The sequence below is a fragment of the Glycomyces sp. TRM65418 genome (assembly GCF_019710475.1).
GTDB lineage: Bacteria > Actinomycetota > Actinomycetes > Mycobacteriales > Micromonosporaceae > Glycomyces.
This window is the reverse complement of sequence record NZ_JAJFAX010000005.1, coordinates 338,938-393,638: the sequence shown is the minus strand read 5'-3', so window position 1 is coordinate 393,638 and position 54,701 is coordinate 338,938. Positions and strand designations below refer to the sequence as shown.

Annotated in this window: 53 protein-coding genes and 1 riboswitch (2 of these 54 only partly in view); of the genes, 22 read left to right on the top strand and 31 right to left on the bottom strand. The window is 71.4% G+C overall.

Annotated elements, in window-relative coordinates:
- Window positions 1–725, top strand: the 3' portion of a protein-coding gene (locus K3N28_RS14135; RefSeq protein ID WP_304608724.1) for a glycoside hydrolase family 30 beta sandwich domain-containing protein. Its footprint begins 565 nt before the window's first position; 725 of the gene's 1,290 nt are visible here — the last part of the coding sequence; its start codon lies off the left edge, out of view; its stop codon occupies window positions 723–725.
- Window positions 726–784: 59 nt separating this feature from the next.
- Here K3N28_RS14135 and K3N28_RS14130 read toward each other — a convergent pair whose 3' ends face one another.
- The gene (locus K3N28_RS14130; RefSeq protein ID WP_228093187.1) at window positions 785–1,258 is read right to left on the bottom strand and encodes an SRPBCC domain-containing protein; all 474 of its coding nucleotides are present in this window, start codon (window positions 1,256–1,258) and stop codon (window positions 785–787) included.
- Window positions 1,255–1,590: a helix-turn-helix transcriptional regulator gene (locus K3N28_RS14125; RefSeq protein WP_228093186.1), complete on the bottom strand. Its 336-nt coding sequence runs from the start codon at window positions 1,588–1,590 to the stop codon at window positions 1,255–1,257. Before K3N28_RS14125 ends, K3N28_RS14130 begins: the two co-directional genes overlap by 4 nt.
- A gap of 424 nt (window positions 1,591–2,014) precedes the next feature.
- Between K3N28_RS14125 and K3N28_RS14120 the strand changes: the two genes are divergently transcribed.
- Window positions 2,015–2,437 (top strand): hypothetical protein, encoded by a 423-nt coding sequence (locus K3N28_RS14120; protein ID WP_228093185.1) that lies wholly within the window; start codon window positions 2,015–2,017, stop codon window positions 2,435–2,437.
- 167 nt (window positions 2,438–2,604) lie between these two features.
- Here K3N28_RS14120 and K3N28_RS14115 read toward each other — a convergent pair whose 3' ends face one another.
- The 3 genes from K3N28_RS14115 to K3N28_RS14105 form a co-directional block, all read right to left on the bottom strand.
- On the bottom strand, window positions 2,605–3,933 hold the full coding sequence (locus K3N28_RS14115; RefSeq protein WP_228093184.1) for a S41 family peptidase: 1,329 nt from the start codon (window positions 3,931–3,933) through the stop codon (window positions 2,605–2,607).
- A gap of 484 nt (window positions 3,934–4,417) precedes the next feature.
- The gene (locus K3N28_RS14110) at window positions 4,418–6,685 is read right to left on the bottom strand and encodes a cation-translocating P-type ATPase (RefSeq protein ID WP_228093183.1); all 2,268 of its coding nucleotides are present in this window, start codon (window positions 6,683–6,685) and stop codon (window positions 4,418–4,420) included.
- 35 nt (window positions 6,686–6,720) lie between these two features.
- Entirely contained in the window at window positions 6,721–7,776 is a 1,056-nt protein-coding gene (locus K3N28_RS14105; protein WP_228093182.1) for a hypothetical protein, read from the bottom strand.
- A 437-nt stretch (window positions 7,777–8,213) separates the two neighbouring features.
- Between K3N28_RS14105 and K3N28_RS14100 the strand changes: the two genes are divergently transcribed.
- Complete coding sequence (locus tag K3N28_RS14100; RefSeq protein WP_228093180.1) at window positions 8,214–9,968, top strand: ABC transporter ATP-binding protein; 1,755 nt, start codon at window positions 8,214–8,216, stop codon at window positions 9,966–9,968.
- Window positions 9,969–10,095: 127 nt separating this feature from the next.
- On the opposite strand, the gene K3N28_RS14095 is transcribed toward K3N28_RS14100, so the two are convergent.
- Both K3N28_RS14095 and K3N28_RS14090 read right to left on the bottom strand, forming a co-directional pair.
- On the bottom strand, window positions 10,096–10,446 hold the full coding sequence (locus tag K3N28_RS14095) for a VOC family protein (protein ID WP_228093179.1): 351 nt from the start codon (window positions 10,444–10,446) through the stop codon (window positions 10,096–10,098).
- 69 nt (window positions 10,447–10,515) lie between these two features.
- A complete protein-coding gene (locus K3N28_RS14090) occupies window positions 10,516–10,971 on the bottom strand; it encodes a universal stress protein (RefSeq protein WP_228093178.1) in 456 nt (151 codons plus the stop codon).
- Between the two features lie 154 nt (window positions 10,972–11,125).
- Here K3N28_RS14090 and K3N28_RS14085 point away from each other — a divergent pair, with 154 nt between their 5' ends.
- Window positions 11,126–11,965 carry a methyltransferase domain-containing protein gene (locus K3N28_RS14085; protein WP_228093177.1) on the top strand — a complete coding sequence of 280 codons (840 nt, stop codon included), beginning with the start codon at window positions 11,126–11,128 and terminating at the stop codon, window positions 11,963–11,965.
- A 25-nt stretch (window positions 11,966–11,990) separates the two neighbouring features.
- Here K3N28_RS14085 and K3N28_RS14080 read toward each other — a convergent pair whose 3' ends face one another.
- Window positions 11,991–15,332, bottom strand: coding sequence for a tetratricopeptide repeat protein (locus tag K3N28_RS14080; protein ID WP_228093176.1), 3,342 nt, complete (start codon window positions 15,330–15,332; stop codon window positions 11,991–11,993).
- Window positions 15,329–15,712: a hypothetical protein gene (locus K3N28_RS14075; RefSeq protein ID WP_228093175.1), complete on the bottom strand. Its 384-nt coding sequence runs from the start codon at window positions 15,710–15,712 to the stop codon at window positions 15,329–15,331. Before K3N28_RS14075 ends, K3N28_RS14080 begins: the two co-directional genes overlap by 4 nt.
- A gap of 117 nt (window positions 15,713–15,829) precedes the next feature.
- Here K3N28_RS14075 and K3N28_RS14070 point away from each other — a divergent pair, with 117 nt between their 5' ends.
- Window positions 15,830–16,090: a hypothetical protein gene (locus K3N28_RS14070; protein ID WP_228093174.1), complete on the top strand. Its 261-nt coding sequence runs from the start codon at window positions 15,830–15,832 to the stop codon at window positions 16,088–16,090.
- Window positions 16,091–16,099: 9 nt separating this feature from the next.
- Here K3N28_RS14070 and K3N28_RS14065 read toward each other — a convergent pair whose 3' ends face one another.
- Window positions 16,100–16,570: a carboxymuconolactone decarboxylase family protein gene (locus tag K3N28_RS14065; protein ID WP_228093172.1), complete on the bottom strand. Its 471-nt coding sequence runs from the start codon at window positions 16,568–16,570 to the stop codon at window positions 16,100–16,102.
- A gap of 168 nt (window positions 16,571–16,738) precedes the next feature.
- Here K3N28_RS14065 and K3N28_RS14060 point away from each other — a divergent pair, with 168 nt between their 5' ends.
- Window positions 16,739–17,632 carry a sigma-70 family RNA polymerase sigma factor gene (locus K3N28_RS14060; RefSeq protein ID WP_228093171.1) on the top strand — a complete coding sequence of 298 codons (894 nt, stop codon included), beginning with the start codon at window positions 16,739–16,741 and terminating at the stop codon, window positions 17,630–17,632.
- A gap of 69 nt (window positions 17,633–17,701) precedes the next feature.
- Here the strand turns inward: K3N28_RS14060 and K3N28_RS14055 are convergent, their stop codons facing one another.
- Window positions 17,702–18,538: an aldo/keto reductase gene (locus K3N28_RS14055; protein WP_228093170.1), complete on the bottom strand. Its 837-nt coding sequence runs from the start codon at window positions 18,536–18,538 to the stop codon at window positions 17,702–17,704.
- Between the two features lie 197 nt (window positions 18,539–18,735).
- Here K3N28_RS14055 and K3N28_RS14050 point away from each other — a divergent pair, with 197 nt between their 5' ends.
- Window positions 18,736–19,206, top strand: a complete 471-nt coding sequence (locus K3N28_RS14050) for a rhodanese-like domain-containing protein (RefSeq protein WP_228093169.1) — start codon at window positions 18,736–18,738, stop codon at window positions 19,204–19,206.
- 21 nt (window positions 19,207–19,227) lie between these two features.
- Entirely contained in the window at window positions 19,228–19,956 is a 729-nt protein-coding gene (locus K3N28_RS14045) for a PIG-L deacetylase family protein (RefSeq protein WP_228093168.1), read from the top strand.
- Between the two features lie 318 nt (window positions 19,957–20,274).
- Here K3N28_RS14045 and K3N28_RS14040 read toward each other — a convergent pair whose 3' ends face one another.
- The 4 genes from K3N28_RS14040 to K3N28_RS14025 all read right to left on the bottom strand — a co-directional run bounded on the left by K3N28_RS14040 (window position 20,275) and on the right by K3N28_RS14025 (window position 25,667).
- Window positions 20,275–21,048 (bottom strand): hypothetical protein, encoded by a 774-nt coding sequence (locus K3N28_RS14040; RefSeq protein ID WP_228093167.1) that lies wholly within the window; start codon window positions 21,046–21,048, stop codon window positions 20,275–20,277.
- The gene (locus K3N28_RS14035) at window positions 21,045–21,587 is read right to left on the bottom strand and encodes a SigE family RNA polymerase sigma factor (protein ID WP_228093166.1); all 543 of its coding nucleotides are present in this window, start codon (window positions 21,585–21,587) and stop codon (window positions 21,045–21,047) included. Before K3N28_RS14035 ends, K3N28_RS14040 begins: the two co-directional genes overlap by 4 nt.
- A gap of 502 nt (window positions 21,588–22,089) precedes the next feature.
- Window positions 22,090–23,400, bottom strand: coding sequence for a glycosyltransferase (locus tag K3N28_RS14030; protein WP_228093165.1), 1,311 nt, complete (start codon window positions 23,398–23,400; stop codon window positions 22,090–22,092).
- Entirely contained in the window at window positions 23,397–25,667 is a 2,271-nt protein-coding gene (locus tag K3N28_RS14025) for a glycoside hydrolase domain-containing protein (protein ID WP_228093164.1), read from the bottom strand. Before K3N28_RS14025 ends, K3N28_RS14030 begins: the two co-directional genes overlap by 4 nt.
- A 310-nt stretch (window positions 25,668–25,977) precedes the next feature.
- Between K3N28_RS14025 and K3N28_RS14020 the strand changes: the two genes are divergently transcribed.
- The 3 genes from K3N28_RS14020 (at window position 25,978) to K3N28_RS14010 (ending at window position 28,763) form a co-directional block, all read left to right on the top strand.
- Window positions 25,978–27,072 (top strand): hypothetical protein, encoded by a 1,095-nt coding sequence (locus K3N28_RS14020; protein ID WP_228093163.1) that lies wholly within the window; start codon window positions 25,978–25,980, stop codon window positions 27,070–27,072.
- Between the two features lie 77 nt (window positions 27,073–27,149).
- Window positions 27,150–28,130, top strand: a complete 981-nt coding sequence (locus tag K3N28_RS14015) for an LD-carboxypeptidase (RefSeq protein WP_228093162.1) — start codon at window positions 27,150–27,152, stop codon at window positions 28,128–28,130.
- A gap of 87 nt (window positions 28,131–28,217) precedes the next feature.
- A complete protein-coding gene (locus K3N28_RS14010) occupies window positions 28,218–28,763 on the top strand; it encodes a GNAT family N-acetyltransferase (RefSeq protein WP_228093161.1) in 546 nt (181 codons plus the stop codon).
- A gap of 13 nt (window positions 28,764–28,776) precedes the next feature.
- On the opposite strand, the gene K3N28_RS14005 is transcribed toward K3N28_RS14010, so the two are convergent.
- Both K3N28_RS14005 and K3N28_RS14000 read right to left on the bottom strand, forming a co-directional pair.
- Window positions 28,777–29,343, bottom strand: a complete 567-nt coding sequence (locus K3N28_RS14005) for a dihydrofolate reductase family protein (RefSeq protein WP_228093160.1) — start codon at window positions 29,341–29,343, stop codon at window positions 28,777–28,779.
- A 92-nt stretch (window positions 29,344–29,435) separates the two neighbouring features.
- Window positions 29,436–30,467 carry an endonuclease/exonuclease/phosphatase family protein gene (locus K3N28_RS14000; RefSeq protein ID WP_228093159.1) on the bottom strand — a complete coding sequence of 344 codons (1,032 nt, stop codon included), beginning with the start codon at window positions 30,465–30,467 and terminating at the stop codon, window positions 29,436–29,438.
- 159 nt (window positions 30,468–30,626) lie between these two features.
- Between K3N28_RS14000 and K3N28_RS13995 the strand changes: the two genes are divergently transcribed.
- The 7 genes from K3N28_RS13995 to K3N28_RS13965 all read left to right on the top strand — a co-directional run bounded on the left by K3N28_RS13995 (window position 30,627) and on the right by K3N28_RS13965 (window position 35,013).
- Entirely contained in the window at window positions 30,627–31,028 is a 402-nt protein-coding gene (locus tag K3N28_RS13995) for a hypothetical protein (protein ID WP_228093158.1), read from the top strand.
- Window positions 31,025–31,357: a WXG100 family type VII secretion target gene (locus K3N28_RS13990; RefSeq protein ID WP_228093157.1), complete on the top strand. Its 333-nt coding sequence runs from the start codon at window positions 31,025–31,027 to the stop codon at window positions 31,355–31,357. The genes K3N28_RS13995 and K3N28_RS13990 overlap by 4 nt, the downstream gene beginning before the upstream one ends.
- Before the next feature lie 34 nt (window positions 31,358–31,391).
- On the top strand, window positions 31,392–31,886 hold the full coding sequence (locus tag K3N28_RS13985) for a WXG100 family type VII secretion target (protein ID WP_228093156.1): 495 nt from the start codon (window positions 31,392–31,394) through the stop codon (window positions 31,884–31,886).
- Window positions 31,879–32,400 carry a hypothetical protein gene (locus K3N28_RS13980; RefSeq protein ID WP_228093155.1) on the top strand — a complete coding sequence of 174 codons (522 nt, stop codon included), beginning with the start codon at window positions 31,879–31,881 and terminating at the stop codon, window positions 32,398–32,400. The genes K3N28_RS13985 and K3N28_RS13980 overlap by 8 nt, the downstream gene beginning before the upstream one ends.
- Window positions 32,401–32,410: 10 nt before the next feature.
- Window positions 32,411–33,577: a hypothetical protein gene (locus tag K3N28_RS13975; protein ID WP_228093154.1), complete on the top strand. Its 1,167-nt coding sequence runs from the start codon at window positions 32,411–32,413 to the stop codon at window positions 33,575–33,577.
- Window positions 33,578–33,605: 28 nt separating this feature from the next.
- Window positions 33,606–34,133 (top strand): SUKH-4 family immunity protein, encoded by a 528-nt coding sequence (locus K3N28_RS13970; RefSeq protein WP_228093153.1) that lies wholly within the window; start codon window positions 33,606–33,608, stop codon window positions 34,131–34,133.
- Between the two features lie 241 nt (window positions 34,134–34,374).
- Window positions 34,375–35,013: a hypothetical protein gene (locus K3N28_RS13965; protein WP_228093152.1), complete on the top strand. Its 639-nt coding sequence runs from the start codon at window positions 34,375–34,377 to the stop codon at window positions 35,011–35,013.
- A gap of 281 nt (window positions 35,014–35,294) precedes the next feature.
- Here K3N28_RS13965 and K3N28_RS13960 read toward each other — a convergent pair whose 3' ends face one another.
- Together K3N28_RS13960 and K3N28_RS13955 are read right to left on the bottom strand one after the other, a co-directional pair.
- Window positions 35,295–36,239: a phosphotransferase enzyme family protein gene (locus K3N28_RS13960; RefSeq protein ID WP_228093151.1), complete on the bottom strand. Its 945-nt coding sequence runs from the start codon at window positions 36,237–36,239 to the stop codon at window positions 35,295–35,297.
- A gap of 73 nt (window positions 36,240–36,312) precedes the next feature.
- Complete coding sequence (locus tag K3N28_RS13955; protein ID WP_228093148.1) at window positions 36,313–36,906, bottom strand: DUF664 domain-containing protein; 594 nt, start codon at window positions 36,904–36,906, stop codon at window positions 36,313–36,315.
- Between the two features lie 307 nt (window positions 36,907–37,213).
- On the opposite strand from K3N28_RS13955, the gene K3N28_RS13950 reads away from it, so the two are divergent.
- Window positions 37,214–38,395, top strand: a complete 1,182-nt coding sequence (locus K3N28_RS13950) for a Cmx/CmrA family chloramphenicol efflux MFS transporter (protein ID WP_228093146.1) — start codon at window positions 37,214–37,216, stop codon at window positions 38,393–38,395.
- On the opposite strand, the gene K3N28_RS13945 is transcribed toward K3N28_RS13950, so the two are convergent.
- Window positions 38,379–38,972 (bottom strand): TetR/AcrR family transcriptional regulator, encoded by a 594-nt coding sequence (locus K3N28_RS13945; protein ID WP_228093144.1) that lies wholly within the window; start codon window positions 38,970–38,972, stop codon window positions 38,379–38,381. The two genes, K3N28_RS13950 and K3N28_RS13945, sit on opposite strands and share 17 nt — an antisense overlap.
- Window positions 38,973–39,035: 63 nt before the next feature.
- On the opposite strand from K3N28_RS13945, the gene K3N28_RS13940 reads away from it, so the two are divergent.
- On the top strand, window positions 39,036–39,449 hold the full coding sequence (locus K3N28_RS13940; protein ID WP_228093143.1) for a DUF6463 family protein: 414 nt from the start codon (window positions 39,036–39,038) through the stop codon (window positions 39,447–39,449).
- A 4-nt stretch (window positions 39,450–39,453) separates the two neighbouring features.
- Here the strand turns inward: K3N28_RS13940 and tsaD are convergent, their stop codons facing one another.
- From tsaD to metE, 7 genes are all read right to left on the bottom strand, one after another.
- Window positions 39,454–40,491 (bottom strand): tRNA (adenosine(37)-N6)-threonylcarbamoyltransferase complex transferase subunit TsaD, encoded by a 1,038-nt coding sequence (gene tsaD / locus K3N28_RS13935; protein WP_374209781.1) that lies wholly within the window; start codon window positions 40,489–40,491, stop codon window positions 39,454–39,456.
- 35 nt (window positions 40,492–40,526) lie between these two features.
- Complete coding sequence (gene rimI, locus K3N28_RS13930) at window positions 40,527–40,970, bottom strand: ribosomal protein S18-alanine N-acetyltransferase (protein ID WP_228093140.1); 444 nt, start codon at window positions 40,968–40,970, stop codon at window positions 40,527–40,529.
- 29 nt (window positions 40,971–40,999) lie between these two features.
- Window positions 41,000–41,656 (bottom strand): tRNA (adenosine(37)-N6)-threonylcarbamoyltransferase complex dimerization subunit type 1 TsaB, encoded by a 657-nt coding sequence (gene tsaB / locus K3N28_RS13925; RefSeq protein ID WP_228093139.1) that lies wholly within the window; start codon window positions 41,654–41,656, stop codon window positions 41,000–41,002.
- Window positions 41,653–42,156 carry a tRNA (adenosine(37)-N6)-threonylcarbamoyltransferase complex ATPase subunit type 1 TsaE gene (tsaE, locus tag K3N28_RS13920; protein ID WP_374209768.1) on the bottom strand — a complete coding sequence of 168 codons (504 nt, stop codon included), beginning with the start codon at window positions 42,154–42,156 and terminating at the stop codon, window positions 41,653–41,655. The genes tsaB and tsaE overlap by 4 nt, the downstream gene beginning before the upstream one ends.
- Window positions 42,157–42,236: 80 nt before the next feature.
- Complete coding sequence (locus K3N28_RS13915; RefSeq protein ID WP_228093135.1) at window positions 42,237–43,433, bottom strand: alpha/beta fold hydrolase; 1,197 nt, start codon at window positions 43,431–43,433, stop codon at window positions 42,237–42,239.
- A gap of 63 nt (window positions 43,434–43,496) precedes the next feature.
- Complete coding sequence (gene alr, locus K3N28_RS13910; RefSeq protein ID WP_374209780.1) at window positions 43,497–44,636, bottom strand: alanine racemase; 1,140 nt, start codon at window positions 44,634–44,636, stop codon at window positions 43,497–43,499.
- A 238-nt stretch (window positions 44,637–44,874) separates the two neighbouring features.
- Window positions 44,875–47,121, bottom strand: a complete 2,247-nt coding sequence (metE, locus tag K3N28_RS13905) for a 5-methyltetrahydropteroyltriglutamate--homocysteine S-methyltransferase (protein ID WP_228093133.1) — start codon at window positions 47,119–47,121, stop codon at window positions 44,875–44,877.
- 40 nt (window positions 47,122–47,161) lie between these two features.
- Window positions 47,162–47,363: riboswitch (cobalamin riboswitch) on the bottom strand.
- 91 nt (window positions 47,364–47,454) lie between these two features.
- Here metE and K3N28_RS13900 point away from each other — a divergent pair.
- On the top strand, window positions 47,455–48,195 hold the full coding sequence (locus tag K3N28_RS13900) for an SDR family NAD(P)-dependent oxidoreductase (protein WP_228093132.1): 741 nt from the start codon (window positions 47,455–47,457) through the stop codon (window positions 48,193–48,195).
- A gap of 442 nt (window positions 48,196–48,637) precedes the next feature.
- Here the strand turns inward: K3N28_RS13900 and K3N28_RS13895 are convergent, their stop codons facing one another.
- From K3N28_RS13895 to K3N28_RS13885, 3 genes are all read right to left on the bottom strand, one after another.
- Window positions 48,638–51,109: a S8 family serine peptidase gene (locus K3N28_RS13895; protein WP_304608722.1), complete on the bottom strand. Its 2,472-nt coding sequence runs from the start codon at window positions 51,107–51,109 to the stop codon at window positions 48,638–48,640.
- A 638-nt stretch (window positions 51,110–51,747) separates the two neighbouring features.
- On the bottom strand, window positions 51,748–52,110 hold the full coding sequence (locus tag K3N28_RS13890; protein ID WP_228093131.1) for a CrcB family protein: 363 nt from the start codon (window positions 52,108–52,110) through the stop codon (window positions 51,748–51,750).
- Window positions 52,107–52,601 (bottom strand): CrcB family protein, encoded by a 495-nt coding sequence (locus K3N28_RS13885; RefSeq protein ID WP_228093130.1) that lies wholly within the window; start codon window positions 52,599–52,601, stop codon window positions 52,107–52,109. The genes K3N28_RS13890 and K3N28_RS13885 overlap by 4 nt, the downstream gene beginning before the upstream one ends.
- A 441-nt stretch (window positions 52,602–53,042) precedes the next feature.
- Here K3N28_RS13885 and K3N28_RS13880 point away from each other — a divergent pair, with 441 nt between their 5' ends.
- Window positions 53,043–54,410 (top strand): dicarboxylate/amino acid:cation symporter, encoded by a 1,368-nt coding sequence (locus tag K3N28_RS13880; RefSeq protein ID WP_228093128.1) that lies wholly within the window; start codon window positions 53,043–53,045, stop codon window positions 54,408–54,410.
- Window positions 54,411–54,480: 70 nt separating this feature from the next.
- On the opposite strand, the gene K3N28_RS13875 is transcribed toward K3N28_RS13880, so the two are convergent.
- Window positions 54,481–54,701 carry the end of a TetR/AcrR family transcriptional regulator gene (locus K3N28_RS13875; protein ID WP_228093127.1) on the bottom strand. 472 nt of this gene lie beyond the right edge of the window, so only the last 221 of its 693 coding nucleotides appear in the window; the start codon falls outside the window, past its right edge — the gene reads right to left on this strand; it ends in the stop codon at window positions 54,481–54,483.

Here is a 54,701-nt window from a genome sequence, read left to right as displayed (position 1 = left end):
CGTGGACCCCGGCCGAGATCGTCCGGTTCCTGCGCGAGCACGCGGGATCGCTCAACACCCGGGTCATCGCGCCCGAGTCGTTCCAGTACCGCAAGAACATGTCGGACCCGATCCTCAACGACCCCCAGGCCCTCGCCAATGTGGACATCATCGGCGCGCACCTCTACGGCACCCAGAACTCCGAGCTCCCCTACCCGCTCTTCCAGCAGAAGGGCGGCGGCAAGGAACTGTGGATGACGGAGGTCTACCACCCCAACAGCAGCGACTCGGCCGACCTCTGGCCCCAGGCGCTCGACGTCGGCGAGGCCATGCACCGAGCCCTCGTGTACGGCCGCTTCCAGACGTACGTGTGGTGGTACATCCGCCGCTCCTACGGGCCGATGCGCGAGGACGGGCGGATCAGCAAGCGCGGCGCGAACATGGCGCACTACTCGAAGTGGGTCCGTCCCGGCTACCAGCGGATCACCGCGACCGCGAACCCCCAGGCGAACGTCTACATCTCGGCGTTCAAGAGCGGCTCCAAGATCGTCATCGTCGCCGTCAACAAGAACAGTTCGGCGGTCTACCACCCGTACACCGTCAAGGGCGCCGGTTCCGCGAGCATCTCGACCTGGCTGACGGACGCGAACCGGACCCTCGAGCACTACAACACGTTCACCATGTCGAACGGCTCCTTCGGCGCCCAGCTGCCGGCCCGCAGCATCAGGACCTTCGTCATCGGCTAGCCCGCATGAGACGGCGAGCGCCCGGGGACCTCCGCCCCCGGGCGTTCGCTCGCGGCCCTTCAGCCCTCCTGCTTCTCGGCGAGGTCGGTGAGCTGCGCGGTGACCGTGCCCCAGCCGTCGAGGAAGCCGAGTTCCTCGTGGCGCGCACGGGCGGCCGGGTCGCCGTGGCGGACGACGATCCGGTAGTCCGTGCCGTCCGGGTGGTCGCCGAAGGTGACCTCGGCGGTCATCGGGACGGGCATCGGGTTCACCGGGCGCCAGGAGCCGTCGATCGCGTTGGTGAACACGATCCGTTCGCGCTCTTCGACGAGCAGGAAGCTCGCGTCCATGTGCGGAGCGAACCGCTCGCCGTCGTCGCTCATCCGGGTGACCAGCGCGCCGCCGGGCCGGACCTCCAAGCGGTCGACGCGGCACAACGTGGGCGCCGGCAGCCACCACTGCTCGAACCGGGCCGGGTCGGTCCAGGCCTCCCACACCGCGGCGCGCGGCGCGCGAATGACCCGTTCCAGGGCCAGGTCGAGTTCGGGATTCATTGCTGCTCCTCGGGATCGGTGACGAGACGCTCGAGCCGGTCGGTGCGCTCCTCCCAGATGCGGCGCTGCTCCGCGAGCCAGTCGTCGACGACGGCGAGGCGCTCGCGCCGGAGTTCGCAGGTGCGCACTCGGCCGGCCTTGGTCGTGCGGATGAGGCCGTTCGCCTCAAGGGTCCGCACGTGCTTCATGAAGGAGGGGAGGGTCATCGGGAACTCGCGGGCGAGGTCGCCCACGCTCTGCGGGCCGCGCCCGAGCCGCCGGACGACATCGCGCCTGGTGGGGTCGGCGAGGGCGACGAGCACGCCGTCGAGCTCGTCCGAATACTGTGCCATACGGCTAAGTATCGCACTCCGGAACGCTGAGCGCAAGGGCTCAGTGTGCGCGGTCCGGGAGCAGCGCAGGCGACCTGCGCGAACGGCTCACCCCCGATGCCGTGTCCTCAGGAGTGGTCGCGCCCGGCAGCACCGTGCCGATCGCCTGGCGAGCGGCGGCACCGTCGGCGGCGTGCGCTCAGCGGTTCGCGACGCCCCCCGCCGCCCGCGACCGCGAGCACCGGGTCGGCAAGCGGAGCGAACTATATCGCCGAGGTTCAGCAGCCCGCAGCAGCCGGGGGGCGGGCCGTCCCGGAGACTCCGGTCGATGTCGGGGGCGCGCCGGAGGCCGCAATGGTCGCCTCGCTCGTATTCACGAAGTCCGGCCAGTCGGTCGCGAGTAGCATTGCCGACCTTAAGCGCATGTTGAAGGAGCACAGGTGACATGACCGAGTCCGACGACGAGATCATCGTGCGAGCGGCGCTCGCCGCACCGGCAGATCTGCCGATGGAGGTGGCAGCGCGGCTTGGGGATCAGCGCACCTTCACGTTGCTGACCGCCGCCTCGGCCTTCGCGATCGGTCGCAAATACCCGACCAAGCCGGACCATGCTCAGATCCGTGAATTCGTCGAGAGCCTTCGGTCTCGGTTCCCTGAGGCCGCGCAGCTCATCAAACCGATCGTATTCGAGGCGATGATCCGGTTCGCATTCGGTGAGAACGATGCGATCGACGGCGTCGAGTCCGAAGGCCTCCGCACTGCCGTCCTCCTCCTGCCCTACGCGATCATCTCCGAGCAGAATATCTCCGGTGAACCGCTGGAGGCGTTCGTGGCCGAGGTTCTCGAGGCCGTGGACGAGGACCGATAGCGCGGCGACACCGAAGCACAGCGTAAGTGGGACTAGGCCGATAGCCTTGTCCCACTTATGCTTTCAAGGTAATTCTCGACACTTCCGCCGTCTCCGGACCGGTCGGCCGGGTCACCGGGCCGGCCGATCGCCGACCGTGGTCGATCTGGTCGTCGCCTCCGCGAGGGTCATCGGCGTGCCGCTTTCGCGAGGCGCAGAGCGGTGTCGAGCGCGTCGCCGGCGGTCTCGACGTCGGGACGGACGCCGACGCCTTCCCAGTTCGTCGCGGTCCTGGGGTCGATCGGCGCGCCTGTGGCGATGAAGATCCAGAAACCGCTGGGGTCGGCGAACGACCGGCCCGGGTTCGCGGCCCCGGCGGTCGCCGTGCCTACGACCGTGGCGCGCCCGGTCGACTGGAGCGCGTAGGCGAAGCTTTCGGCCGCCGAGCCGGTGCGCTCGTTCACCACCAGGTAGAGCGGCATCGAGTCGAGTGCGGCGAAGCGCGGGTCGGGCCGGCTTGAGGAACTCGCCTCCGGTCCTTCGCGGGACATGAAGGTCACGATGGGCACCGGGCGGGGGCCGAGGAACGGCCCGGCCAGGAGTTCGGCCATCGACGGCCAGCCGCCGGGGGTACCGCGCAGGTCGATCACGGCGGCCCGGCGGTCGGCGAGCCGTTCGAGGCATGCACGCGCCTCTTCGGCGGCGTCGGGGTCGTCGGCGTCAGCGAACTGCCGGACGGCGATGATCCCGGTTTCGCCGTCGCGCCGGAAGTCCAGGGACGGTGCCGCCGCCGTCTCGTCCGGAGTCGACCGGGCCGTCTGATCGGGCTCGCCCCAGGTGATCTTGAAATGCCGATCGCGACGGCGCAGGGCATCGGTGAGCGCTTCGGCGAACTCGGCGGTCGATACGCCGGGTTCGACGAGGGGCCATCGGCGGATCTCGGCGGCGTAGTCCGCCGCGTCGTTCGCGAAGACGTAGTGCCGTTCGACGAGATCCGCGAGGCCCTGCAGCGCCGCGGTCTGCTCGGCCGGGCTCATCCAGCGCGTGGGCCGCGGGAAGGGGCCGGCGGCGGCGGGCTCGAGAAACGGTCGTGCGTGGACGGTCTCGAGAGCGGCGGTCACGGCCGCCGCCAGGTCGACGCCGATCTCCCGGCTCAATGCATCGGCGGCGTCGGCGGTGCGGCGCCACTGCTCCTCGATCACGGGAAGCCGGCGCCTGGCCTGGTCGCTCAGCCGGACGCGGCGCTCCCGGCCGTCCGGGCCCGCGGCGCTGTCGAGGAGTCCGGCGCGGCGCATCTGCGCGACCGTCTGGCTGGCGGCCGAATGCGTCGTCCCGACAGCGGCCGCGATCTCCCTGACCGACATGGAGTCTGCCGCGAGCAGGGCCCGTGTCACCGGCGTGAAGGTGGCCCGGTAGTCGAGTCCGGCCTCGGCGTAGGCCTCGTCGACGGCGCGGTCGAGATGGGCGACGAGCCGGCGGAGCAGGGTGCCGAGCCCGGGAGTGAAGGATTGACTCATAGCGCGACTCTAACAGCACTGTTACATATTGTTTCGGCACGCAGGCCGGACTGGCCGTCGAAGGCGCTTCCGCCCGGTTCGGCGGCTTCCGCCGCCTGGTCCTCCGATGCGGGCCCCTCGCCTCTCGTCCGCCTGGACCCGCCCTGGCAGCGGCCAACGCCGGCACCGAGACGCAGGTCGCGATCATCGACTTCACCGACGACGCCAAGCAGATCATCAGGCACACCATCCGCCGCTCCGACGGCACGTGGCAGCGGGTCGGGACCGTCCGCACCACCGCTCTGACCGGCAACCCCGGAGTCCTGGCGCTGACCGGCACCCTGTAGGCCGAGGCCTCAGTCCGCGCCCCCGCGCCCTGAGCGCCGGCCCGAAAGGCGTCCGTCGGCAGGACACGGCCGCGGAGAGGGCCGCCGCAGGACGCCCAGCGCTTGCGCAGCGGCGCGCGCTCCCTCACGGGACCGCGCGCCGCTGCGTTCGATCGGGTTCAGACGCTGTGCGAGCGGCTCTTGAACGACCGGAGCCGCAGGCTGTTGCCGACGACGAAGACGCTCGAGAACGCCATCGCCGCGCCGGCCAGCATCGGGTTGAGCAGGCCCAGGGCCGCCAGCGGGATCGCGGCCACGTTGTACGCGAAGGCCCAGAACAGGTTCCCCTTGATCGTGCCGAGGGTCCTGCGCGAGAGCCGGATCGCGTCGGCCGCGCTGCGCAGGTCGCCGCGCACCAGCGTGATGTCGGCGGCCTCGATCGCGGCGTCCGTGCCGGTGCCCATGGCCAGGCCGAGGTCGGCCTTCGCGAGCGCGGCGGCGTCGTTCACGCCGTCGCCGACCATCGCGACCACCTTGCCCTCGGCTTGGAGCTTCGCGACCTGCTCGACCTTGTCGGCGGGCATGACCTCGGCGATGACCTCGGCGATGCCCACTTCCGCGCCGATCCGCTCGGCCACGGCCTTGTTGTCGCCGGTGAGCAGGACCGGGGTCAGCCCGAGCGCCTTGAACTGCCCGATCGCCTCGGCGCTGGTGGGCTTCACCGTGTCGGCGACGATGAGCACGCCGCGGGCCTCGCCGTCCCAGCCGACCGCGACGGCGGTCTTGCCTTCGCGTTCGGCCTCGGCTTTGGCGTCGGCCAGTCCGGGGCTCAGTTCGAGGGTCCAGTCCGCGAGCAGCGACTCGCGGCCGACCACGACGAAGTGCCCGTCCACGACGCCCTGCACGCCTTTGCCTTCGACGTTCTGGAAGTCCTCGACCGCGGGCAGGGTCCCGTCCTCGGCCGCGCCCTTGGCGATGGCCCGCGCGACCGGGTGCTCGGAGGCGTGCTCCAGGGCCCCGGCCAGGCGCAGGAGTTCGGCGCGGTCGACGCCCTCCTCGGGGATCGCCTCGGTGAGGGTCATCGTGCCGGTGGTCACGGTGCCGGTCTTGTCGAGCACGACCGTGTCGACCCGGCGCGTGGACTCCAGGATCTCCGGGCCCTTGATGAGGATGCCGAGCTGCGCGCCGCGGCCGGTGCCGACCAGCAGCGCGGTCGGCGTCGCGAGGCCGAGGGCGCACGGGCAGGCGATGATGAGCACCGCGACGGCGGCGGTGAACCCGGCCGTCGCGGGGTAGCCCGCGCCGAGCCAGAACCCGAGGGTCGCGACCGCGATGGCGATGACGACGGGCACGAAGATCCCCGAGACCCGGTCGGCCAGGCGCTGGACCTCGGCCTTCCCGGACTGGGCGTCCTCGACGAGTCGGGCCATCTGCGCCAGCTGCGTGTCCTGTCCGACCGCGGTGGCGCGCACGACGAGTCGTCCGCCGGCGTTGACGGTGGCGCCGGTGACGGCGTCGCCTTCGCCGACCTCGACGGGCACGGACTCGCCGGTGAGCATCGAGGCGTCGATGGCGGAGCTGCCGGAGACGACCACGCCGTCGGCGGCGATCTTCTCGCCGGGCCGCACCACGAACTCGTCGCCGGCGGCGAGGTCGCCGATCGGGATGCGCGTCTCCGCGCCGTCGCGGAGGACCGCGACGTCCTTGGCCCCCATCTCGAGCAGTGCGCGCAGGGCCGCGCCCGCGCGCCGCTTCGAGCGCTTCTCGAAGTAGCGTCCGGCGAGGATGAACATGGTGACGCCCGCGGCGACTTCGAGGTAGATGTTGGCGGCGCCGTCGGACGGCTCGATGGTGAGCCTGAACGGGTGGGTCATGCCCGGGGTCCCGGCGGTGCCGAGGAACAGGGCGTACAGCGACCACGCGAGCGCCGACAGGGTGCCGACCGAGACGAGGGTGTCCATCGTGGCCGAACCGTGGCGGAGGTTCTGGAACGCGGCCTTGTGGAACGGCCAGGCCGACCACAGGACCACCGGCCACGCGAGCGCCAGGGACGCCCACTGCCAGTAGTCGAACTGGAGGGCCGGGATCATCGACATCGCGATCACGGGCACGGACAGGACGACGGCGGCGATGAGCCGCTGCCGCAGCGAGGTCAGCTCGGCGTCGGGCCGGTCCTCCTCGGACGAGGCGTCCTCGGGCTCCTCGACGCGCGGCAGGGCGGCCGTGTAGCCGGTCCGCTCGACGACGGCGATGAGCGCGGCGGGGTCGGTGCCGGCGGGGGCCTCGATGCGGGCCTTCTCGGTCGCGTAGTTGACCGTGGCGGTGACGCCGTCGACCTTGTTGAGCTTCTTCTCGATCCGCATCGCGCAGGACGCGCAGGTCATCCCGCCGATCTCCAGCTCGATGCTGTTGACCGGCCCGGTCGGCCGGGCGGGGGTCGTCGACATGGTCTTCCCTCTCTCTCGCGTCGATGTGCGGCGGGCTAGTGGCCGTGGCCGTCGGATGCGGATTCGCCGCCGTGCCCGTGGCCGTCCGGCGTCGACTCGGTCGCGGAGCCGTCCGGCGCGGGTCCGGTCCCGTGGTCGTCCGGTTCGGCCTCGGCCGCGGCGCCGGTGGTCTCGACGGTGAACGCGGCGGTGCGGACCTGTCCGTCGACTTGGAAGTCCAGGTACAGGAAGTACCGGCCTTCGGTCGGGAACTCGGTGGCGAACTCGATCCGGGGCCCGGACAGGTCGCCCGGCGCGGGCTCGTCGCCTTCGGGGTGCACGTGGAGGTACGCGAGGTCGCCTTCGCGCAGTGCCACGAGGTGCCCGAACGCGCCGAGGTAGGGCTCGAGCGCGGTGACCGGCTCGCCGTCGCGCGTGATCGCGACGGTGACGTCCGACGTGGTCCCGGCGGCGAGGTCGCCGTCGAGGGTGACGGTGTAGCCGTCGACCTCGGCGGTGGACGTGTTCGCCGGCGTCTCGGGGCCGTAGTCCCCGGCGACTTCCACGGTACGCGTCAGCGTGACGCCGGAGGCCCCGTCGGCGTCGGCCGGGACGAAGTCGGCGTAGACGCGGTAGGTGCCCGCGACGTCCCAGGTCCACGGGAGGGACCAGGTGCCGTGCTCGTCGAGGGTCGGGTGCTCGTGGCGGAACCGCGTCCCGTCGGAGCGGACCACGATGAGGTGCAGGTCCTTCTCGTGGGAGACGGTGTAGTCGGTGAGCGGTTCGCCGTCGGGCGCGGTGATCGCGAACGCGAGCGTGCCTGCGACGCCCGCCTGCCGGGGCGCGGCGATCTCGCCGAGCCGGTAGCCGTCCTGCTCGATCGCGAGCCCGCCGACGGACGCGGCCGCCTCGCCGTGGTCGTCGCCGTGGCCCGAGTCGTCGCCGTGGCCCGAGTCCGCGCCCATGTCCATGTCCATGTCCATGCCGCCGGTCTCCTCGTTCCACTCCTCCGCGGCGCTCTCGGGGACGACGGCCGAGGCGGTGCCGAAGGCGGCCGCGAACAGCAGTGCCAGTCCGCCGCCGTAGAGGCCTAGTCGTGCGCTCGTCCGCATGGTGGGAGTCCTTCCTTCACTGATACCCCCCAAGGGTATCTCATGGCCAGTATTCTTACCCCCTGGGGGTATCAATGTCAACCTTCAGGCGAGGAAACCTCGCAGTCGCCCCTCCGGGTTCCCGCCCTCGGGCGGGCGTCCACGCCGCCGACAGGGGCCGGATCGGCGGCTGTCGATTCGGTCTCATGGCACGCCGCCGGCGCAGCGGTCGCCCCGATCGGATCCCACACCGCCCCTGGTCACGGCCGCTTCGCCCGAAGTCGGAGACCGCCGTATGGCGAAGGCGCCTCCCGGCCGCCGGAGCTACGCTGTGCAGCGGTGTCCTCGCGCCGACGGCGCGTCGCGAGGTCCCGCGCGGCGGCGGGCGACCCCTCCTCTCCCGAACCCCGTTGCCGCCCCGACAGCATCCTCCAATCGAACACGGGGCCATTGCCGCAATGGAAACCATCGCTCTCGACGGGAAGCACCCGACCCGATCGCTCATTCGTGCACTCCGACCCAACCGGGGACGGCTCATCGCGTCCGTCGCCGTCTTCGTCGTCAAGGACAGCCCGCTGTGGCTGATGCCCGTGATCACCGGCGCGGCGGTCGACGCCGTCGTGCAGGGCGGGCCGCTGTCCGAGCTCGGCTGGCTCGCCATCGGCGCGGCCGTGCTCGTCATCCAGAACGCCTTCACCCACGTGTGGTTCACCCGCCTCTACATGGGCGCGGTGCGGTCCCTCGGGGCCGGTTTCCGCAACGCGCTCGCGGCCCGCCTCCAGCTGCTGTCCATCGGGTTCCATTCGCGCTCGAACGCCTCGATCATCCAGAGCAAGGTCGTGCGCGACGTGGAGAACGTCGAGATGATGTTCGCCCAGTCGGGCGGGCCGTTCCTCTCGGCCGTGTTCGTGTTCGTCGGCGCGATCACCATGACCGCGCTGACGGTGCCCCAGTTCCTGCCGGTGTTCGCCCTCTCGGTCCCCTGCGGCTTCGGCGTGTGGTGGTTCACCCGCCGCCGCTCCCGCGAACGCAACGAGGAGTTCCGCCGCGAGATGGAGGTCTTCTCCGCGCGGGTCGGGGAGATGGCGGCGCTCATGCCGATCACCCGCGCGCACGGCCTCGAGCACGTCGCCGCCGGACGGGTCGCGGAGGTCGCCGAGGAGGTGCGCCACCGCGGGCTGCGCCTCGACGTGGTCAACGGCCGCTTCGGCGCCGCCAGCTGGGTCACCATGCAGCTCTTGTCGGTCGGGTGCCTGCTCCTGGCCGCGACCGTCGCGCTCCTGGAGTGGGCGCCGATCTCGGCCGGCCAGGTCGTGGTGCTCGCGACCTACTTCTCGATGCTCACCGGCTCGGTCGGGTCCGTGCTCAACCTGGTGCCGATCACCGCGCGCGGCACCGAGTCGGCGCGGTCGATCGCCGAAGTGCTCCAGGACCCCGACGTCGAGTACAACGAAGGCAAGCCCACGGTGGACCGCGTGGAGGGCCGGATCGAGCTGCGCGGGGTCACCGTGCGCTACCCCGACGGCGGCAGGCCCGCGCTGGACGACCTCGATCTGGACATCGAGGCGGGCAGGACCGTCGCGCTCGTGGGGCCCTCGGGCTCGGGCAAGTCGACGCTCATGAACACCGTGCTCGGGCTCATCCGGCCCGAGTCGGGGACGGTGCTGCTCGACGGGGCCGACATGGAGGCCCTCGACATGCGGTCGGTGCGCCGCAGCGTCTCGGTGGTGCCGCAGGACTCGGTCCTGTTCGAGGGCTCGATCCGCGACAACATCACCTACGGGCTCGGCCCGATCGACGACGAGCGGGTGCGGAACGCGCTGCGGGACGCGAACGCGCTCGACTTCGTGGCCTCCCTGCCGGACGGTTGGGACACGGTGGTCGGCGAGCGCGGCGCGCGCCTCTCGGGCGGGCAGCGCCAGCGCCTGTCGATCGCGCGGGCGCTCATCCGCGATCCGCGGATCCTGTTCCTGGACGAGGCGACGAGCGCGCTCGACTCGGAGTCGGAGCGGCACATCCAGGGCGCGTTGGAGACGCTGATGCGCGGGCGCACGACGCTGGTGGTGGCGCACCGCCTGAGCACGATCCGCAGCGCGGACGTGATCGTGGTGCTGGAGGACGGCCGGATCACCGAGCAGGGCACCCACGAGGAGCTCCTGGCCCGCTCGGGACGGTACGCGACGAGCTGGGGCGCGCAGCACGCCGCGGCGTGATCAGTTCGGGTCGCGGACGCCGCGGCCCTGCCGGGCCCGCCCCCGACTCGAGACCGGGGACGGGCCCGGCGCTTCGGACCACCACGCGCGGACCTCGGCGCGTCGGCCCGGGGCGGCTCCAGTGGTCCTACGGATGGCCCAGGACATTGACGATGTGGCCCTCAGGGCCCTTCACGAAGAACCGCCGCACGCCCCAGGGCTCGTCGGTCAAGGGGTGCACGATCTCCGCGCCCATCTGCTGCGCCAGCCGATAGGTGGCATCGACGTCGTCGACTTCGACCGACACGTCGGGCACGACCGGCGCGGAGGCGTCGTGCGAGGCCACGCTCAACTGCCGCGCCGGATCGTTCGGATCGGCGAGCGTGACGATCCACCCGTGGTCCATCACCTGCTCCAGCCCGAGCAGGCCCGAATAGAACTCGACCGAGCCGCGCACATCGGCGCTCTGGAAGTCGGGGACGATTCTGCGCACAGTCATCCCACGATGCTACGGCCGCCCGCGGGCGCGCCGACCGGACGGCGTCCGGCGGGACGCGCTGGGCGGGCCCTAGCCGGTCGCGCCCCGGCGCCGGACGACCACGACCGGGCATTCGGCGTGGCTGACGCAGTAGTGGCTCACCGAGCCGACCAGCGCCCCCACGAATCCGCCGTGCCCGCGGCTGCCCACCACCAGGAGATCCGCGCCCTCGGCCATGTCGATGAGGACCTTGGCCGCGTGCCCGGAGACGGTGTGCGCCTCGACCTCGACGTCCCTCCGGTCGCCGAGCGCCCGGCTGATCGAGGACTCCAGCGACTTCCGCACGCCCGCTTCGAACTCCTCGCCGTGGGGCAGCACCATCGTGCCGCTGCCGTACATCGCGGGGACCTCCCACGCCTGCACGGCCTCGACGCGCGCCCCCGTGCGCCTCGCCTGGGCGGCGGCCCATTCGAGCGCCTTGATCGAGGCCTCGGAACCGTCGACGCCGACGACGATGCGTTCCTTCCGCTCCACTGACTCGTCCATGACAATCCCTCCCGGATAGCACTCTGGAGTACCCGCTGAGCAGGGCCTGAACCGCTCCGCAGGCGTGCCTCGCCGGACCGGCCGCGAACGGGCGGCCGCCGCGGTCGCGGCGCGGGGGTTGAGTTTCACCGCCGTCGTCTCTAGGTTGTGCGGTATGGGTGCGATCGGGGACGACGGCGGTTGGCGCGAGGCGAATCTCGCGCGGTGGGACGAGCGCGTGCCGATCCACGCGGCCAGCCCGAACTACGACCTGGAGGCCTTCAAGCGGGGCCAGGACGTGATCCCCCCGTTCGAGGCCGCCGAGGTCGGCGACGTCGCCGGGATGAGCGTGGCCCATCTCCAGTGCCACATGGGCCAGGACACGCTGTCGTGGGCGCGGCGCGGTGCGGCCCGGGTGGCGGGTCTGGACTTCTCGCCGGCCGCGATCGCTCAGGCCCGCGCCCTGGCCGAGCACCTGGGCTACGACGCGGGCCGGGCCGAGTTCGTGGTCGCCGACGTCTACGACGCGGCCGCCGCGATGCCGGAGGCCGCCTACGACATGGTCTACGTCTCGTGCGGGGCGATCGACTGGCTGCCCGACATCCGGCGCTGGGCCGAGGTGGCGGCCTCGCTGGTGCGCCCGGGCGGGTTCCTGTACGTCTCGGAGTTCCATCCGCTGCACTTCTCGCTGGACGACGCGACCGGTTCGCGGGTGCTCCACTCCTACTTCCGCGGCGGGCCGCTCGTCCGCGAGGACCCCGGCAGTTACGCCGATCCGGCGGCGGTGACCGTCCACAACACCTCGTACCAGTGGGTCCACACGCTCGGCGACGTGGTGTCCGCCGTGGCCGCCGCCGGGCTGCGGCTGGAGTTCCTGCACGAGCACGACAAGTCGGTGTTCGCCCGCTTCGCCGACATGTCCCGCGCGGCCGACGGCTACTTCCGCTTCCCGCCCGAGGCCCCGGCGGTGCCGCTGATGTACACCCTCAAGGCGGTCAAGCCCGGCCGACCATAGAGGACGCTGCGGTCGATCCCGGTGGTCACGGCTCGAGTTCGTCGAGCCGGGGCCCGCACTCCTCCGCGCGCCGCTCGGCTCCGGCCTGGCGGTAGAAGTCCTGCGCGAGGCGCAGCAGCCGCAGCGCCTCCCCGCGTTCGCCCTTCGCCTCGGCGATGAGCGACCGCGCCCGGTGGCATTCGGCCCGTCCCAGCAGGTTCCCGGTGTCCGCGTACGTGCGGTCGGCGTCGCCGAGGTACCGCTCGGCCGTGTCGGAGTCGCCGCGCAGCCGGGCGGTCTCGCCCAGGCCCCGCCAGGCGTTGGCCCAGCCGCGGGGCGTGCCCATGCGCCGGTGCGCCGTCTCGGCCTCGCGGTAGCGGCGCTCGGCCGCGTCGAGGTCGCCGCGGGCCTGCGCGGTGTCGCCGAGGCCGAGCCACGAGTCGGCCTGGCCGATCAGGTTCTCGAACGCCTGGTACGCCTCCAGCGCCGCGGTGAACTCCCGTTCGGCGGTCTCCAGGTCGCCGCGCAGCCGGGCGACGTGGCCGAGGCTCCACGACGTGTCGGCCCTGCCGCGCAGGTTGCCGAGTCCGGTGTAGACGGACTGGGCGGAGCGGAAATGGTGTTCGGCGCGCGAGTAGTCCTCGTCCATCTGCGCGACGGTGCCGAGGCCCCACCAGGCGTCGGCCTGGCCGAGCCGGTCGCCGAGTCCGCCGTTGAGCTGCTCGGCCTTGGCGTAGTAGCGGCCGGCGCCGGGGTAGTCGTCCGAGAGCCTCGCGTTGTCGCCCAGGGCCTGCCAGGTCTGGGCCTGGCCGCGCCGGTCGTCGAGCTCCTCGTAGACCTGCATGGATCCGCGGTAGTGGCGTTCGGCGGTCGCGAAGTCCGCGCGGTGTCGGGCGACGTCGCCGAGGCCCATCTGGGCGGCGGTCAGCCCCAGGCGGTCGTGGATGTCGCCGTAGGCGGCCGCGGCCTCGCGGTAGAGGTCGGCGGCCGTGTCGTACTGGTCGCGCAGCCACGCCACGCGGGCGAGGGCCCTCCAGGCGTCCGCTTGGCCGCGCCGGTTGCCCTGGGCGCGGTGCAGGGACTCGGCCTCGTCGAAGCACCGCGCGGCGGCGGCGGTGCTGGAGCGCCCGAACAGGGCCTGGCCGACGCCGATCAGGGCGTCGGCCTCGCCGATCGCGTCGCCCAGGTCGCGGAAGTCGCGCCGCGCGTCGCCGAAGCGGTGGGACGCCGCTTCGAAGTCGTCGCTCTGCAGTTCGACGAGGCCGAGGCCTCGCCACGCCTCGGCCTGGTCGGCGAGGCGATCGGATTCGGCGAGCCGGTCGAGCAGGAGCCGGGCCCGGTTGGGGCGGCTGTCGAAGAGCAGCCACCAGGACAGGTACTTGACGAGCTGGGCGGCGTTGTCCCAGTTCGAGCGCATGGCCGCGGCGGCGGCGGCCTCCAGTTCGTCGGCGCTCTCGTCGAGCCACGCGCGGGCGGCCGCGGCGTCGGCGAAGCGGTGGACCGCGGGGGTCCGGCGCGTCGCCTCGGGGGCGCCCTGCTCGATCTCCATGCCGGTGAACTGCCGTTTGGCGCCGCGCAGACGCGCCAGCAGTCCGCGGAACAGCCGCCGCAGCATGGCGTCGCCGCGGCCGGGGTGGATCGAGTCGGCCAGCTCGGCCGCGTACTCGCCGTACCGGTCGTGGAAGGCGAAGCGGTCGGGTCCCACCGGTTCCAGCAGGAAGTACTCGGCGCACAGCCGCCGCAGCACCAGCTCGGTCACCTCTTCGGACACCGTGGTGACGCCGCCGGTCATCGAGTTGATCGACGCGGGCGAGAAGTTCGGGCCGGGGTGCTTGCCGGCCGCCCACATGACCTTCTGCTCCTCGGCGTCGAAGGTCCGCACCGACGCCTGGAACGCCTCCTTCGCGGAGGCTTCGGGATGGTGGCTGCTCGCGGCGGCCGCGCCGGCGTCGAGCGCGGTGATGAACCGTTCGGGGTCCATGCCGCCGCGCAGGACGCTGCCCACGGTGGCGAGGGTCTGGGGCGAGCGGCCGAACCGCTCCAGCAGCGCCGCGACCGCGCCGGGGTCGAGTTCGCGGTGCGACTTCTCGGCCAGGAGCGCCGCCGCGCCGGCGTCGTCCAGGCCCCGCACGAAGAAGGCGGCCTCCGCGCCGACCGCGTCCGTCAGGTCCATCCGGCTGGTCACCAGCACCACGCAGCGCGCGCCGCGCGGGGGCATGCAGTGCTCGACCACGGCCCAGTCGGCGGCGTTGTCGAAGACCAGCACCGAGGACCGCTCGAGCATCCACTGCCGCCACTGGCTCAGCCGGCCCGGATCGTCGGGCGGGTACACCTGGTGGCCGGCCATGTCGCGCACGAGGCGTTCGATGACCTCGCTCTCGGTGAGCGGCGGCAGTTTCGGATTCCAGCCCTGCAGGTCGATCAGGTACTGCGAGTCGCCGAAGTCGCGCGTCAGTTCCGCGGCGACCTGCCGCGCCAGTGAGGACTTCCCCATGCCGGGGGTGCCCTGGAGGCCGCACACGGCCGGGACGCGTTCGATCGCGGCGCGCGCTTCGACGTAGTCGAGGATCCGCTGCAGGGTCGAGTCGCGGCCGACCAGCGGTTCGGGCTCGTCGATGAGCTGCCGGGGCCGTTCCGTGCGCGGCCGCGAGGGGCGGCCGTTCAGGTTGCGGAACAGCGGCAGCGTCGGGTTGCCGGTGGTGAGCAGGTCGGGGCACTGGCGGTCGTGGGTCCAGGCGGTGCTGAGCCGTTCGTGGATCGACGCGGGGCTGAGCGTCTCGGGCCCGTTGTCGATCCCCGATTCGACGGCGGCGATGAGCGCCCCGGCGAAGTTGGTGTAGCGGCCGCCGTCCTCGATCCATCCGCGTTCGGTGGCGCCGGTGGCGGTCCACAGCACGGACATGCGGTCGCCGGTGACGGGGTCGGTGTTCTCGCGCAGCCCGGTGGTCTTGGCCTGGCCGGAGTAGCAGCAGTCGAGGATGACGACGACGCGTTTGGCGCGGGTGGCGGCCGGGTCGATCATCTCCTTGAGGGCGCTGAAGCCGAGCCACCGCTGCCGCGGGGCGACGCGGCTGCCGCTGGTGGACAGCAGGAGCTTCTGCTCGGAGGCGATGCGGAGCCCGTGGCCGCCGTAGTAGACGAGGAGGACGTCCTCGGCTTCGGCGGCGGCGGCCTCGACGGCCTCCTCGACGGCCTGTTTGGTCGCGTCGGCGCCGGTGAGGGTCGTGCAGCGCTCGGCGGGCAGGCCGAGGAGCCGCGGGTCGCGGCACAGTTCGGCGAGCCGTTCGGCGCTGGCGCCGACCGCGGGGTAGGAGGGGATGGCCGGGTCGGCGTGGTCGTGCACTCCGATGAGGACGGCGGCCGAGCGCGACGGGTCGGGCAGGCTCATTCGCCCGGCTGGTCCCTGCCGGAGGCGAGGAGGTGCTCGGTGAACTGCGCGATCAGCTGCTCCTGGAGTTCCTTGGGGGCGTTCGCGACCACCAGGCGCGCGCCGTCGGGGGCGGTGAAGACGAGTTCGGGCGCGGGCTGTTCGGGCTGCTCCATGCGGCGGTTGTCGAGGAACGCCAGCGCGGTGTAGTAGAGCGCGGCGACACCGGCCACCGTGGAGATGCCGGCGAGGAGGGTGTCGATCAGGCCGAGGCTGCCGTCGTCGGCGCCTTCGGCGGCCAGTTCCATGGAACCGGTCCGGGCGTCCTCCAGAAGCCAGGCGTACAGATCGGTCAGGTCGCCCTGGCCGGGTGCGGCGAGATCGATGCGAAGCTGCGCCATGGGGCTCCTTCTCGGCGGGATTCGAGGGGAGCTTCCATAGTGCCCTACCGATGCCGGCGGCGATACCCCAGTGCCGCGCGGGACCCCGGCGCGGCCGACCGTCACTAGGCTGAGCCGATGAAGCGTTTCGACGATGAGATCGAGAAGGCCGTCGACCGGGCCGGGAAAGCGGCCGGGTGGCTGTTCGCGCTGGGAGTGCTGACGCTGGTCGTGGGCGTCCCCGCCGCTGTCGGCGGCGACTTGGCGGTGTTCACGGTGGCGCTGCCGGGCGCGGGGCTGATGTTCGGCATGGGGGTGGTGGTGAACCTGCTGGGCATGCACCTGATGGAGACCTGGCGCCAGGGCCGGCGGGCGGAGCAGTCGCCCGCCGACCGCTGAGGCCGGGTGCTAGGTCCACTTGCCGGGCTCGTAGGAGCCCGCCGGGATCTGGGAGATCGCGTTCATCCGGTTGTAGGCGTTGATGAGCGCGATGATCGAGACGAGGGCGACGAGCTGGTCCTCGTCGAAGTGCCCGCGGGCGGCCTCCCAGACGTCGTCGCGGACGCCGTCGCCGTCGGCGAGGCGCGTGCCGGCCTCGGTGAGCGCGAGCGCGGCCTTCTCGGCCTCCGTGAAGACCGCGGCCTCCCGCCAGGCGGCGACCATCGCGAGGCGGACGGCGGTCTCACCGGCGTGGGCGGCGTCCTTGGTGTGCATGTCGAGGCAGACGCCGCAGCCGTTGATCTGGCTGGCGCGGATCAGGACGAGGTTCGGGATCCCCTCCGGCAGCGAGGCGTCATCGAGGGCCCTCCCGGCCGAGTTGAGGTACTTCTGGAACTTGGCGCCGACGGGGTTCGAGTAGTAGTCGAGGCGGGCTTCCATGGTGTGCTCCTTCGCGTTTCGGTTCGATGCACCGCCATGACGACCCCCGCCTCGGCGATGTGACCGCCGGTGATCGAGGCCACATTGCGGGCGTGAACGGTTCGGCTCGGTCACGTTCCCGCCGCGCCGTGCGTCATATCCCCGAACACCGATCGAGGAGGAACCAGGATGACCGACGACCAGTGGCTCGCCCGCCGGTTCGATGAGAACCGCCCCCGCCTGGAGGCCGTCGCCTTCAAGATGCTCGGCTCTTCCGGCGAGGCCGAGGACGCCGTGCAGGAAGCCTGGTTCCGCCTGGCCGCCAGCGACGCCGAGCGGATCGAGAACCTCAGCGGCTGGCTCACCACCGTCGTCGGCCGGGTGTGCCTCGACCAGCTGCGGCGCCGCAAGACCCGCGGCGAGCAGCCGCTTCCCGACCATGCGGCCGAGCCGGTCCCGCTCCCGGGCGCGGTCGCCGGGACCGCGCCGGAGGCCGACCCGGAGTCGGCGGCGCTCATGGCCGACTCGGTGAGCCTCGCGCTCCTGGTCGTCCTGGAGACGCTCGAACCCGCCGAGCGGCTCGCGTTCGTCCTGCACGACATGTTCGCGGTGCCCTTCGGCGACATCGCCCAGATCGTCGACCGCACCCCGGCCGCGGCCCGCAAGCTCGCCAGCCGCGCCCGGGCCCGGGTCCGCGGCGCCGGCGAGCCGACGCGGCGCGCGGTCTCCCGGCAGCGCACCGTGGTGGAGGCGTTCCTGGCGGCCGCGAGGGAGGGGAACTTCGACGCGCTGGTGTCGGTGCTCGACCCGGAGGTCACCCTCCGCACCGACGCCGCCCACGTCGGCGAGATCATCCGCGGCGCGGCCACCATCGCGGGCGGCGCGATGACGTTCGCGGCCATGGCGAACACCGCGCAGCTGGTGCTGGTGGACGACGACCGGATCGGCGTCGTCTCCGCCATCCCCGGCACGCCCACGCGCCTGGTCGTGTTCACCGTCGACGACGGCAGGATCACCGCCATGGAGGGCTTCACCGACGCCGACCGCATCCGCGCCTTGAAGATGACCCTGCTCGACGCCTGACGAACGCGACGCGGCCCGCCTTCACATGGCGAGGCGGGCCGCGGTCGCGGCACGGCGATACCGGCGGCCCTAGTGCCCGAACGAGTCCGAGTCCGCCGCCGAGCCCTCGCCCTGGTCGAGCGCCGCCAGCGCCATCACGTCGTCCGGATGGAGCTCGAAGTCGAACACCTCGAGGTTCTCCACCAGGCGACCGCGGTTGCTCGACTTGGCGACCGCGGTGAGCCCCGAGTCCAGGTGCCACCGCAGCACGACCTGCGCCGGCGTCTTCCCGTACTTCTCGGCCAGCTCCAGGACCAGCGGGTCCTCGCGCACCGCGGTGCCCTCCCCGCCGATCGGCGACCACGACTGCGTCACGATCCCCCGCTCCTTGTGGTACGCCCGCGCCTCCAGACGAGTCGTCAACGGGCTCAACTGGATCTGGTTCACGTCCGGGATCACGCCCGTCGCCTCGATGACCCGGTCCAGGTGCGAGGGCTTGAAGTTCGACGTGCCGATCGCCTTCACCCGGCCCTGTTCGAGCAGCCGCACCAGGCCCTTCCAGGCGTCGACGTACTGCCCCTGCTGCGGGTTCGGCCAGTGGATGAGCAGCAGGTCGAGGTAGTCGAGGCCGAGGCGGTCGAGACTGCGCTCGCACGCCTCCGCGGCGAGCTCGACGCCGTGCCACTGCTTGTTGAACTTGGTGGTGACGAACAGGTCCTCGCGGGCCGCGCCCGAGGCCTTGACGCCCGCGCCGACGCCGCGCTCGTTCTCGTAGTTCTCGGCCGTGTCGATCAGCCGGTAGCCGAGTCCGATCGCCTCGGCGACCACCCGCTCGGCCTCGGTGTCGTCCATCGGCCACGTGCCCAGGCCGAGGACCGGCATGGCCGCGCCGTGGGGGAGTTCGACCGTGGGTGCTGTGGATGCCATGGTGAGAGCCTCTCTGCGCTGTAATCGGAATCGATGGGGGCACTGCCGGTGCCTAAGCTACCGCCGACGGGGTACCCCGAACCGGCTCGGAACACCCAGGCGCCCCACGGCGCCCCGTGAACACCGGTATCCCCGACAGCGGCACTCCCTGTACCAGCACGAAACCCGGGTTTGTGCCAGCATGTAGTTTCCTCATCATGGAACCGAATGCGAACGCCGTGCTGCGCGTGCCCCCGGCCTCCCCCGCCGACGCGCTGGCCTACTTCACCGGCCAGTTGGCCTTCCGCACCGACGTCTCCGACGTGCACTCGGCCCTGGAATCGGGCGAGCCGGGCTTCACGCTCGTCGACACGCGCGGCCGGGCCGCCTGGGACCAGGGCCGCGCGCCCGGCGCCGTGCACCTGCCGACCGACGCGATCGCCGCGCGCGCCGCCGAACTGGTCGACCCCGCGACGCCCGTGGTCGTCTACTGCTGGGGCCCTGGCTGCAACGGCGCCTACCGGGCGGCCGTCGCGTTCGCGAAGCTCGGCTACCGGGTCAAGGAGATGATCGGGGGCATGGAGTACTGGATCCGCGAGGGCCTGCCGGTCGCCACCGACGCCGGCGTCGAACGCGGCGAACCCGACCCGCGCACCGTCCCGGTCGGCGGGGTCTCCTGCGCCTGCTGACCGCCGCGTCATAATCGGGGCATGAGCGAACTCGCCGCGATGCCCGAAGACTGGACCAAGGCACTGGCCATTGTGGCCCATCCCGACGACATGGAGTACGGCGCCGCGGCGGCCGTCGCGCGCTGGACCCGGGCGGGCCGCGAGGTCGCGTACCTCATGGTCAGCCGGGGCGAGGCCGGGATCGACACCATGTCGCCGGAGGCGTGCGCGCCGGTGCGCGACGCCGAGCAGCGGGCGTCGGCGGCGGTCGTGGGCGTCACGTCGGTCGAGTTCCTCGACCACCCCGACGGCGTGATCGAGGCCGGCGTCCCGCTGCGCCGCGACCTCGCGGCGGCGATCCGGCGGCACCGGCCCGAACTGGTCATCACGCTGAACCGGCGCGACCACTTCATGCCGGGGAACTGGAACAGCGCCGACCATCGGGCGGTGGGCGAATCGGTGCTCGACGCGGTCAACGACGCCGGGAACCGCTGGATCTTCCCCGACCAGGTGGCCGAGGGCCTGGAGCCGTGGGGCGGCGTGCGGTGGGTGGCGCTGGCGGCGTCGCCGGAGGCGACGCACGCGGTCGACGTGACCGACTCGATCGAGCTCGGGGTGGCCTCGCTGCTGGAGCACCGGGCCTACATCACGGCGCTGACCGACGAGGACCCCGAGACGTACGCGCGCGATCTGCTCACCGGCTTCGCCGCGGGCGTGGGCGAGCGCTTCGGCACGCAGTACGCGACCACGTTCGAACTGATCAATTTCTGACAGGGCCCCCCTGCCTGAGGGACGAATCGCCCGCCCCCGATGGCCTGAACAGGTCACCCGGGCGATTCGTGTCGTACCCCGCGAGTGCGTTTGCGCCGTGCTCAGTCACGGCTCGCAGGCTTCGCCGAGACCGGGTCCATGAGAGCGGATTCATCGCCGTATTCGCGGATCTCGCCGGTTTCCTATTCCCGGGCCGGCTCCGCGTCCCGCGAGGGCCGGCCCCGAGTCGAGAGGCGGTCCCCGGAGCGGGAACCGGACGCTGGGCCCGGTCCCCGCTCTCGCCCTGGGGTCGCCGGGGCGGTCGCCCGCCCGGCGGGCTCATGCGAAGTCGCCCTCGCTCCGGCCCTGGTCGCCGGATTCGGTCTCGGCCTCGAAGGTGTAGCGGTCGTCGTCGGCGCTGCGCGCCCCGTCCTGATGGCCGAACTGGCCCGCGAGCGTGTACTCGCCGGCCGGGAGCACCGCGTCGTCCCTCAGGGTCCACCGGTACACGAGGAACCCGTCCTCGCTCGTGACCACCGCGTCGCCGAAGCGGCTGTCGGTGCTCCACGAGCCCGTGGACTCCAGGTCCTCGCGCTCGGCCACCCGCAGCTCCACGACGAGCGCGACGAGCGGTTCGTCGTTCTGCAGCGTCAACGTCGCCTGCGACCAGTAGTCGTTGCTGCCCTGGTCGATCGCTCCGTGCGTGACGAGCCAGTCGGCGCTCGCGTCGACGTCCTCCGCGTCGGTGGTCGCCTCCGCGCCCGTCGTCTGCTCGACGTCCTCCGAAGTGGCGTCCGGCGAAGGGTCCTCAGTGGTCGCGGGGTCCGTCGCCTCGGCGGTCCGGGTGCCGGGACCGGCCGCGGGGGGCTCGGGCGTCGGGTCGACCACGGGGCCGATTCCCATGGCGTGTCCGAAGAACACGATCGCTCCGATGAGGACCACGGCGACGCCCGTGGCGAGCGCGACCTGCGGGATCCGCCAGCCGGTGCGCACCGGCTCGACGCCCGTGCGCGGCTCGCGCATGCCCTCGGACACGCGCGCCCACATGCGGTCGCGGTCGGGCTCGTACCCCTCCGCGGCCGCCCGGAGCCGGTCGGGCAGTTCGTCGCTCACCGCTGCTCCCCCTTCCGTATCGACGCCCAGGCCGATCCCTCCTGCGGGCCGAGGATCCGGCGCAGGTCGGCCAGGCCCTTGGACGTCTGGCTCTTGACCGTGCCGACCGAGACGCCGAGCGCGTCGGCGGTTTCGCGTTCGGACAGCTCCAGCGAGTGCCGCAGGATCACGCAGGCGCGGCGGCGCAGCGGCAGGCGCGCCAGCGCCTCGCGCACGTCGACCACCGCCGCCGAGTCGGGTCCTTCGGCGGTCTCGCCGGGCCGCTGCCAGAACAGGGTGTTCCGGCGGCGTTCGCGCACGGCCGCGCGGATGCGGGACTTGGCGAGGTTGGCGACGATGCCGCGCGCGTAGGCGATCTGCGACCGGGCGCGCCGGGCCTGGTCCCACTGCCGCCAGACCGCGAGCATCGCGTCCGCCGCGATGTCCTCCGCCGCCGCGCTCTCGCCGATGAGCAGCCACGCGAAGCGGGCCAGCTCGGCGTGATGCCGCTCGAAGAAGGCGCGGAAGGCGTCTTCCTCCAGCTTGGCGGGGACGTCCAACGGGGGGCCTCCGGAAGCGGGTCGAATTCGGGGAGGCGGCGAGTCTAGCAGCCGAACCATCACGTCCTCGTCGTCAGAAGTGCCGCTCGGGACGGCGTCCGGAAGGGGGACAGGCGCGGGCAGCCCTGGTGCCCGCGCCTGTCGTTTCCCATGGCAGGAAAGCCTTTCCTGGGTCCGTGTCGTCCTTGCCGGCGTGCAGCGGTGGCGCCGACGGACGTCGGCCCGCCGTTCGGGAGTGCGCCCGTCGGCGGTTCGCCGTTCGAGACGGCGAGGGCCGCGACCCGCGACGCGGCGCGGGCCCTCCGCTTCCTGCTATGCGAGGAGGACGTGAAGTCCTCCCGATGTGGTTGGTGGGTGCGACGAGCCGGGTTGCCGCACCGTCATGTGGTTGCCGCGGACGCCTTGAAGGTTGTCGCCGATCCGAGAATTTCTTGGATTTCTTGATCGCGGTCGCCCAGGCGCAGGTCAGGAGCCCGTCCGGGTGAGAGGAAAGCGTCGGCCTTCAGCTGATGGTGACGTGGGATTCGACGGGGAGGTCCGTGCGCGCGTCGAGGAGCCCGGCGAAGAGGTTGTCGAAGACCGCGGTGCGGTCGAAGCGCATCGCGTGGGCGCGGGCGCGCTCGGCGGCGGCGGCGCGTTCGGCCGGGTCCATCGCGAGGGCGCGGTCGATGGCGGCGGCCAGCGCGGCCGGGTCGGAGTGCGGCACTTCGATCGCGGTGTCCCCGACGGCTTCGGGGATGCCGCCGGTGCGGGTGGTGATGACGGGTCCGCCTCCGGCGAGCATCTTCTCGACCAGGGCGATGCCGAAGGTCTCGACGAATTCGGGGCGGGGCTTGGACGGCAGGGCGTAGGCGGCGCAGCCGTTCATGAGCAGCGGCTTCTCCTCGTCGGCGACGTCGGTGAGGAAGAGGATCCGCTCGTCGTCCCCGGCGAGGGCCCGGGTGTCGGCGTGGGCGGGCCCGTTCCCGGCGATGACGAGGCGGTGCGTGCGGGCGGCCCCGGAGGCGCGGTAGGCGTTGACGAGGTCGTCGGCGCCTTTGGCGGCGGCGACGCGGGAGAGGAAGAGGACGTAGCCGTCGCGGACGAGGCCGCGCGCCGCGAGTGCGGCGTCCACCGCGGACGGATCGAGGCCGGTGTAGGCGCCGGCGTCGACCGCCGGGTAGGAGATCTGGACGCGCGCGGCGATCTCCTCGGCGAAGCGGGTGCCGCAGGCGAGGTCGACCTGCCGGGCCGATTCGAGGATGAGGTCCCTGGTGTAGGCGGAGACGGCGACGCAGCGGTCGTTGGCGAGGTAGGTGGTGAACAGGGACGCGGCCGCGCCGATCGCGCCCTCGGCGATGCAGGAGCGGACGACGTTGGTGATGTCGGAGCCCACGGCCTCGGCGATGGTGGTGACGTCGGCGTCGAGCCCGGCGGCGCGCACGGCGCGGAGGGCGTCGACCACGGCGTTCGCGTGCGGGGTGAGGTACATCGACATGCACACCGTGGGCACGCCGTCGGTGAAGAGCTCGAAGAGGCGCCCGGAGAGGCCGAGGAGGTGGCGGCCGGTGGGGACGCGGTAGTCGCCGACGGGGCCGGGTCGCTCGACGGTGATGCCGGGCGAGTAGGGCAGGAGTTCGTCGAGCGGCTTCAGCGGCAGCCCCGCGGCCTGGAGCGCTTCGATCGGCCAGCTCATGATGCGCACGTCGTCGAAGCCGCGTTGCAGGGCCACTTCGGCGAGGCCGCGCGCCTCGGTGGCGTGGCCGCAGATGACCGGGTCGGCGCGGACGACGATGACGAGGCGGCGCTCGGTGTCACGGGACTGCTGGATCACGGTGGGAACTCCTGAAGGCGGGTGCCGCCGCCCCGAGTGGGCTCGGGCCGGTCGGAAGCGGACGGAGGGCGCGTCTTCGTCGCCCAGTCGGACGGTTCGGGACCGAGCTCGATCTCCAGCCTCCCGCCGCCGTGCAGCTGATTGCCGGTGATGAAGCTGTGGTCCAGCGGCTTGCCGTTGAAGCGGGCCGACTGGACGTACTGGGCAGAGTGCCCAGCGGCGTCCTCGCCTATGCCGGTCTCGGTGTGGCCGGTGGTGACCAGTTCGAAGTCGTTGCCGCCGAATCGGAGGTTCGCGGACGCGAAGGCGGGCGCGTTGACGAGGAACAGGTTCTGGCCGGCGACGGGGAAGAGCCCCAGGGACGCCCAGACGTACCACGAGGACAGGGCCCCGGAGTCGTCGTTGCCGGGCAGGCCGCCGCGGCCGGTCCCGAACTGGTGGGCGAGGGCGGCGTGCACGACCTCGGCGGTGCGGTCGGGGCGCCCGGCATAGTGGTAGGCCCAGGGGGCCTCCATGTCGGGTTCGTTGTTGAGGCCTTCGAAGCGGTTGAGGTCGAGGCCGATCGCGAACTCGGGGCCGAACGGCGGGGTGCCGAGCTGCGCGACCGGCTCGGCCCCGTACCCGAAGAAGCGGTCGAGCATCGCGGTGAACGCCTTGTCGCCGCCGGCGAGTTCGATGCGGGAGGCCATGTCGTGGAGGAGCCGGAAGGAGTAGTTCCAGCGGCCGCCCTCGTAGAAGCTGGAGTCGCGCAGGAGCCCGTCCTGGCCGAACGCGTTGATCCAGTTGCGGGAGCGGGCCTCGAGTTCGTCGGCGAGGCGCAGGTCGCCCAGGCCGCGGGCGATGATCGCGGTGCACCAGTAGCCGGTGGCGAGGTCGAGGGTGTGGCTGATGGGGTGGACGACGCCGCGCTCGGCGAAGTCCTCGCCGTAGCCGCGGCGCAGGTCGTCCTGCATGTGGATGAGCGCCCAGTCCCATTCGAGGCCTTCGAGCCCGAGCCGGTAGCCGTCGGCGAGGACGGTGTGGGCGAGGGCCGAGCCCTGGCGGAAGAACCGGTCGGAGCCGCGGGCCATGCGGTAGCCGATGGGGAGGTTGCCCTCCTCTTCGGCGATGCGCACGAGCGATTCGAGCATGTCCGCGCCCTTGGCGCGGTCGAGGGCGGTGAGCAGCGGGAACTGCGTCTTGTACATGTCCCACATGGTCGCGATGTCGAACACGAAGGGGCCCTTGGAGTTCCAGAAGGGACTCTCGTCGGCGGCGAAGCAGGGCTTGATGAGCGAGTGGTACAGGCTGGTGGCGAAGACGGTGCGGCGTTCGGGGGTGCCGCCGTGGACCTCGACCTGCGAGCAGTAGTCGTTCCAGGCTCGGCTCGTCCGGGCCCGGGTGGACTCGAACCCGGCCGCTCCCGGGGACTGCTCCAGGTTGCGGCGGGCCTGGTCGGTGCCGCGCATGGAGAAGCCCATGCGGATCTCGACCGTCTGCCCCGCGCGGGCGGGGCCCATGAACATGAGGCCGAAGGGGCGCAGGGTCGTGCGGCGGATGTAGTCGAAGTCGAGGCGGGTGCCGCCGTCGACGCGGCGGCGGTCGTACCAGACGAGCTGCCGCCACCCGGGCGCGTCGGCCTCGAGGTAGACCGACAGGGGCATGCCCTCCATGACCACGGTGCCCTGGGCGCAGCCCTGGCCGAGGCTCTCCAGGCTGGCGCGGAGGGGCACGGTGGTGCCGTGCTCGATGGCGAGCCCGCCGTAGGAGAAGTCGACGACGACGCGGGCCGAGGAGGCCTCGGGGAAGGTGTAGCGGTGGACGGCGGTCTTCTCGCCGACGGTGAGCTCGCAGCGGATCCCGTTCTCCAAGACGGCGGCGTAGTAGCCGGGCTCGGCGACCTCGTCCTCCAGTTTCCAGCGGGTGCCGAGGGCGTCGAGCGTCTCGATCATGGGGGTGACGCGGAAGTAGTTGTAATACTTGCGGATCGCGCCGGTCCCGGACTGCTGGAAGTGGGTGAAGCCGCTGGCGAGGTAGTCGTCGTAGATCGCCTGGGGCGCGCCTTCGGTGGAGATGCCGTAGCGGCCGTACCCGGTGGGGTAGGCACCGGAGCAGGCGCACGCGGAGACCATCCCGAACGGGTGGCAGGCGCCGGGGTGCGTGTTCCCGACCTGGGCCTTCGGCCACCACCAGGTCGCGGCCAGCCCCTGCGCCGCGGGCAGATCGGCAGCTGCGGTGCCGATGAACGGGTCGACGGACTCCAAGATGCGACTGAGATTAGAGCTCATTCGTCACATCCTCGTTACAGCCGAATGAACGCGCAAGCGTTCACGCGCACTTCGTCCAGCGTTCCCCGCCGCAGCGGAGGCGACACGGAGCACCCCCGGGAACACCCGCCTCCGCTGCACCGGCCCGTCGGACCCCGGCGGCGCGGGCGTGCTGCTCCCGGCTCGCAGGTTCGCTGCAGTCGGGAGCGCTCAGAGCACCGGATGAGCGGCGACCCGCCGCGGCGTAGCGCCCGGGGTAAGGCTGGCCCCACCTTTTTCTGGGCGGCCTACGGCAATGCGCCGCAACGTGGTTCGCCATAACGTCGTCTCCATGAGAGAGACGCCCGTGACCGCGCAGGTCAGCACCGCCCCCGCCCGCCACCGGCGCGGCACGATCACCGATCGGGCCGCCGGGTCCGGCCTGGCCCTCACCGACGGCGGCCGCCGCTGGCACCGCCCCCTCCTCGTCCTCGGCATCGCCTGCGGCGTCGTCGCCCTCGCCTCGCTGATCGCCATGCCCTTCGACGACCGCACCCTCATGGGCGAGAGCGTCTGGGCCAAGGCGTTCAAGTTCGGCTTCTCCTTCTTCGCCTACTGCCTCAGCCTCGCGTGGCTGCTCGCCCACATGACGAAGCTGCGGCGCACCGGCTGGGTCTTCGGCACGGTCTTCGCCGTGATCAGCGCGGCCGAGGTCGGCGTCATCGTCGCGGCCGCCGCCGCGGGCACCTACAGCCACTTCAACACCGCCGAGGACCCGTTCAACCAGGTCGTGCAGCTGGCCTTCCAGTTCGTGCCGGTCATGTTCCTCGCGAACCTGGTCATCGCGGTGATCGTCCTGTTCCAGCGCATCGGCGACAAGGCCGTCACGGCGGTCGTCCGCTGGGGCCTGCTCCTGTCGAGCCTGGGCATGTTCGCCGCGTTCTTCATCGTCACGGTCGGCGGCCAGGGCGAGCGCACCGTCGTCGACGCCGAGGGGAACGAGGTCGTGCTCAACGCCGGACACGGCGTCGGCGACCTCGACGGCAACGGCATGGTGCTCACCGGCTGGTCCACCACCGGCGGCGACATGCGCGTCCCGCACTTCATCGGCCTCCACGGCATCCAGGTCCTCATCGGCGTCGCGATGCTCCTCGGCGTCGTCGCCGCCCGCCGCGCCTGGCTGCGCGACGTGCGGGTCCGCGCCGCGATCGTCCACTGGCTCTCGCTCGGCTACCTGGGGGTCTTCGCGACCACCATGGTCCAGGCCGTGCGCGGCCAGTCCTTCGTCGCCCCCGACGCGGCCACCCTCGCCGGCTTCGCGGCCTCCCTCCTCGCCGCCGCCGCCGGGATCGCCCTCACGATCCGCAAGGCCCGCCAGGCGCCCGACCCGGACGAGGCCGTCGCCGCCGAGGCGGCCTCCTGGGAGCCCGCCGTCCCGCTCCGATAGCGCTTGCATTGCGCCGGGGCCGCCCGCGGCCGTAGGCTGTGGGCGGCCCCGCTCACGACCCCGAGGAGGCGGACTCCATGCGACCCTTGCGGCCCAAGCGACTGCGCCCCGGCGACACCATCGCGATCGCCGCCCCCTCCGGGCCCGCGCTCCCCCAGGAGCGCGACTGGCTGGACGCGGCCACCGCGGTGTTCGAGGGCATGGGCTTCCGCGTCCGCCGCACCGAGCTCGTCGAGTCCGGCGGCCACCACTTCTGGCGCTCGGCCCCGCCCGCCGCGCAGGCCGCCGAGTTCAACGCCCTGCTGAACGACCCGGAGATCCGCGCGATCGTCCCGTTCACGGGCGGCAACGCGACCACCGCCTACCTCGACCGCATCGACTACGACGCGATCCGCCGCGACCCCAAGCCGCTCCTCGGCTTCAGCGACATCACCGCCCTCCACCTGGCCTGCCACTCCCAGACCGGCCTCGTCGGCTTCCACGCCGACTTCGCCCCCGGCTTCAGCGGCCTGTTCTGGGACGGGAGCACCCCCGAGCGGCACGCCGAGATCGCCGAACTCGTGCGCGGCCTCCTCACCGGCGAACTCGGCGACGTCGCGCTCCCGGCCGAGCGCACCTGGGAGACCTGGCGGCCCGGGACCGCGACCGGACGCCTGGTCGGCGGCCTGCTCGACCGCCTCGTCAACGTCCAGGCCTCGCCGTACGCGCTCGCGCCCGAGACCTGGGACGGCGCGGTCTTCTTCTGGGAGGACGTGGGCCGCAACCTCGGCCACGTCTGGAACCAGCTGCACCTCCTGCGGATGCAGGGCGTCTTCGACCGCTGCGGCGCCATGGTCGTCGGCATCCCCAGCGACATCCCCGACCGCGACCTGCCCGACGGGCGGCTCGTCGGCGTCAAGGACATCGTCCTCGACGTCCTCGGCGACTACGACGTCCCCGTCCTTGCGGGCGTCGACTTCGGACACACCGGCCCCAACCTGCCAATGCCCATCGGGACGCTGGCCGCGGTGGACGCCGGCGCACGCGAGCTCAGGCTCCTGGAGTCCCCGGTCGACTAGACGCTTTCTGCACAAGCGGCTTGCCGCCGCAATTCTCATCGCCGCAGCGGTTGCTTTCTTGTGGACCTTCGGGCACGGTTGGTAGACATGAGGATCCGAACCGGCGGCCCCGCAGACGCAGACGAGATCGTGCAAGTCCGCAGCGCCTCATGGCGTGCCGCGTACCGCGGCATCCTGAGCGACGAGGCGCTCGCCCAGCTCCCGGAAGTGGCCTCGGAGCAGTTCGTGCGCGACCTCGCCCGCAGGCACGAGTACGCGATCACGTTCGTGGCCGAGAAGGGCCCCAACGTGATCGGGTTCGCCACGGCCTGCTGGGACACTCGCGAGAGCAGCGCCGAGGAGGCCGGCCCGGGGACCCCGGGCGAGGTCCGGGCGCTCTACGTGCACCCCGACCACTGGGGCCGCAGGGCCGGGTACGCCCTCATGCGCGAATGCCACCGGTGGCTGGCCGGGCGCGGGATGCTGCCGGTCCGGGTCTGGACGCTGGCCGGCAACGACCTCGGCCGCGGCTTCTACGAGCGGTACGGCTTCGTGCCGGACGGCGAGCGCGACACCCTCGAGATCTCCGGCGAGGCCCATGCGATCGAGCGGCTGTCGCTGCCGGAGGGCCAGCAGGCGGACGAACTGACCTGACCGGCCCGCGGCGCTAACGGACGACGTCGAAGACCTGCTTCTGGATGCCGTTCGAATACACCTCGTGCTCGACGAGCCGCAGGTTCGTGGCGTCCTTGTCGGCGTCGCTGAACAGGCGCTTCCCGGCCCCGAGGAGCTTGGGGAAGACGAGCAGGTGGTAGCGGTCGACGAGTCCGGCGTCGGCGAGGCTGTGGCCCAGGCCGGCGCTGCCGTGCACCGAGATGGGGCCGCCTTCGGTCTCCTTGAGCGCGGCGACCTCGTCGACCGAGCGGAGGATGGTGGCGGGCCAGCGCTCGTCCTGCTCCTTCAGAGTGGTGGAGACGACGTAGCGGGGCATCGCGTTGTAGCCGGCGAACTCCTCGGTCATGGTGGGCCACACGGGCGCGAAGGCCTCGTAGGAGACGCGGCCGAGCAGCAGCGCGCCGGCCTCCTCCTGCTCGCGGGCCTTGATCTCGTAGGCCTCGGGGACGAACTCGATGTCCTTGAAGGTCCAACCGGTGTTCCGGTAGCCCTGTTCCCCGCCGGGGGCTTCCATGACGCCGTCGAGGGAGACGAACGCGGTGACGATGAGCTGGCGCATGACGTGCGGCCTTTCAGTAGGGATCTTCGGCTTCTCACCGACTATGACGAGGCGGCCCGGCGGGATTCATCGCTCGCCGGGAGATCCGTTCGCTACTGCGGCAGGCGCAGGCGGGCGACGACGGGCGCGTGGTCGCTGCCGTCCTTGTCGAGGACCTCCCAGCCGAGGATCGCGACGCCGGTCTCGGCGAACACGTGGTCGAGGGTGACGGCCGGAATCGGGATCAGCCCGCCGAGGTAGCCGCCGGTGGGCTGCCAGGTCGGTTCGAGGCCCGCCCCGGAGGCCTCGGCGGCGTCGACGTATCCCGCGCCGAGGAGGTCGCGCATGTTGTCGTGGTCGAGGGTGGCGTTGAAGTCCCCGGCGAGCACCCACGGCAGGCCGCCGTCGGGGCGCGGCAGGTTCGCGAAGTCCTCTTCCCAGAGGGGGATCCGCTCGGCGGAGGCGGGCGCGGCGGGGTGGACGGCCATGAAGCGCAGGTCGGTGCCCTCGGGCATGTCGACTTCGGCGGCGATCTGGTAGAAGATGCCTTCGCGGCCCACGGTCTCGATGCGCTCCAGGGGATGCACGGAGTAGAGGCCGGTGCCGATGGCGAGGTCGTCCGGTTCGAGGATGGTGTGGGGCATGCGCTCGGCGAGCCCGAGCTCGGCGAGCCGGTCGGCCGCCCCGGGGGTCAGCTCCTGGACGCTGAGCAGGTCGGGCTCGTGCTCCTCGACCAGGTCCATCACGTGATCGAGGCTGGCGTTGCCGACGTACAGGTTGACGGACATGACCGTCAGCGCCGCGCCGTCCGCGGCGGGCTGGTCGTCGGCGACGACCCGGGGAACGAGCAGGAGCGCCAGGGCAAGCGCCACGACGGCGGTGAGCGCGGCGGCGGCCCAATGCCGGAGGGCCGCTTGCAGGCCGGCGCCGACGAGCGCGGCGAGGACCGCATAGGGCACGAACGCCACGGTCGTGACGAGGAGGAACCCGGTCTCCAGCCCGAAGAGCCGCACGGCCGCGTACCCGACCACGCCGGCGGTTCCGATCCAGGAGAGGCACCGGAGCCAACGCCACCGGTACCAGGGCGACGTCACGGGCTGCTCATCGCGCTCGGCCACCGCAACGGCCCCGCTGTCATCACTCATGCGCCGGGAGCCTACTCCCCACCGTCCACCATCACCCCCACCGATCACTCTGGTCCACTGCGAAACCGCAGCTCGAGGCGGCGTTCGCGGACCCCGACTGCGGGCACCGCGAGTATAAAATGAGTCAACCTCAAATGACGTGAGGCGACTGGAGGTCCGATGTTCGGCGAGGACGCGATCGCTCAGCAGTTGGCGGATGCCCGGGCGGCCCTGAGCAAAGCGGTGCAGTCTCCTGAGGCCGCGCAGGTCGAGCCGGTGACGGTGGAGGGCGCCGACGGGCTCCTCAGCGTGACGATCGGCGTGGAGGGCCGCGTCGACCGGCTCGACATGGACCCGAGGGTCATGCGCCTGGGTTCGGAGGCCGTGGCCGAGGAGCTGAAGCGGATCGTCAACGCCGCCTTGGACGAACGGGCCGAGGCGATGGGCACCGACGAGCCGGTGCCGGACCTCGAGGCGATCAACGAATCCGTGGCCGAGATCCAGGACCGCTCCCTGCGCCAGTTCCAGGCGATGAGCGCTTCGATCAGCGAGGTCATGGCCAAACTCCACGGAGGCCGGTGACCGTGCCGAGCTTCGACATCGACCCGGAATCCATGCGGCAGGCGGCCGACCAGCTCGACGCCGCGAAGGAGGAGGTCCAGGGCCTCCTCGACCAGTTCACCGGCGCCCTGGAGCAGTTCGCCGACGCCTTCGGCGGCGACGAGATCGGCACGCTCGTGGGCATCGCCCATCAAGCCTGTACCGATGCCCTCACCGAATGCTTCTCGACGAACATCGAGGACCTGACCGACTACGCGCAGAGCCTCCGCGAGATGGCCGATAACCACGAGGCCGCGGACGCCGAGACGGCCCGGTCCTTCAACCAGCTGCTGAGCGAACTCGGCGGTTGATGCCGCGACCCTGACGGCAGACAGGAGACCGCCCATGGGCATCCAACTCCCCGGAGAGCTGACGGGCCTGCTCAGCATGCTCGGTTACGAGTTCCCTGAATCTGATGAAGAATCCATCTTCAACCTCGCAGGCGAGTGGACCGGTATGGCCGATCAGATCTCCGGTCGCGTGGAGTCGCTGAATGCCGCGGCCCAGACGCTGCTGGAGAACAACGCCGGTGCGGAGATCGACGCCTTCAAGTCCGAATGGGACGACGCGGAGTCGGCGGTGCGGAACATCGCCGACGCCGCCGATCCGACGAACATCATCAACATCGGCCTGACGATCGCAGCGGGTGTCGTGCTGGCATTGAAAGTGCAGGTGATCGTCCAGTTGGTGATGCTCGCCTTCCAGATCGCGCAGGCGATCGCGACGGCGGCGGTCACCTTCGGCGCCTCGCTCGCCCAGATCCCGATCTTCAAGATCATCACCGGGATCATCGTCGACCAGCTCATCGGCATGGCGATCGAGATGGTGCTCAATGGCTAGGCCGCGCAACAACCTGCAGCTCGCCCGGAGCGCCGTCGGCGGGAAGGTCGTCAGCAGGGTGCTGGGGAAGAAGAACGTGTTCAGAGTCGCGAAGGGGCCGAAGGGCAAGGGACCTGACTACGTGATCGTGGTGAAGCGCAACCCGAAGCACGATCCAGCGCATTTCCGCAAGAAGCTGAAGGCGCTTCAGGGTCTGGGCAAGCGCGGCAAACTGAAGAAGGTGCCGGCGAGCCAGATCTCCCGAACGGGCAAGGCGCAGGCGGATTACCGCAGGAAGGTGCAGGACCAGATCAACAAGGTGTCCGATCCGACGAGACGGCAGCGGATGCAGGACGAGTTCGACCGGATGGACGCCGACCATATCCATGAGCTGCAGGCCGGCGGGTTGGACATCGCCTCCAATATGTGGATGCTGGATAGTGGTGTGAACCGGAGCGTGGGGTCGCAGATCATGAACCGGATCAAGGACCTACCGGATGGTTCGACCTTCCAGATCGCAGTGAGCAGATGGTGAGAGCACTTCCATGGACCGGGGCCAGATCGCAAGCAAGGTCGAACGAGTCAGGGACGCGATTCCGGCTGCGCGCGAGGCCCTGTGGTCGCTGCCTCCGGGGCGCGGCGTCTCGAGCACCCTCAGTCCGATAGCGGCACTCTACGAGGTCACGCACGCGCCCCGCTGCGGGTCGCTGGTGTTCTGGACCGCTGAGCGGATCGAGGCCGGCCGGGCCGAGGTGGCGGACGACTTCGAGGAGTGGGAGTTCGACGAACCGGAGCCGAACCGCTGGGCTCCCGTGGCCCGATGCGAGAACGCCACGGTCTATCTGCACTCCGAGTCCGGTGCCGTGGCGGTGACCAGCGCTGACGAGATCAAGGCGGGCAGTCGGCGGCTGCGGCGGCTCGCGCCCGGCCTCTTCGAGTTCTTCGACCGCTTCGCGTTGGGCCCCGAGTATCCGACGATCACCATGGACCCGTCGCACATGGCGGTGCACACGGGCGATGAGGACGGGTGGCTCGGTCTGCTCGAGTCCGCCGGATGCTTCGAACAGCGCGAGTTGCGGCACCTGCAGTCGCAGTGGGACCGGCGGTTCTCGCGGCCCGGCTCCGAACCGCCTCGAGCATGGGTGGACGCGGAGCCCGGCGATACCGAGCGCGAGTTCGCACGAAGACTGTCCCGGCTCTCGACCGCCGCCGATAGGGCCTTCAAGAAGCCGGCCCGGCTCGAGAAGTGGAATCTCGACCGCATGGGCATCGGGCACTACCAGGGCGCGAGCATGACGGTCAAGCCGCCTATGACGCAGGACTTGTGGCGCCTCTACCGGATGCATTCGTCATCCGCGTACGGAGTGCTTCAATTCCTTCCGGATGAGCTCGTCTATGAGCGCACGGACCGACTGGCCGAAGCGTTCGAGGCCTGCGGGATCGATCCCGTCGAAAGCGATGGATGGTTGGCCGTTGCGCAGTACCACGGCAAGGCGACATTGCTGCTGCACGCGGACAGCGGCGAAGTGGCCGGTCTGGAACCGGCTCCCGCCCGGCGGCTGCGGACGTTCAGCCGAGACCTGTTCGAATTCGTGAGCGAATTCGGGATCGGACGGCGGCATGGCGAATTGTGCTATGACCCCGGCAGCCGCAATCAGTCCAGAGACGCCCGGCATTGGGTTGAGTTTCTTGAATCGAACGAGCTGATATAGTTGCCGATGCTATGCGAAGGGGAAGGCAATGCCGAATGCCGCAGCATATCTGACGACTTGGGGGCACGACAATACCGTGCCTTTTCCGCGGGAGTTGTGGTTGGAGGTGCTTCCCGCTCCGGCCGCCGCCTACCCGTCCATCGACTTCCTCCCGCTGGATCTGTCGGAGGTCTTCACCGCTTACCTTGACGGTGAGGTCCAGCTCTACGACCAGGTCGACGTGCGGATCGCTGAGGGCAAGCCATACCGGCTCATGCTCATCGGCACGGTCCCGGCCGACGGCGACATGTGGTTCGTCTTCAACGCCGACAGCGGGCAGGTCATGATGCTCGACATCGAGTCGCCGTCGTTGGAGCCGGTCAACTCGAGCTTGGCGGCCTTCACCGACTTCCTCTACCATTTCTCCCTGTTCGTCGATGCCGACACCGGCTCCGAAGGGCGCGCGCAGCGTGCGGCCGAACTCAAAAGGCGGCTGGAGGACGTCGACCCGTCGGCGTTCGCCGATCCAGAATCCTGGTGGAACGCCGTGATCGCCCAACTGAGCAGCGCCGGCTGACCCACGGGCGTCGACCGGCCGGAGGCGCGCTCCGCCCCCAGGGACCGGTGCTCCGCCGAAAGCGGCGTTCACCGAGTGATCATCGATGTGGACAGTGAGGCCGTTCTCGACGGCATTGCCGGGCTGGTGGCCGAAAGCGGTGTCGTGAGGCCGCTTCGCCCGAGCGGGGCGCACGGACCGCCCGGAAGTCGGCGGCGGACAGACTCGTAGCGGATGAGGCCGTCGAGGAGAGAGGGGGATCATGCGCAACTTGATGTTCTGGAGCGAGGTCGGCCTCTCTGAACTGGATGCGGCCGAGGCTCGCTGTCATCGCGTGCGGCACGAGGCGAACCCGGTCTCGTTCAACGCCCTCGACGAGAATATTCGGTCCTTCGCCTTCGATGTGCACGAGCGGTTCCCGGACACCCGATTCGGGGTGTCCGATTCGAAGCGCCGCCCGGAAGCGACCTCACCGCCAACCACTGCTCGCGAGAGGGACTGGTCGTTCGGTCGGGAGGCGGTCTCCCGAACAGCACCGTGTCCGAGCTGTACGCGACCGGCTGCCGACACGGATCGACGATGTGCCACCCGCAGGCCGGTTATGTGTTGGGCGTGGACAACGACCTCGGCGTCGACATCGATGATTGATCTGGCGTTTTGGCGGGAGGCCGGGGTGTCGGACGCCGATGAAGCCGAGGTGAGATATCGGGACATCATCGAAGGCCGGGACCCTGTGCGAATCGCCGGACTCGATGAGCGGCTCCAGCGACTCATTCGTACCCTGAAAGCAGCACTCTCGAGTCTGGAGAGAGTTCCTCTCGCTTCCGATGCCTACGGCGAAATCCACTCCCGGCTCGGAGTGGTCGTCCGAATCGGCGACGGCATGCCTGAAACCACCTAAGGGATCGTCATGGGCCTCCCAGCCCCGACCCGATTGACGATGTACGACCGCGAGTCGCGACTGGTCGTGGGCGCCGATGACTCCATTGACATCGAGCTTCACGACGAGTAGTCGCTCGATTGGGCTGACGGCGCGGTGGGCCGGAAGGACTCGTGTTCCTGAAGGCCCGGACCGGTGGCGTTCTCGGGCGCATGCGCGAACCGTAGGGATCGCCGCGGTCGCCTCCCTCGGCATGACGGCCCGGAACGGCCCCGAGGCCCCTTGAGGAACGCCGATGGCCGCTACCGTGCCTCGCGGTTGGCGAGGTAGGCCTGCCAGCTGTGGCAGTCGTCGACGCCGGTGAGGCCCAGTCGCGGTGCGGCCCACATGATGCATCCGGCCGCGTCGACGATGCCGGCGAGGTCGAAGGCGAGCGGGAGGAGTTCCAGTTCGGTGATCCGGAGCGGCCTGACGTGCTCGTACCCGGCGATGACGGCCTGGGCGAGCGCGGCGGGCAGTCGCCGGTCCGGCTGTTCGAGGGCCAGGTAGTGGAGGCACCGGGCGAGGTCGATGAGGAGCGGGCCGCGGTTGAGCTCGTCGAAGTCGAGCACCGCGGTCACGTCGCCGTCTTCGACGAGGAGGTTCTGCCGGTGCAGGTCGTGGTGGATCGGTCCGGACGGCAGCCCGTCCAGCAGCGCCAGGTCCTCGGCGTGGCGGTCGAGGAACGCTCGCGTCTCGGTCCGCCACCGGTCGGCCCCGGCGAGGTCGACGTCGCTGTCGGCGGCCTGTTCGAGGATCCCGCGGCGGTCGATGACGGGGATGCGCTCGTCGGTCCAGTCCTCGGTGCCGGCGTGCATGCGCGCCAGCAGCGTCCCGCATTGCCGGGCGAGGTCCGGGGTCATCGCGGCCGGGACGTCGCCGGGGACGAACGGGAACACGGCGATCGGGTTCCCGCCCACCACCGCGACGGGCTCGCCGATGAGGGAGGGGACGGGGCCCGGGGTCGGGAACCCGTCGCGGGCCAGGTGCCCGACGAGGTCGAGTTCGGCCCGGACCTTGTCGAGACCGGAGTTGAGGTACTCGCGGATCACCACGTCGCCTCGGTCGGTGGCGATGCGGCCGATGCGGTTGTCCTCGCCGCCGAGCAGCGGTTCCACGTCCCCGCGGGCTTCGAGGCCGTGGCGCTCGAGGAACTGGGGGAAGGCGAGGCCGAAGGTGCCTTTCGGCCAGATGTGGTCGCCGGTCATGCGACCAGCATTCCCGGATCGGCGGCGAGTGGCAACCGGATATGCGCCCGCCGACGGCCGGGCACCGCCGGGTTCAGGACGCCGTCCAGGTCCAGGCGCCCGAGCCGCTGACGGGACGCCAGCCCGCGGGCGGGTCCTCACCGACGCGGCCGTCGACGGTTTCGCGGAGGAGGTCGGCGTGGCCGGCGTGGCGGCCGTACTCCTCGACGAGGTCGTAGACGATCCGCCGGACGCTGAAGCGCCCGCCCCCGGGCCACTGCCAGTGCGCGGGCCGGTCGAGGCCGCCGTCCCGGAGGATCGCACCGAGGCTCGCGCGCGAGCGCGTCACCGCGTCGTCCCACAGCCCGTACAGGTACTCGGGCGAGTCCTCGGCGCATGAGGTGAACTCCCACGCGTCCGAATCGTCGAGCGGCGCGGAGACCCAGGGCTCGCCCGGGGACTCGCCGCGGATCTTCCACGCGAACGTGATGTCCTCGACGCGCGCGAGGTGCTTGAGGAGCCCGCCGAGGGTCAGGGCCGAGGCGCCGATCCGGGTGTTCAGACCGGCCGAGTCGAGCCCGTCGGCCTTCCACCGGAAGGTCACGCGCAGCCGGTCGAGCGCGGCGACCAGGTGCTCCTCGTCGGTCCCCGCCATCGGCGGCTCCCACCAGCATTCGTCTTCAGTCATGCCCGCCACGATAGACCGCGGGTCCGACAAGCGAGTGAATTCGTTTGCCCCGGGCGAGCGCGCCTGCGTAGGGTGCTCGGCATGGTGAACCCGGAATCGGACGCGCCAAGGGCTCACGGTCGCCCGTCAGCCCCCGTGCACCGCTGAACCGCGCCGCGCGCTGAACGCACGCCGGCCCTCTCAGGGCCGGCGTGCGGCCCCCTGCGCGGGCCCGCTGCGAGTTCGCGTCCGCCGCTCGGCGGTCCCCCGGCGCTGACCGAGGTGACGAGACGTTCCATCCGATCGTTCGACACCACGGAGCCACCTGATGCCGCTTCCCGTCCACCTTCTCGCCCTGGCGGTCTTCGCCATGGGCACTTCGGAGTTCATGCTCGCCGGCCTGCTGCCGGACCTCGCCGCCGACCTCGACGTGCCGGTGGGCACGGCGGGCCTGCTCACCTCGGCCTTCGCGGTCGGCATGGTCGTCGGCGCGCCGCTCGTCGCCGCCCTGGCGCGGCGCTGGCCGCCGCGTTCGAGCCTGCTCGCCTTCCTCGGCCTGTTCCTCGCCGCGCACGTCCTCGGCGCCGTCACCGACAGCTTCGCCGTCCTGCTGGCGACGCGGGTCGCGGCGGCGTTCGCGAACGCCGGGTTCCTCGCGGTCGCCCTCACCGCCGCCGCCGCGCTCGTCGCCCCCGACCGGAAGGGCCGCGCCCTGGCGGTCCTGCTGGGCGGCACGACGATCGCCATGATCGCGGGCGTCCCCGGCGGCGCCGTGCTCGGCGCGTTCCTCGGGTGGCGCGCCGCGTTCTGGGCGGTGGCGCTCCTGTGCCTGCCGGGAGCGCTCGGCGTGCTCCGGGGCCTGCCCGCCTCGCTTCCGCAGGGCGGCGCCGGGCCGGGCTTGCGCCCCGAACTGCGGGAGCTGCGCCGACCGCGGCTGATCGTGGTGATGGGGCTGGGCGCGTTGGTGAACGCGGCGACGTTCGGGGCCTTCACCTTCATCGGCCCGGTCGTCACCGAGACCGCCGAGCTCGGCTCGCCGTGGATCGCGGTGGTCCTGGTGCTCTTCGGTCTCGGCTCGTTCGCCGGGGTCACGGCGGCCGGGCGGTTCTCGGACCGCCGCCCGGGGACCGTGATCGCCGCGGCCGGGCCGCTCCTGCTGCTCGGCTGGTGCGCCCTCGGCCTGTGGGCCGCGGTCCCGGCCGCGCTGCTCGCGCTCGCGTTCGTCCAGGGGGCGTTGGCGTTCGCGGTGGGCAGCACGCTCATCGCGCGGGTGCTCTACGAGGCCGCGGGCGCGCCGACGATGGCCGGCGCCTATGCCGCGGCCGCGTTGAACTGCGGCGCCGCCGCGGGGCCGGTCGTCGCCGGCCTCGCGCTGGGCACGGGCGCGGCCGAGCGCGGACCGGTGTGGGCGGCCGCGGCGCTCGTGGCGGCGGCGCTGCTCCTCGCCCTGCCGGGCAGGCGCGTGTTCGCCGGCGTCCCTGGCGCTGCCGCGCTCACGAAGCCGAGCTGAGCGTCTCGGCGACCATGGCGGCGACGGTCCGGCCCAGGTCGGGGAGGGCGTCGTGGTCGCCGGAGAGGATGAGGATCCAGAAGAAGATCGGTCCGAGCAGGAGCGCGTGGACCGTCGCGGCGTCGGGTCTGGCGGCCAGCTCGCCGCGGGCGACCGCGCGGTCCAGGACCGTGTCGATCACGAACCGCTCGCGTTCGATGAACGTGGCGTTGAACCGGGCGCCGAGGCCGGTGTCGCCGTGGAGGTCGGCGAGGAGCCCGTGCACCACGTCCGGCGCCGCGCTCGAGAGCTGCCCGGCGATGGTTCGGCACAGTGCGGCCAGGTCGCCGCGCAGGGACCCGGAGTCCGGCGGCGGCGGCTCGTCCATGTCGTGGACGGCGGCCGCGAAGATCATCTCCTGCTTGGTGGCGAACCGCCGGTAGATCGCGGCCTTGCCGACCCCGGCCCGGGAGGCGACGGCGTCGACGGTGAGCTTGGCGTACCCGCGTTCGGCCAGCAGTTCGCGGGTGGCGGCGGCGATGGCGTGATCCACGTGACGGTCGCGGGGGCGGCCCACGGCTTGCTTCGGTTCCGGCATGGGCCTACGATACAGAACCAACAGTATCGGAACTAACGGTTCCATAATTTGAGCGGAGTCATCATGATCGCATGGGCCGGACGGATCTTCGTCTTCCTCGGCATCGGGCACACGGTCCTCAGCCTCGCACTGGTCGCCCCGAGCCACGCCGCCGCGTGGTTCGGCGGCGTCCTGTGGCGACCGGATGAGGGCATCACCGAGATGAGCCCGGGCATGGCCGCGTACTGGCTCACCGTCGGCGGCTTCGGCCTGCCGCTGCTGGCACTCGGCTTCGCCGTCCTCTGGATGCACCGGCGCGGCATCGCGCCCCCCGCGTTCCTCGGCTGGACGATCCTCGCCTGGACGGCGGCCAACACGGTGATCCTGCTGCCCTCGCCGTGGATCCTCGGCGTCGTCGCGTCGGTCCTCTACCTCGCCGGAGTCCGCCGCGCCGCCCGCGGAGCACGGGCGGCGGCCGAAGCCGTCCCGGCGCGCTGAAGGCCTACAGCCGGTTGGCGAGGCTGACGACCTCCACGTCCATCGAGGAGTTCGCGGGGAAGTCGATCCGCGACGGGGCCACGCCCGCCGCGACGAGGTGCGAGCCCAGCGCGGCGACCATCGCCCCGTTGTCGGTGCACAGCTTCGGCCGCGGATAGCGCAGCGTGAGGCCCGCCGCCTCGGCCCGCTCGGTCGCCAGGGCGCGCAGCCGCGAGTTGGCCGCCACGCCGCCGCCGAGGAGGACCGTCTCGACCCCGTGCTCCTTCGCGGCCAGGATCGCCTTGCGCGTCAACACGTCGCACACCGCCTCCTGGAACGCGGCGGCCACGTCGTTCACCGGGACGTCCTCCCCCTCGGCCCGCCGGGCCTCGATCCAGCGGGCCACGGCGGTCTTCAACCCCGAGAACGAGAAGTCGTAGCGGTGCCGCTCCATGTCCTTCGCGGCCGTCAGCCCGCGCGGGAACTGCACGAACGCCCGGTCCCCCTCCTTCGCGGCCCGGTCGATGTACGGGCCGCCGGGGAACGGCAGGCCCAGCAGCCGCGCGACCTTGTCGAACGCCTCCCCCGCGGCGTCGTCGATGCTCGCGCCCAACTGCGTGACCTTCCCCGCGAGGTCCTCGACCATCATGATCGAGGAGTGGCCGCCCGAGACGAGCAGGCCGATCGCGGGCTCGGGGATCGGCCCGTTCTCCAACGTGTCCACCGCGATGTGCGCGCTCAAATGGTTCACGCCGTACAGCGGGACGCCCGTGGCGATCGAATAGGCCTTCGCCGCGCCGACGCCGACCATGAGCGCCCCCGCCAGGCCGGGCCCGGCGGTGACGGCGATCCCGTCGAGGTCCCCCAAAGTGAGCCCGGCGTCGTCCAGGGCCCGCTGCACCGTCGGCACCATGGCCTCCAGGTGCGCGCGGCTCGCGACCTCGGGCACCACGCCGCCGAACCGGGCGTGCTCGTCCACAGACGACGCCACCGCGTCGGCCAGCAGCTCGTGCCCCCGCACGATCCCGACCCCGGTCTCGTCGCACGAGGTCTCGATGCCCATCACCACGGGGGCGTTGTCGCCAGCGCTGTCGTTCTTCACAAATCCATCCTCATCACCGCGGCGTCCGTGCCGGTGTGCTGGTAGTAGTTCTTGCGCACCCCGAGCCCCACGAAGCCGTACGCGTCGTACAACCGCTGGGCCGGGACGTTGTCGACCGCGACCTCCAGGTAGATCGCCTTGGCCCCGCCCGCCCGGGCGCGCTCGATCAGATCGTCCATGAGCATGCGCCCGATCCCGCGGCGGCGGGCCGACGCGTCGACGGCGAGGTTGTTGAGCCACACCTCGTCGCCGCTCACCGCCGTCCCCGCGTACCCGAGGATCCGCTCGCCGTCGAAGACCGCGCGGTAGTCGTTCCCGGCCGACAGCTCAGTCCACAGCAGGCCCTCGCTCCAGGCTTCGGGCCCGAAGATCACGGTCTCCATCTTCGCCACTTCAGGCAGGTGCCACCAGCGCAGCCGGCCGATCCGCAAGTCGTTCATCGCATCAAGCTGTACCACGCCCGGCGGCGCTACGCGCTCGCAGCAGGGGGCGCAGCGGCGGGCTGGGCGTCGGGGCGGCGCAGGTACAGCGGGGTGAGCCGCTCGCTCGGCGCGCCCGCGAGCAGCCGGGGCGCGGCGAGTTCGACGAGCTTCACCAGGTCCGGGTAGACCGGTTCGGTCTCGGCGTCCATCGGCAGCTCGCCGGCGTACTTGCTGGCGCCCTCGCCGATCGCGTAGTCCGCGCGCGTCTCGGGCAGCTCCGAGGGCCGGCACACCTGCGGTTCGCCTTCGCGCCGACCGTCGTCGTAGACGGCCCAGTAGATCTCCTTGCGGCGCGCGTCCGTGGCCGCGAGGGCCCGGCCGCGCGTGTTGCCGCCGATGCCGTCGAGCGAGCAGACGCCGTAGACGGGGATGCCGGCGCCGTCGGCGAACGCCGCGGCGGTGACCATCCCGACCCGCAGGCCCGTGAACGGCCCGGGGCCGACACCGGAGACGACCGCGTCGACGTCGGCGCGGGTGCGGCCGGCGTCGGCGAGGCAGCCTTCGATGAACGGGGCGAGCCGTTCGACGTGGCCGCGCGCGTTCACCTCGCGGCGGAACGCGGTCAGGAACAGCTCGTCGTCGTCGAGGTCGACCAGCGCGGCCTGGACGGCACTGGTGGAGGTGTCGAGCGCCAGCACCCTCATACGGCGGCGCCGACCGGTCGCGAGCTGCCCGCCGACGGCTCGCCGAGCGCGGCGAGGCGCTCGGCCCAGTCGCCGCCGCGCGCGTGCAGGACGGCCTCGCGGCTCTCGTCGGCCCGCCGCTCGATCGCGATCTCCAGGTGCGACTCCGCGAGCCGCTCGGCCAGGCCCGCGCCCCACTCGACCACGGTCACGGCCGCGTCGACGTCGGTGTCCAGGTCGAGGTCGTCGAGTTCGTCCAGGCTCTCCAGCCGGTACGCGTCGACGTGGACCAGCGGCACCCCGGCCGGGCCCGCCCGGTGCGAACGGGCGATGACGAACGTGGGGCTGGTGATCCGCCCCTCGACGCCGAGCCCGGCGCCGACGCCCTGCGTGAGCGCGGTCTTCCCGGCCCCCAGCGGGCCGGTGAGGATCACGAGGTCGCCCGCGCGCAGGACCGCGGCGAGGCGCTGCCCGAACTCGTACGTGTCTGCGGCCGTCCGGAGAGTCAGCCTCACGTTCACTCCTCCAAGTGCGTAGGGCCCGCGTCCTCGCCCTCGGCGATGCCCGCGGAGCCGTCGATTCCCTGTGCCGCCGAACCGGGTCACGGTTCGAGGCGATGCCCGTGGTGGCGCGAGAACGGCGACCACCGGGACTGCCGCGCCGGGTCCCGCTGCGGCGGTGCCGAAGCGGCGGGCGCGGCAGGGCCCTTGCCGATCTCCGCCACGACTTTGTCGATCATCTCCAACAGCAGTTGTGAGATCTCACCAGGGTACTCCAGCTGCGGTGAATGAGCCGCCTCGGCTATGAGCTCGAACCGCGAGCCCCCGAGCGCCGCCGCCAGCCGCCGCGAATGCTCCGGCGGCGTCAACAAGTCCACGTCCCCGACCACCACCAGCGCCGGAAGCCCCTCGAACAGCGGCAACGTCGCCGTCTCATCGTGGTCGAGAATAGCGCGCGCATACCCCACGATGCTCTGAATCGACGCCCGCCGGTTCATCCGCTCCACCAGGCTGACCAGCGACGCCGGCGGATCCACATGCCCGAACGCCGCACGCCGCGTCAACAGCCACGCCAGGTCCCCCGCCAGCAGCCTCGAACGGTCGATCAGATCCGGCGTCCACCCCGCCACCTGCTGCAGCATCGGCAGCACCGTCCGACGCAACCGCCGCAACGCCCGCATCGGCCTCGTCTCCACCGTGTCCAGCCCCGCCGCACTGCTCGACAGGAACACCACGCCCTGCACCCGCTCGCGAAACGCCTCCGGATGCACCCGCGCGTACACCTGCAGCGTCATCCCGCCCATCGAATGACCCACCAGCACCAGCGGCCCCTGCGGCGCCACCGCCTCCAGCACGTCGTGCAGCACCTCCGCCAGATCGTCGATCCCGTACTCCGTGCGCGGCAGCGGACCCGAACGCCCGTGCCCCGGCTGGTCGTACAGCACCGCCCGCAGCGACGCCCCCCGATGCCCCGCCTCCGCGATCGCCTTCCGCAGGAAATAGAACGTCGCCATGTCCTGCATGTACCCGTGCGCGAACACCACCGTCAGATCCGCGTCGTCCGGCCCCACGGTCTCCACATGCACCGCCACCCCGTCACGCGTGTCCACCGTCCGCACCGAACTCGTCGGCGGCAACTCGAACGGCTCATGCGCGTACGGGTCGTTCGACGCCAACCGGGTCCGCCGCGCCAGATACCGCGGCACCCCGATCGCCAACGCCATCCCGACGGCCATGCCACCGGTGACACCCCCGGCGATCGCCAAACCGCGCCTGCGGCGGGACTGCTGCTCACTCATGCGGCCTCACAGTGTGGTTGAACGGCGTGTCTCGCGACACCATGCAGGGGCACTGCTCCGTCGTCAGCCGCCCTCGACCGGACCCACGCCCCGGTTCCACAACCGGGGAACGCGCGAACCGATGCCCGTGAGGACATCATTGGGGATCGTCCCGGCCCACGCCGACCAGTCGTCGGCGTCCGGGTGCTGCTCGCCGGCGCCGATGAGCACCACCGGCTCACCGGCCTTCACGGCGTCGTCCCCGCAGTCGACCACGAACTGGTCCATGCAGATCCGCCCCAGCACGCGACGACGCTTCCCCGCCAAGTACACCTCCGCCCGGCCCGACGCCGCCCGCGGCACCCCGTCGGCGTACCCCAACGGCACGAGCGCGACGTTCGCCTCCCGCTCCAACCGCACCGTGTGCCCGTACGAGACCCCCGTCCCGGCGGGCAGCCGCTTCACCGACATCACCACCGACCGCACCTCCAGCACCGGCCGGAGATCCACCGGGAACCCCGGCACCGGGTTGTACCCGTACAAGGCGATCCCCGGCCGCACCAGGTCATAGCGGGCCTCCGGATCCGCGATCAACGCCGCCGAATTCGCCAGATGCCGCACCTCCGGCTCCAGACCCGCCGCCGCCACCACGCCCAGGAACCGCTCGAACGCGGCCTTCTGCTCGGCGTTCGACGGATGCCCGACCTCGTCCGCGCAGGCCATATGGCTCCACGCCCCCGCCACGACCACCGAACCGGCCGCCTGATGCTTCGCCGCCGCCTCCGCGACCTGCGCCCACTCGTGCTCCGCCACCCCGCCGCGCGACATCCCCGTGTCCCCCTTGAGATGCACCCGCGCCGGACGCCCCGCCCGATCGGCCGCCGCGGCGACCGACTCGAGCTGCGCATGCGAAGAGACCCCGAGCTCGACCCCGGCGCCGACCACCTCGGCCAGGCCCGGCTGATCGGGCGCGAAGAAGAACGCCATCACCGTCGTCTCCGCCAGATCCGGCCGGCGCTTGAGCTGCCACGCCTCCCTCAGCGTCACGACGCCGAGGCCCGCCGCGCCGGCCTCGACCGCGACCCGCGCGGCCGGGACCATGCCGTGCCCGTACGCGTCGGCCTTGACCATCGCCATCATCGGCACCCCCGCGACCGCCGCCAGCACCTCCACGTTGTGCGCGAGCCGCCGCCAGTCGGCACTGGCCTTGGCCAGACCGGACATGGTGCCGAACTCAGGTTCGGTCAGGACGCGGTAGTTGTCGATCGCCACATATGCAAGGGTACGTGCCCGCGCGCGAAACGCCCGGAAGCCCGGAACACGGCCCCCGCGGACGCCCCGGGCCGCAGCACCTGCCATAGGCGAGGCGCCGCGACCCGGGACCGCCCGTCACACCGAGCGGCCCGCGGACCGAGCCGGCCGCCGCCCCACCGGGCCATACGCCGACCGGACCCGTCTCGGCCTAAACGAGCTGCTCACGAACCAGACCGGCCGCCGCGACGAGATTGGCGAGCGACGGCCGGACCTCCTCATAGCGGCGGGTCTTCAAGCCGCAGTCCGGGTTGACCCAGACCCGCTCGGGGCCGAGAGCGGCGACGGCCAGCCGCAGGGCCTCGGCCATGTCGCCGACGGCGGGGACGCGCGGGGAGTGGATGTCCCACACGCCGGGGCCGACCGCGCTGCGGTAGCGGGCGCGGTCGAGATCGGCCAGAACCTCCATCTTCGAACGGGAGGCCTCAATGGAGGTGACGTCGGCGTCGAGCGCGGCGATCGCGTCGATGACCTCCCCGAACTCCGAATAGCACAGGTGCGTGTGAATCGCGGTCGCCGGTCCCACCCCCGCCGTGACCAGGCGGAAGGCACGCGTGGCCCAGTCGCGATAGGCCCCACGGGCGGCACCGCGCACGGGCAGGAGCTCACGCAGCGCGGGCTCGTCGACCTGGATGATCGCGGTCCCGGCGGCCTCCAGATCGGCCACCTCCTCCCGCAACGCCAAGGCCACCTGATCGGCGGTGTCGGCCAGCGGCTGGTCGTCGCGGACGAACGACCACGCCAGGATGGTGACCGGCCCCGTGAGCATCCCCTTGACGGGCTTCTCGGTGAGCGACTGCGCATACGAGGTCCACTCGACGGTCATCGGACCGGTCCGCGCCACGTCGCCGAACAGCACCGGGGGACGGACGCAGCGGGATCCGTAGGACTGCACCCAGCCCGCGGCGGTGGTCGCGAAGCCGGTGAGCTGCTCGGCGAAGTACTGGACCATGTCGTTGCGCTCGGGCTCGCCGTGGACGAGCACGTCGAGGCCGAGCCTCTCCTGCTCGGCGATGACGGCGGCGACCTCGGCCCTCATGCGCGCCCCGTAATCGGCGTCGATCATCAGACCCCGGCGGTGAGCCGCGCGGGCGTTGCGGAGCTCAGCGGTCTGCGGAAAGGAACCGATGGTGGTCGTCGGCAGCAACGGCAGCGGCACCCGCCCGGCCTGGGCGGCTCGGCGCTCGGCGTAAGGCACCCGCCGGTCGGCATCGGGCTCCAGCGCATCGAGCCGCGCCCGCACGGCCTCGTCGCGCCAGGCGCCCGGGGCCGCAGGCCGCGCTTCGCGCGGACCGTCCGGGTCCGCGAGGGCGGTGATCTCGCGGAGCTTCTGCCGGGCGAAAGCGAGGCGCTCGGTCAGCGCCGCCGGAAGATCGGTCTCGGCGTCGAGATCGACGGGGACGTGAAGGAGCGAGGACGACGAGGCGACCCCGACGCGGTCGCTGATGCGCTGCAGCCGTTCGATGTCGGCGGCGGCCTCGGCGAGGTCGGCACGCCAGATGTTGCGGCCGTCGACGACCCCTGCGAACAAGGATGTTTCACGTGAAACATCAAGAGCCTCAATCACCTCAAGGTCACTGCGGCCACGGACCAGATCGAGGGCCACGCCCTCCGCCCCCGCGTCGAGCAGCACCGGCAGCGCCTCCCCGAACGGCCCATAGCCACCCGCGACCACCAGCGCAGCGGCACCGACGAGCCGCCGGTAAGCAGCGCCCACCGACGCCAGCTCCTCCGGCGTCCGGTCAGCGCACAGCGCAGGCTCGTCGAGCTGGACGAGCCCGGCCCCCGCGCGCCCGAGAGCGGTGAGGATCTCCACATAGACCTCGACGAGATCACCGAGACGGTCGAGCGGACGGAAATCGGCGGGGGCGTCCGCGTCCGGCTTGGCGAGCAGGAGGAACGACACCGGGCCGAGGAGCACGGGCCGGGCGTCGAGGCCGCGCTCGCGGGCTTCGAGGAACTCGGCGATCGCCTTGTCGGGCTTCGCGTTGAAGGCCGTGCCGGGCCCGATCTCGGGGACGAGGTAGTGGTAGTTCGTGTCGAACCACTTGGTCATCTCGAGCGGGACGGCGGCGTCATCGCCCCGGGCGGCGGCGAAATACGAGGCGAGCGCGGTCTCACGGCGGTGCCGGGACGCGAGCGCGTCCACGGCGACGACGGTGTCGAGCACGTGGTCGTACAGGGAGAACGTGCCGGTCGGGACCGTGTCGAGCACGGCGAGGTCGTCGAGCATCCCGGCGCGGACCGAGGCGGCGGCCGCTTCGAGGCCGTCGGCGTCGAGACGGCCGGACCAGTGGGCTTCGAGCGCGCGCTTGAGCTCCCGGTTCGGTCCGATGCGCGGATATCCCAGCACGGTGGACTGGAGCCGTTTCGCGGGCACGGCGGTGGTCGTGTTCATGTGTCAGTTCCCTCGAACTTGCGACAACGGGACCGCACGCGGACGCGCGCGGTACGCGGGCAGGTATTCGGACTCGAGGGCGCTTGCACTCCTACCGCCCGCCGCTTCCCAGACCCGGGGTCCAGTGCTCATGGCGGGTTTCGTTCCCTCTCACCGCTGCGGGGCAGTCCTGGATTCACACCAGATTCCCTCTTAGCCGAAACGGATCGCACCGCCTCGGAACCAGCGTCGTCACCGATGGTACGGGCGCGCAAGCCCATCCGTGCCCGACGCGGCCGCAGAGTGGGACGAGCGCGGCCCGAGCACGGCGGCGGATGGGTAGGCTCGGGCCCCATGAGCAGCAAACCTGTAGCAGTGGTCACGGGAGCGAGCAGCGGCATCGGGGCGGCGGCGGCGAAAGCCCTCGCCAAGGCCGGATTCGAGGTCGTGCTGGGAGCCCGCCGGGCCGACCGGCTCGCCGAGGTCGCCGCCGAATGCGGCGGGCGGGCGATCGCGCTGGACGTGACGGACGAGGCCTCGGTCGCGGCGTTCGTGGAGCAGGTCGAGCGCTGCGACCTGCTGGTGAACAACGCGGGCGGCGCGCTCGGGCTCGACCCGATCGCGGAGGCCGACCTGGAACTGTGGCAGCGGATGTACGACGTGAACGTGCTCGGCACGGCGCGGATCACGAAGGCGCTCTTGCCGAAGCTGGTCGAATCGGGGGACGGGCAGGTCGTGGTGATCGGCTCGATCGCGGCACGGCAGCCGTACCCGGGCGGAGGCGGTTACAACGCGGCGAAGCACGCGGAGGCGGCGTTGGCGCGGGTGCTGCGCCTGGAGCTGCTCGGGCAGCCGGTGCGGGTGTGCGAGATCGACCCGGGCATGGTGGAGACCGAGTTCAGCCTGGTGCGCTTCGAGGGCGACAAGGAGCGGGCCGATGCGGTGTACGCGGGCATGACGCCGCTGACCGCCGATGATGTGGCGGAGGCGATCGCCTGGGTCGCAACGCGGCCCGCGCACGTGAACATCGACCAGATCACGATCATGCCGAGGGACCAGGCAGGAGCCCAACAAGTCCACAGGCGCCGGCAGTAACGGACGACGCTCCGAACCCTCCACCTGCCAAAACGCGGCCGACAACAAGTTATCCACAGGCAGAGAACTCAAGGTTGCCGCTCGCTTGCAACCCCTGACACGGTTGGAAGATGCGCCACCGAACCATCGCCGCCGGCACGCCCACCCCCACTGTCCACAAGGCTGCACCCCGCATGGATTCCACGGCGGAGAAAGTTATCCACAGGAAGAAACTCGCTGTTGCCGGTCAATCGCGGAGCGTGTCAGGGTTGAAACAAAAAAGCCATCTGGCCCTGCGGGATGGCGGCGACAGAAGGGGATTCGCGAACGTCGCCATACCGAGACCGCGCGCGGGAAGCCGCCCGCGCGCGGTCCCCGCAGGACCATGCCTTCCGCGGAACACGCGGGCGGTCGGGCACACCAGCCCGACCGCCCGCATTATTCCGCCGTCTTCTCGAAACCGCTATTCGACGAGGTTGAACACCGGAGACTCCCACTGCTCCCAGTGATCCGGATTCGATTCGTCCCCAAGGGCTTTCAGCACCCGCACCGTCAACGACCACCGGCCCGGTTCCAACGCGCCCGGCCGCTCGGCGACCAGATCCTCCAAGTGGAGGCCTATCGCGTCATCGGGTCCAGGTGAGCGCGGCAAGTACTGCTCCCGCTCCCATGCGACCACCGTGCCGGTGTCGGCGTTCTCCATGCTGACATCCATTGCCGAGACCTGGTGTCCCAAGTAGATCAGTGCGGCGAGGTCCGGGCCCTCGGCGAGGCTGAACGCCTCACCGTCTTCCACATCCCGGTAGTCCGACTCCTCCGTCTCGGCGTCCTGGTCGACCACTGCCGCGAGGCGCGGGTACTCCGGATGGTCGAGCACCGGGATGGCGAGATAGTCGCCCTGGTAGCCGGAATAGGCCGCCGTCAGCGACTCGCCGCCGGCCTCCGGCCGGGCGGTGATCCGGCCGCCGAAGACGCTGCCGGTCGGCAGCTCGGCGTTCGGCTCGACTGTGACCCGTACCGTCGCCGACTGGCCCGGGTACAGGTCCAGGGTCTTCGGTTCGAACGTCACCTTCGGTTCGGCGGCATGGAATCCCGGTTCTCGTTCGTCGCCGGTGGTGGCGATCGTGGAGCGGTGTGTGAGTTCGTAGGTCCGCGCGACACGGTCGCGTGATGTCAAGGTGAGTTCGAAGGTGCGCGGCCCGGTGCCGTCGCCGGTGTTGACGCCCGTGGGGTACAGGTAGGTCTGGGCGTCGAGGGCGTCGATCACGTTGATGACGCCGGTGCCCTGGCGGTGCGCCGCTTCGAGTTCGCCCAAGGTCGAGTTCTCGCTCCATGGGACCGGCTTGGCGGAGTTGGCGAGCCGGGTGCGCACATCGCGCGGTTTCAGCTGCGGTTCCTGCTCGATGAGCAGCGCGGCGGCGCCGGCGACGTGCGGTGAGGACATCGAGGTGCCCGAGAGTGCCGCGTAGGAGCCCTCGGCCACGGGGACCGTGGACCAGATGCCGCCGCCGGGGGCGGCAAGGTCCGGTTTGAACGACAGGTCGGGCGCGGGCCCGTAAGCGGTGAACGCGGAGGCGAGCCCGGCCCGGGGCAGGTCGACCAGGACCGTGCGGTCGGTGAACTCCAAGACCGGGGCTTTGCCGATGGCGGCCAGGTCGCGGAGGTCCTCGCCGTCGGTGTCGGTGACGGTGACCATCGGGACGCCGAGGTCCTCGACACCGCCGCCGCCGAAGGGGCCCGAGCGGTCGTTGTAGATCACCACCGTCGTCGCACCCTCGGCCACGGCCCGCTCGTACTTCTCCTTGAACGTGCAGGTCCCCCGGACGACGAGCGCCGCCTTGCCGTTGACGTCGCCTTCGGAGACGTCGTCGGCGCAGGCGCGGCCGAGCCACACCAGCGGGTCGGTGGCCGTGCCCGCCTCGGGTTCGGGCGTGGCGGCGAGGATGCGGTAGCCGATGGTCCGGTCCAGCGCCGCGACGTACGCGGCGCTCATGCGCTGCGCGGAGTTGTCGGTGGAGGCCACGGCTATGACGTCCTCACCGACGCCGGGCGCCGCGCCCGAGTAGACGCCGGCCTCGCCGTCGTTGCCCATCGACGCGACGACGGTGACGCCCTCCGCGGTGAGCCGATCGGCGGCTTCCGCGGTGGGGTAACCGGGCCATTGGAACGGCTGGCCGAGTGAGAGGTTCACGACGTCCATGCCGTCGTCGAGCGCCGCCTCCATCGCTCGCATGACGACTTCGGCGCTGGTGGAGCCCTCGCAGCCGAAGACCTTGTACGCGCCGAAGGTGACCTCCGGGGCGGCGCCGGTGACTTTGCCGTTCGCGCCGACGATCCCGGCGACGTGGGTGCCGTGGCCGACGCAGTCGGCGGGGTCGTCGTCGGGGACGGGCTCGGCGTGGTCGGGGTCGTCCGAATCGAAGTCGTCGCCTACGAAGTCGGCGCCGACGGTGACGCGGCAGCCGGGGCCGAAGCAGCCGCCGAGGTCGGGGTGGGTGTAGTCGATGCCGGTGTCGATGATGCCGACCTTGACGCCGTCGCCGGTGATGCCGCGCGCGTGCGCATCGTCCGCGCGGGTGGTCTCGATGGCCTGAGCGAGTTCGGGCTCAGCGGCTTCGGGGTCGGATTCGAGAGGGGCGTGCAGTCCGTCGGCGACGCGGCCGGGGCCGGTGAAGACCACGTCGGACCAGACCTGGTCCACGAGGTCGAGCCGCTCGAGGCGGCGTGCCGTGGCCGGGTCGGCTTCGACGGAGACGCCGTTCCAGATGCGCTCGAAGTCGTGGCGGATCGAGTAGTCGAGTTCGCGGCCGGCCGATTCGAGTGCCGAGGCGTCGGCGCCGGGTGCGAACTCCACGAGCCAGACCTGCGGCGGACCGTCGTCCGAGTTCGCTTGGACCGTGGGAGCGGAGGAGACGAGCAGCGGTAGTGCGAGCACGCCGGCGAGCATCGCGGTGGGCCGTGACGCGGGCCGCGGGAACGGCCGCGAGAAGCGCTGTAGGTGGGGGGTGGGTGCGGATCGCAGGCGCGGGAACGCGCGGAAGCCCGGCATCAAGGGTCCCTCTCGACTCGTGCCGGTCGGAGGCGCTCCGAAGCGATCGGCCGCCCCCGACCGGCAGATATGGCAGGACCTCGATCGTGGGGCATGGAACGGGCGGAACCGCGCATTTGCCACATGAGGGCCATCGCGTGTCGGAACGCGAGGGACTGGGCGCTGGGAACGGGAGCAGGGTGTGGGGGATGGGAGTGATTCGGGCTTCAGCCTTTGAATCGGACGGTATTGGGCTCCCGATGTCAGGGTGGTTCCAGGGTGGGGCAGCTCCCGGGGTTTTCGGATCGAGCTGGCTTGCGGGAACGCTTGATGGAGGGGCGGGCCGGGCCCGGGGCGCAGGGGGTGTGGCGGCTGTGGTGCTGGGGTGCTCGGTTCGGTGATGCGCCGTGGTCGGTGCTTGTTCGGCGGGCCGTGGTGGCGGTTGGGCTTGAGTCGCCTCGAAGCGGGCGAGAACCTCTGCTGCATCGGCGCGACGACGAACCGGCCGATCGTCCCCGCGCCCGGCTGCCTGCTCGCCGGACGGGTCAGCTCGCGATCAGGTGTGCGGCGGCGAAGCCGAGGAGGCCTGCCGCCGCGCCTCCGGTGAGGTTCGCGGCCACGTTCGCCGCCGCGTGGTGCCACCGGCCGTCCTCTACGAGGAGGAGCGTCTCGTACGACAGGGTGGAGTACGTGGTGAGTGCGCCGCAGAAGCCGGTGATCAGGAGGGCGCTCCAGCGCGGGTCGGTCACCGTGACGGTGAGGAACACGGCCAGGCCCGAACCGATGGTGTTGACCGCCAACGTGCCCCATGGGAGGCGTCGGCCCGCGTAGTGCGCGAGGACGAGGTCGGTGAGGAATCGCGCCGGCGCGCCCACCGCCGCGCCGGCGGCGACCAGCAACAGGGTCATGTCGTCTCGCTGTCGCGTCGTCCGCGCTTCAGGAGGCGGCGGGTGGCGTACATGCCGAGCGCGGCCGTGAGCAGTGCCGCCGCGAGGGTCGTGAACGCGTAGAGCACGGCGAGCAGGGTCGCGTCGGCGTTCGCGGCGTGGCCGATGTCGAGGAGGTAGGTGGAGAAGGTGGTGAAGCCGCCGAGTACGCCGACGCCGAGGAACGGTCGGGCCAGGGTCGTGCCGGGAGCCGCTTCGGTCACGATCACCATCAGCGCCCCGATGAGCAGTCCGCCGGTCGTGTTGGCGAGGAATGTGGCGTAGTTGAACGAGCCGGGCGCTGATGGGAGCGCCGTGGTGAGGCCGTACCGGGCCGTCGCGCCGATCGCGCCGCCGATCGCGACCGCGGCCAGTGCGGAGGCGGGGACGGCGCGGAGGGTCTGGCGCAGGGGCGGGCGAGGTGTGTGCGGTGCCGGGCCGGTGGGTCGCGGGTTTCTCGGTGGTTCGGGCATTCGACGAATCTAGTCGGTGGCGGGTGTGGGGCTCGGTTGGTCGGGGTCTTGTCGTTCACCGGCCGGTTCGGGGGGTCGCTGGTGGGCGTTGCCGCTTCTTGGTCGCTGCTCGGTGGGTCGCTTCGCTCGTGGGTTGCTCGTGGGGGTGGGCGCGTCATGCCGTATGCGTTCGCTCACCGATCCTTGCGTCCGTTGTGCGAGGGCCGTTATCGTTGACGCGCGATGCGCTACACGATCACTGACCAGCACTTGACACGCAGGCGTCACCTCGACTTCTGCCGCGTGTCCGCCGTGCTCTGTCGTTAGCGCGAACCTCTTCACCGGCGGGCTCGCCGATGTATCTCCTTCTTCGCTGGTCGTGAGTCCATTCCAGCGTCTCCTTGCACGCCCCGCAGCCGGGTGCCGTCCCGTGCTGTCTGCTTGAAATCCAAGAGGTTCACCATGTCCGCCTCCGCGGAATCCGATATCGCAGCGCGCAAGCGCTCCAAGAAGGTCCCGTTCGCCGCGCAGTTGCTCGTCGGTCTCGTGCTCGGTCTCGTCCTGGGTTTCGTGGCCCGGGAGTGGTCGGTCGCGTGGCTCGGGTCCGGGCTCGACACGGTCGGGACGCTGTTCGTGCAGCTGCTGTTCCTGATCGTGCCGTTCCTGGTGTTCACGGCGATCGTCGCGTCGATCGCCAATCTCCGCGATCTCGCCAACGCCGGTCGCCTGGTGGCCAAGACGCTCGGCTGGTTCGCGTTGACGTCGTTCATCGCGGTGGTCATCGGTCTCGCGATCGGGTTGGCGACCGATCCGGGTGAGGGCGTGACGCTCACGAGTGAGGCGGCCGCGCCCGAGACGACGGGGTCGTGGACCGATTTCCTGACGGGGATCGTCCCGACGAATGTGGTGGACGCGTTCGTGAACGTGAACGTGCTGCAGATCGTGTTTCTGGCGATCGTGGTCGGGGCGGCGGCGGCGCGGCTCGGGGAGCGGGCCGAGCCGTTCCTGAAGTTCAACGCGTCGGCGTTGGCGCTGGTGCAGAAGGCCCTGTGGTGGGTGATCCGGTTGGCGCCGGTCGGTACGGCCGCGCTGATCGGGAAGGCCGTGTTCTCGTACGGCTGGGATCTGCTGGAGCCGTTGGCGGTGTTCAGCGTCGACATCTACGCGGGTGCGCTCGTGGTGATGCTGGTGGTCTATCCGGTGCTGCTGCGGGTGGTGGCGAAGGTGTCGCCGGTGCAGTTCTTCCGGAAGGCGTGGCCGGCGATCCAGTTCGCGTTCGTGTCGCGTTCGTCGGTGGGGACGTTGCCGTTGGCGCAGCGGATCGTGACGGAGCGGCTCGGGGTGGCGCGCGATTACGCGTCGTTCGCGTCGCCGTTCGGGGCGACGACCAAGATGGACGGTTGCGCGGCGATCTATCCGGCGATCGCGGCGATCTTCGTGGCGCAGGTGTACGGGGTGCCCTTGGAGGTGCAGGACTATGTGCTGATCGCGTTCGTGTCGGTGATCGGTTCGGCGGCGACGGCGGGCCTGACCGGTGCGACGGTGATGTTGACGTTGACGCTGTCGACGCTGGGGCTGCCGTTGGAGGGTGTGGGTCTGCTGCTGGCGATCGACCCGATCATGGACATGATCCGCACGGCGACGAACGTGACGGGGCAGATGGTGGTGCCGGTGATCGTGGCGAAGTCGGAGCGGATCCTGGACCGGGAGGTGTACGACGCCGCTCCGGTGCCGTTGGACGTGGAGGCCGCGTTCGCGGGGGAGCCGGGGGGCGGCCGGGAGGCTGACGGGGGTGCTCGGCCGGGTGAGCCGGCGTTGCAGCCCGCTTAGGAGCTTTGCTCTCTCCTGAAAGCCGAGGGGTCGGTCCGTGCGGGCCGGCCCCTCGGTGTTCGCGCGGGGCTCACCGCCGGGTTTCGAGGTGTCGTTCGAGGCCGTCGAGGACGCGGTCGAGGCCGAACTCGAAGTAGTGGTCGAGGGGCGGGTCGGCTGCGGGTTCGGTGAGTCGTGCGAGGTGCGGGAACCGTTCGCGCATGGCCGGGTCGGCGAGGAATCGGAAGAATTCGGCCTTGCCCGCGGGGGCGTCGGCCATGCCGAGTTCGGGGCGGACGGCGCCGAGTACGA

Coding starts and splice junctions, on each gene's coding strand:
- K3N28_RS14130 (WP_228093187.1), bottom strand. CDS start 1,258: ATGAATCCCGAACTCGACCTGGCCCTGGAACGGGTCATTCGCGCGCCG.
- K3N28_RS14125 (WP_228093186.1), bottom strand. CDS start 1,590: ATGGCACAGTATTCGGACGAGCTCGACGGCGTGCTCGTCGCCCTCGCC.
- K3N28_RS14120 (WP_228093185.1), top strand. CDS start 2,015: ATGACCGAGTCCGACGACGAGATCATCGTGCGAGCGGCGCTCGCCGCA.
- K3N28_RS14115 (WP_228093184.1), bottom strand. CDS start 3,933: ATGAGTCAATCCTTCACTCCCGGGCTCGGCACCCTGCTCCGCCGGCTC.
- K3N28_RS14110 (WP_228093183.1), bottom strand. CDS start 6,685: ATGTCGACGACCCCCGCCCGGCCGACCGGGCCGGTCAACAGCATCGAG.
- K3N28_RS14105 (WP_228093182.1), bottom strand. CDS start 7,776: ATGCGGACGAGCGCACGACTAGGCCTCTACGGCGGCGGACTGGCACTG.
- K3N28_RS14100 (WP_228093180.1), top strand. CDS start 8,214: ATGGAAACCATCGCTCTCGACGGGAAGCACCCGACCCGATCGCTCATT.
- K3N28_RS14095 (WP_228093179.1), bottom strand. CDS start 10,446: ATGACTGTGCGCAGAATCGTCCCCGACTTCCAGAGCGCCGATGTGCGC.
- K3N28_RS14090 (WP_228093178.1), bottom strand. CDS start 10,971: ATGGACGAGTCAGTGGAGCGGAAGGAACGCATCGTCGTCGGCGTCGAC.
- K3N28_RS14085 (WP_228093177.1), top strand. CDS start 11,126: ATGGGTGCGATCGGGGACGACGGCGGTTGGCGCGAGGCGAATCTCGCG.
- K3N28_RS14080 (WP_228093176.1), bottom strand. CDS start 15,332: ATGAGCCTGCCCGACCCGTCGCGCTCGGCCGCCGTCCTCATCGGAGTG.
- K3N28_RS14075 (WP_228093175.1), bottom strand. CDS start 15,712: ATGGCGCAGCTTCGCATCGATCTCGCCGCACCCGGCCAGGGCGACCTG.
- K3N28_RS14070 (WP_228093174.1), top strand. CDS start 15,830: ATGAAGCGTTTCGACGATGAGATCGAGAAGGCCGTCGACCGGGCCGGG.
- K3N28_RS14065 (WP_228093172.1), bottom strand. CDS start 16,570: ATGGAAGCCCGCCTCGACTACTACTCGAACCCCGTCGGCGCCAAGTTC.
- K3N28_RS14060 (WP_228093171.1), top strand. CDS start 16,739: ATGACCGACGACCAGTGGCTCGCCCGCCGGTTCGATGAGAACCGCCCC.
- K3N28_RS14055 (WP_228093170.1), bottom strand. CDS start 18,538: ATGGCATCCACAGCACCCACGGTCGAACTCCCCCACGGCGCGGCCATG.
- K3N28_RS14050 (WP_228093169.1), top strand. CDS start 18,736: ATGGAACCGAATGCGAACGCCGTGCTGCGCGTGCCCCCGGCCTCCCCC.
- K3N28_RS14045 (WP_228093168.1), top strand. CDS start 19,228: ATGAGCGAACTCGCCGCGATGCCCGAAGACTGGACCAAGGCACTGGCC.
- K3N28_RS14025 (WP_228093164.1), bottom strand. CDS start 25,667: ATGAGCTCTAATCTCAGTCGCATCTTGGAGTCCGTCGACCCGTTCATC.
- K3N28_RS14020 (WP_228093163.1), top strand. CDS start 25,978: ATGAGAGAGACGCCCGTGACCGCGCAGGTCAGCACCGCCCCCGCCCGC.
- K3N28_RS14015 (WP_228093162.1), top strand. CDS start 27,150: ATGCGACCCTTGCGGCCCAAGCGACTGCGCCCCGGCGACACCATCGCG.
- K3N28_RS14010 (WP_228093161.1), top strand. CDS start 28,218: ATGAGGATCCGAACCGGCGGCCCCGCAGACGCAGACGAGATCGTGCAA.
- K3N28_RS14005 (WP_228093160.1), bottom strand. CDS start 29,343: ATGCGCCAGCTCATCGTCACCGCGTTCGTCTCCCTCGACGGCGTCATG.
- K3N28_RS14000 (WP_228093159.1), bottom strand. CDS start 30,467: ATGAGTGATGACAGCGGGGCCGTTGCGGTGGCCGAGCGCGATGAGCAG.
- K3N28_RS13995 (WP_228093158.1), top strand. CDS start 30,627: ATGTTCGGCGAGGACGCGATCGCTCAGCAGTTGGCGGATGCCCGGGCG.
- K3N28_RS13985 (WP_228093156.1), top strand. CDS start 31,392: ATGGGCATCCAACTCCCCGGAGAGCTGACGGGCCTGCTCAGCATGCTC.
- K3N28_RS13980 (WP_228093155.1), top strand. CDS start 31,879: ATGGCTAGGCCGCGCAACAACCTGCAGCTCGCCCGGAGCGCCGTCGGC.
- K3N28_RS13975 (WP_228093154.1), top strand. CDS start 32,411: ATGGACCGGGGCCAGATCGCAAGCAAGGTCGAACGAGTCAGGGACGCG.
- K3N28_RS13970 (WP_228093153.1), top strand. CDS start 33,606: ATGCCGAATGCCGCAGCATATCTGACGACTTGGGGGCACGACAATACC.
- K3N28_RS13965 (WP_228093152.1), top strand. CDS start 34,375: ATGCGCAACTTGATGTTCTGGAGCGAGGTCGGCCTCTCTGAACTGGAT.
- K3N28_RS13960 (WP_228093151.1), bottom strand. CDS start 36,239: ATGACCGGCGACCACATCTGGCCGAAAGGCACCTTCGGCCTCGCCTTC.
- K3N28_RS13955 (WP_228093148.1), bottom strand. CDS start 36,906: ATGACTGAAGACGAATGCTGGTGGGAGCCGCCGATGGCGGGGACCGAC.
- K3N28_RS13950 (WP_228093146.1), top strand. CDS start 37,214: ATGCCGCTTCCCGTCCACCTTCTCGCCCTGGCGGTCTTCGCCATGGGC.
- K3N28_RS13945 (WP_228093144.1), bottom strand. CDS start 38,972: ATGCCGGAACCGAAGCAAGCCGTGGGCCGCCCCCGCGACCGTCACGTG.
- K3N28_RS13940 (WP_228093143.1), top strand. CDS start 39,036: ATGATCGCATGGGCCGGACGGATCTTCGTCTTCCTCGGCATCGGGCAC.
- tsaD (WP_374209781.1), bottom strand. CDS start 40,491: ATGGGCATCGAGACCTCGTGCGACGAGACCGGGGTCGGGATCGTGCGG.
- rimI (WP_228093140.1), bottom strand. CDS start 40,970: ATGAACGACTTGCGGATCGGCCGGCTGCGCTGGTGGCACCTGCCTGAA.
- tsaB (WP_228093139.1), bottom strand. CDS start 41,656: ATGAGGGTGCTGGCGCTCGACACCTCCACCAGTGCCGTCCAGGCCGCG.
- K3N28_RS13915 (WP_228093135.1), bottom strand. CDS start 43,433: ATGAGTGAGCAGCAGTCCCGCCGCAGGCGCGGTTTGGCGATCGCCGGG.
- alr (WP_374209780.1), bottom strand. CDS start 44,636: ATGTCCGGTCTGGCCAAGGCCAGTGCCGACTGGCGGCGGCTCGCGCAC.
- metE (WP_228093133.1), bottom strand. CDS start 47,121: ATGAACACGACCACCGCCGTGCCCGCGAAACGGCTCCAGTCCACCGTG.
- K3N28_RS13900 (WP_228093132.1), top strand. CDS start 47,455: ATGAGCAGCAAACCTGTAGCAGTGGTCACGGGAGCGAGCAGCGGCATC.
- K3N28_RS13890 (WP_228093131.1), bottom strand. CDS start 52,110: ATGACCCTGTTGCTGGTCGCCGCCGGCGCGGCGGTGGGCGCGCCGGCG.
- K3N28_RS13885 (WP_228093130.1), bottom strand. CDS start 52,601: ATGCCCGAACCACCGAGAAACCCGCGACCCACCGGCCCGGCACCGCAC.
- K3N28_RS13880 (WP_228093128.1), top strand. CDS start 53,043: ATGTCCGCCTCCGCGGAATCCGATATCGCAGCGCGCAAGCGCTCCAAG.